53 protein-coding genes and 1 rRNA gene are annotated in these 54,541 nt (G+C 31.3%); 35 read left to right on the top strand and 19 right to left on the bottom strand.

Going from position 1 to position 54,541, the window contains the following annotated elements:
- Nucleotides 1-1,111: ribosomal RNA gene (locus HOH73_03790) — 23S ribosomal RNA — on the bottom strand; the annotation flags it as partial.
- Nucleotides 1,112-1,248: 137 nt separating this feature from the next.
- Here HOH73_03790 and HOH73_03795 point away from each other — a divergent pair.
- From HOH73_03795 to nth, 10 genes are all read left to right on the top strand, one after another.
- Entirely contained in the window at nucleotides 1,249-2,604 is a 1,356-nt protein-coding gene (locus HOH73_03795) for a hypothetical protein (protein MBT5827980.1), read from the top strand.
- A 93-nt stretch (nucleotides 2,605-2,697) separates the two neighbouring features.
- The gene (gene rpmI, locus HOH73_03800) at nucleotides 2,698-2,898 is read left to right on the top strand and encodes a 50S ribosomal protein L35 (protein MBT5827981.1); all 201 of its coding nucleotides are present in this window, start codon (nucleotides 2,698-2,700) and stop codon (nucleotides 2,896-2,898) included.
- Nucleotides 2,899-2,917: 19 nt separating this feature from the next.
- Nucleotides 2,918-3,271, top strand: coding sequence for a 50S ribosomal protein L20 (gene rplT / locus HOH73_03805; protein MBT5827982.1), 354 nt, complete (start codon nucleotides 2,918-2,920; stop codon nucleotides 3,269-3,271).
- A gap of 191 nt (nucleotides 3,272-3,462) precedes the next feature.
- On the top strand, nucleotides 3,463-6,663 hold the full coding sequence (locus HOH73_03810; protein MBT5827983.1) for a hypothetical protein: 3,201 nt from the start codon (nucleotides 3,463-3,465) through the stop codon (nucleotides 6,661-6,663).
- A 57-nt stretch (nucleotides 6,664-6,720) separates the two neighbouring features.
- Complete coding sequence (gene pheS, locus HOH73_03815) at nucleotides 6,721-7,740, top strand: phenylalanine--tRNA ligase subunit alpha (GenBank protein ID MBT5827984.1); 1,020 nt, start codon at nucleotides 6,721-6,723, stop codon at nucleotides 7,738-7,740.
- A gap of 83 nt (nucleotides 7,741-7,823) precedes the next feature.
- Nucleotides 7,824-8,411 (top strand): glycerol-3-phosphate 1-O-acyltransferase PlsY, encoded by a 588-nt coding sequence (gene plsY, locus HOH73_03820; protein ID MBT5827985.1) that lies wholly within the window; start codon nucleotides 7,824-7,826, stop codon nucleotides 8,409-8,411.
- On the top strand, nucleotides 8,408-9,259 hold the full coding sequence (metF, locus tag HOH73_03825) for a methylenetetrahydrofolate reductase [NAD(P)H] (GenBank protein MBT5827986.1): 852 nt from the start codon (nucleotides 8,408-8,410) through the stop codon (nucleotides 9,257-9,259). Before plsY ends, metF begins: the two co-directional genes overlap by 4 nt.
- An 81-nt stretch (nucleotides 9,260-9,340) precedes the next feature.
- The gene (aspS, locus tag HOH73_03830; GenBank protein ID MBT5827987.1) at nucleotides 9,341-11,161 is read left to right on the top strand and encodes an aspartate--tRNA ligase; all 1,821 of its coding nucleotides are present in this window, start codon (nucleotides 9,341-9,343) and stop codon (nucleotides 11,159-11,161) included.
- Nucleotides 11,162-11,259: 98 nt separating this feature from the next.
- Nucleotides 11,260-11,523: a hypothetical protein gene (locus tag HOH73_03835; GenBank protein MBT5827988.1), complete on the top strand. Its 264-nt coding sequence runs from the start codon at nucleotides 11,260-11,262 to the stop codon at nucleotides 11,521-11,523.
- A gap of 2 nt (nucleotides 11,524-11,525) precedes the next feature.
- Nucleotides 11,526-12,155 carry an endonuclease III gene (gene nth / locus HOH73_03840; GenBank protein MBT5827989.1) on the top strand — a complete coding sequence of 210 codons (630 nt, stop codon included), beginning with the start codon at nucleotides 11,526-11,528 and terminating at the stop codon, nucleotides 12,153-12,155.
- Here nth and HOH73_03845 read toward each other — a convergent pair.
- A complete protein-coding gene (locus tag HOH73_03845; protein MBT5827990.1) occupies nucleotides 12,152-12,784 on the bottom strand; it encodes a hypothetical protein in 633 nt (210 codons plus the stop codon). The two genes, nth and HOH73_03845, sit on opposite strands and share 4 nt — an antisense overlap.
- Before the next feature lie 29 nt (nucleotides 12,785-12,813).
- On the bottom strand, nucleotides 12,814-13,023 hold the full coding sequence (locus tag HOH73_03850; GenBank protein MBT5827991.1) for an ankyrin repeat domain-containing protein: 210 nt from the start codon (nucleotides 13,021-13,023) through the stop codon (nucleotides 12,814-12,816).
- Between the two features lie 775 nt (nucleotides 13,024-13,798).
- On the opposite strand from HOH73_03850, the gene HOH73_03855 reads away from it, so the two are divergent.
- On the top strand, nucleotides 13,799-14,368 hold the full coding sequence (locus HOH73_03855; GenBank protein MBT5827992.1) for a dCTP deaminase: 570 nt from the start codon (nucleotides 13,799-13,801) through the stop codon (nucleotides 14,366-14,368).
- Nucleotides 14,369-15,658 (top strand): UDP-N-acetylglucosamine 1-carboxyvinyltransferase, encoded by a 1,290-nt coding sequence (gene murA / locus HOH73_03860; protein ID MBT5827993.1) that lies wholly within the window; start codon nucleotides 14,369-14,371, stop codon nucleotides 15,656-15,658.
- Between the two features lie 23 nt (nucleotides 15,659-15,681).
- Here murA and HOH73_03865 read toward each other — a convergent pair whose 3' ends face one another.
- From HOH73_03865 to HOH73_03885, 5 genes are all read right to left on the bottom strand, one after another.
- The gene (locus HOH73_03865; GenBank protein MBT5827994.1) at nucleotides 15,682-18,477 is read right to left on the bottom strand and encodes a hypothetical protein; all 2,796 of its coding nucleotides are present in this window, start codon (nucleotides 18,475-18,477) and stop codon (nucleotides 15,682-15,684) included.
- Nucleotides 18,478-18,538: 61 nt separating this feature from the next.
- Nucleotides 18,539-19,417 (bottom strand): hypothetical protein, encoded by an 879-nt coding sequence (locus HOH73_03870; GenBank protein ID MBT5827995.1) that lies wholly within the window; start codon nucleotides 19,415-19,417, stop codon nucleotides 18,539-18,541.
- Entirely contained in the window at nucleotides 19,417-20,124 is a 708-nt protein-coding gene (locus HOH73_03875; protein MBT5827996.1) for a Bax inhibitor-1/YccA family protein, read from the bottom strand. The genes HOH73_03870 and HOH73_03875 overlap by 1 nt, the downstream gene beginning before the upstream one ends.
- A 73-nt stretch (nucleotides 20,125-20,197) precedes the next feature.
- The gene (locus HOH73_03880) at nucleotides 20,198-21,667 is read right to left on the bottom strand and encodes a leucyl aminopeptidase (protein MBT5827997.1); all 1,470 of its coding nucleotides are present in this window, start codon (nucleotides 21,665-21,667) and stop codon (nucleotides 20,198-20,200) included.
- A gap of 23 nt (nucleotides 21,668-21,690) precedes the next feature.
- A complete protein-coding gene (locus HOH73_03885) occupies nucleotides 21,691-23,070 on the bottom strand; it encodes a penicillin-binding protein activator (GenBank protein ID MBT5827998.1) in 1,380 nt (459 codons plus the stop codon).
- Between the two features lie 13 nt (nucleotides 23,071-23,083).
- Between HOH73_03885 and rsmI the strand changes: the two genes are divergently transcribed.
- The 5 genes from rsmI (at nucleotide 23,084) to HOH73_03910 (ending at nucleotide 28,806) form a co-directional block, all read left to right on the top strand.
- Complete coding sequence (gene rsmI / locus HOH73_03890; GenBank protein ID MBT5827999.1) at nucleotides 23,084-23,965, top strand: 16S rRNA (cytidine(1402)-2'-O)-methyltransferase; 882 nt, start codon at nucleotides 23,084-23,086, stop codon at nucleotides 23,963-23,965.
- Nucleotides 23,966-23,967: 2 nt separating this feature from the next.
- On the top strand, nucleotides 23,968-26,442 hold the full coding sequence (locus HOH73_03895) for a PBP1A family penicillin-binding protein (protein ID MBT5828000.1): 2,475 nt from the start codon (nucleotides 23,968-23,970) through the stop codon (nucleotides 26,440-26,442).
- 4 nt (nucleotides 26,443-26,446) lie between these two features.
- Nucleotides 26,447-27,709 carry a glutamate-5-semialdehyde dehydrogenase gene (locus tag HOH73_03900; GenBank protein ID MBT5828001.1) on the top strand — a complete coding sequence of 421 codons (1,263 nt, stop codon included), beginning with the start codon at nucleotides 26,447-26,449 and terminating at the stop codon, nucleotides 27,707-27,709.
- A gap of 18 nt (nucleotides 27,710-27,727) precedes the next feature.
- Nucleotides 27,728-28,078, top strand: coding sequence for a hypothetical protein (locus HOH73_03905; protein ID MBT5828002.1), 351 nt, complete (start codon nucleotides 27,728-27,730; stop codon nucleotides 28,076-28,078).
- A gap of 62 nt (nucleotides 28,079-28,140) precedes the next feature.
- Nucleotides 28,141-28,806, top strand: coding sequence for a prepilin-type N-terminal cleavage/methylation domain-containing protein (locus HOH73_03910; GenBank protein ID MBT5828003.1), 666 nt, complete (start codon nucleotides 28,141-28,143; stop codon nucleotides 28,804-28,806).
- Here the strand turns inward: HOH73_03910 and HOH73_03915 are convergent.
- Nucleotides 28,803-29,639 (bottom strand): glycosyltransferase family 2 protein, encoded by an 837-nt coding sequence (locus HOH73_03915; protein ID MBT5828004.1) that lies wholly within the window; start codon nucleotides 29,637-29,639, stop codon nucleotides 28,803-28,805. The genes HOH73_03910 and HOH73_03915 overlap by 4 nt on opposite strands.
- Before the next feature lie 109 nt (nucleotides 29,640-29,748).
- Here HOH73_03915 and HOH73_03920 point away from each other — a divergent pair, with 109 nt between their 5' ends.
- Genes HOH73_03920 through HOH73_03935 form a run of 4 tightly spaced genes read left to right on the top strand, consistent with a single transcriptional unit; the run spans nucleotide 29,749 to nucleotide 33,560 of the window.
- Nucleotides 29,749-32,046 (top strand): NADP-dependent malic enzyme, encoded by a 2,298-nt coding sequence (locus tag HOH73_03920; GenBank protein MBT5828005.1) that lies wholly within the window; start codon nucleotides 29,749-29,751, stop codon nucleotides 32,044-32,046.
- Nucleotides 32,047-32,089: 43 nt separating this feature from the next.
- The gene (locus HOH73_03925) at nucleotides 32,090-32,509 is read left to right on the top strand and encodes a universal stress protein (GenBank protein MBT5828006.1); all 420 of its coding nucleotides are present in this window, start codon (nucleotides 32,090-32,092) and stop codon (nucleotides 32,507-32,509) included.
- Nucleotides 32,506-32,874: a fluoride efflux transporter CrcB gene (gene crcB / locus HOH73_03930; protein MBT5828007.1), complete on the top strand. Its 369-nt coding sequence runs from the start codon at nucleotides 32,506-32,508 to the stop codon at nucleotides 32,872-32,874. Before HOH73_03925 ends, crcB begins: the two co-directional genes overlap by 4 nt.
- Nucleotides 32,871-33,560, top strand: coding sequence for an RluA family pseudouridine synthase (locus HOH73_03935; protein ID MBT5828008.1), 690 nt, complete (start codon nucleotides 32,871-32,873; stop codon nucleotides 33,558-33,560). Before crcB ends, HOH73_03935 begins: the two co-directional genes overlap by 4 nt.
- A 302-nt stretch (nucleotides 33,561-33,862) precedes the next feature.
- Here the strand turns inward: HOH73_03935 and htpG are convergent, their stop codons facing one another.
- The 3 genes from htpG to HOH73_03950 are packed head-to-tail and all read right to left on the bottom strand — an operon-like array spanning nucleotide 33,863 to nucleotide 37,446.
- Nucleotides 33,863-35,746, bottom strand: a complete 1,884-nt coding sequence (htpG, locus tag HOH73_03940; GenBank protein MBT5828009.1) for a molecular chaperone HtpG — start codon at nucleotides 35,744-35,746, stop codon at nucleotides 33,863-33,865.
- Between the two features lie 57 nt (nucleotides 35,747-35,803).
- Nucleotides 35,804-36,547: a 16S rRNA (uracil(1498)-N(3))-methyltransferase gene (locus HOH73_03945; GenBank protein MBT5828010.1), complete on the bottom strand. Its 744-nt coding sequence runs from the start codon at nucleotides 36,545-36,547 to the stop codon at nucleotides 35,804-35,806.
- Between the two features lie 2 nt (nucleotides 36,548-36,549).
- The gene (locus HOH73_03950; protein ID MBT5828011.1) at nucleotides 36,550-37,446 is read right to left on the bottom strand and encodes a P44/Msp2 family outer membrane protein; all 897 of its coding nucleotides are present in this window, start codon (nucleotides 37,444-37,446) and stop codon (nucleotides 36,550-36,552) included.
- Nucleotides 37,447-37,505: 59 nt separating this feature from the next.
- Between HOH73_03950 and HOH73_03955 the strand changes: the two genes are divergently transcribed.
- Nucleotides 37,506-40,124 carry a valine--tRNA ligase gene (locus tag HOH73_03955; GenBank protein MBT5828012.1) on the top strand — a complete coding sequence of 873 codons (2,619 nt, stop codon included), beginning with the start codon at nucleotides 37,506-37,508 and terminating at the stop codon, nucleotides 40,122-40,124.
- Nucleotides 40,125-40,755: 631 nt separating this feature from the next.
- Here HOH73_03955 and HOH73_03960 read toward each other — a convergent pair.
- The 4 genes from HOH73_03960 to HOH73_03975 all read right to left on the bottom strand — a co-directional run bounded on the left by HOH73_03960 (nucleotide 40,756) and on the right by HOH73_03975 (nucleotide 44,047).
- The gene (locus tag HOH73_03960) at nucleotides 40,756-41,562 is read right to left on the bottom strand and encodes a thiazole synthase (protein ID MBT5828013.1); all 807 of its coding nucleotides are present in this window, start codon (nucleotides 41,560-41,562) and stop codon (nucleotides 40,756-40,758) included.
- A 6-nt stretch (nucleotides 41,563-41,568) separates the two neighbouring features.
- Entirely contained in the window at nucleotides 41,569-42,879 is a 1,311-nt protein-coding gene (locus HOH73_03965) for an adenosylhomocysteinase (protein MBT5828014.1), read from the bottom strand.
- Nucleotides 42,880-42,953: 74 nt separating this feature from the next.
- Complete coding sequence (locus HOH73_03970) at nucleotides 42,954-43,226, bottom strand: SemiSWEET transporter (protein ID MBT5828015.1); 273 nt, start codon at nucleotides 43,224-43,226, stop codon at nucleotides 42,954-42,956.
- Nucleotides 43,227-43,228: 2 nt separating this feature from the next.
- On the bottom strand, nucleotides 43,229-44,047 hold the full coding sequence (locus HOH73_03975; protein MBT5828016.1) for a uracil-DNA glycosylase: 819 nt from the start codon (nucleotides 44,045-44,047) through the stop codon (nucleotides 43,229-43,231).
- A 53-nt stretch (nucleotides 44,048-44,100) separates the two neighbouring features.
- Between HOH73_03975 and thiS the strand changes: the two genes are divergently transcribed.
- The 3 genes from thiS to HOH73_03990 all read left to right on the top strand — a co-directional run bounded on the left by thiS (nucleotide 44,101) and on the right by HOH73_03990 (nucleotide 45,840).
- Entirely contained in the window at nucleotides 44,101-44,301 is a 201-nt protein-coding gene (gene thiS, locus HOH73_03980; GenBank protein ID MBT5828017.1) for a sulfur carrier protein ThiS, read from the top strand.
- Nucleotides 44,302-44,586: 285 nt separating this feature from the next.
- Nucleotides 44,587-44,934 (top strand): hypothetical protein, encoded by a 348-nt coding sequence (locus HOH73_03985; GenBank protein MBT5828018.1) that lies wholly within the window; start codon nucleotides 44,587-44,589, stop codon nucleotides 44,932-44,934.
- A gap of 162 nt (nucleotides 44,935-45,096) precedes the next feature.
- Nucleotides 45,097-45,840 carry a type II secretion system protein gene (locus HOH73_03990; GenBank protein ID MBT5828019.1) on the top strand — a complete coding sequence of 248 codons (744 nt, stop codon included), beginning with the start codon at nucleotides 45,097-45,099 and terminating at the stop codon, nucleotides 45,838-45,840.
- On the opposite strand, the gene HOH73_03995 is transcribed toward HOH73_03990, so the two are convergent.
- Nucleotides 45,826-46,578: an alpha/beta hydrolase gene (locus HOH73_03995; GenBank protein MBT5828020.1), complete on the bottom strand. Its 753-nt coding sequence runs from the start codon at nucleotides 46,576-46,578 to the stop codon at nucleotides 45,826-45,828. The genes HOH73_03990 and HOH73_03995 overlap by 15 nt on opposite strands.
- A gap of 34 nt (nucleotides 46,579-46,612) precedes the next feature.
- On the opposite strand from HOH73_03995, the gene HOH73_04000 reads away from it, so the two are divergent.
- Genes HOH73_04000 through prfA form a run of 5 tightly spaced genes read left to right on the top strand, consistent with a single transcriptional unit; the run spans nucleotide 46,613 to nucleotide 50,573 of the window.
- Nucleotides 46,613-47,743: a glycosyltransferase family 4 protein gene (locus tag HOH73_04000; protein ID MBT5828021.1), complete on the top strand. Its 1,131-nt coding sequence runs from the start codon at nucleotides 46,613-46,615 to the stop codon at nucleotides 47,741-47,743.
- Complete coding sequence (locus HOH73_04005) at nucleotides 47,740-48,183, top strand: hypothetical protein (GenBank protein ID MBT5828022.1); 444 nt, start codon at nucleotides 47,740-47,742, stop codon at nucleotides 48,181-48,183. Before HOH73_04000 ends, HOH73_04005 begins: the two co-directional genes overlap by 4 nt.
- Nucleotides 48,173-48,958 carry a methyltransferase domain-containing protein gene (locus tag HOH73_04010; GenBank protein MBT5828023.1) on the top strand — a complete coding sequence of 262 codons (786 nt, stop codon included), beginning with the start codon at nucleotides 48,173-48,175 and terminating at the stop codon, nucleotides 48,956-48,958. Before HOH73_04005 ends, HOH73_04010 begins: the two co-directional genes overlap by 11 nt.
- Nucleotides 48,955-49,479, top strand: coding sequence for a septation protein A (locus HOH73_04015; GenBank protein ID MBT5828024.1), 525 nt, complete (start codon nucleotides 48,955-48,957; stop codon nucleotides 49,477-49,479). Before HOH73_04010 ends, HOH73_04015 begins: the two co-directional genes overlap by 4 nt.
- Before the next feature lie 20 nt (nucleotides 49,480-49,499).
- Nucleotides 49,500-50,573 carry a peptide chain release factor 1 gene (prfA, locus tag HOH73_04020; protein MBT5828025.1) on the top strand — a complete coding sequence of 358 codons (1,074 nt, stop codon included), beginning with the start codon at nucleotides 49,500-49,502 and terminating at the stop codon, nucleotides 50,571-50,573.
- Here prfA and HOH73_04025 read toward each other — a convergent pair.
- Together HOH73_04025 and HOH73_04030 are read right to left on the bottom strand one after the other, a co-directional pair.
- On the bottom strand, nucleotides 50,570-51,739 hold the full coding sequence (locus tag HOH73_04025; GenBank protein MBT5828026.1) for a CCA tRNA nucleotidyltransferase: 1,170 nt from the start codon (nucleotides 51,737-51,739) through the stop codon (nucleotides 50,570-50,572). The genes prfA and HOH73_04025 overlap by 4 nt on opposite strands.
- A 2-nt stretch (nucleotides 51,740-51,741) precedes the next feature.
- Entirely contained in the window at nucleotides 51,742-52,011 is a 270-nt protein-coding gene (locus HOH73_04030) for a hypothetical protein (protein ID MBT5828027.1), read from the bottom strand.
- Here HOH73_04030 and HOH73_04035 point away from each other — a divergent pair, their 5' ends adjacent.
- The 5 genes from HOH73_04035 to HOH73_04055 all read left to right on the top strand — a co-directional run.
- A complete protein-coding gene (locus HOH73_04035) occupies nucleotides 52,012-52,473 on the top strand; it encodes a DUF721 domain-containing protein (GenBank protein ID MBT5828028.1) in 462 nt (153 codons plus the stop codon). It abuts the gene before it with no gap.
- 118 nt (nucleotides 52,474-52,591) lie between these two features.
- Complete coding sequence (locus HOH73_04040) at nucleotides 52,592-53,017, top strand: hypothetical protein (protein ID MBT5828029.1); 426 nt, start codon at nucleotides 52,592-52,594, stop codon at nucleotides 53,015-53,017.
- 25 nt (nucleotides 53,018-53,042) lie between these two features.
- Nucleotides 53,043-53,471: a hypothetical protein gene (locus tag HOH73_04045; protein ID MBT5828030.1), complete on the top strand. Its 429-nt coding sequence runs from the start codon at nucleotides 53,043-53,045 to the stop codon at nucleotides 53,469-53,471.
- 11 nt (nucleotides 53,472-53,482) lie between these two features.
- Nucleotides 53,483-53,899 (top strand): hypothetical protein, encoded by a 417-nt coding sequence (locus tag HOH73_04050; GenBank protein ID MBT5828031.1) that lies wholly within the window; start codon nucleotides 53,483-53,485, stop codon nucleotides 53,897-53,899.
- A gap of 91 nt (nucleotides 53,900-53,990) precedes the next feature.
- On the top strand, nucleotides 53,991-54,541 hold a 551-nt coding region (locus tag HOH73_04055; protein ID MBT5828032.1), incomplete at its 3' end, for a hypothetical protein.

The following is a 54,541-nucleotide window of genomic DNA, read 5'->3' on the forward strand; positions in this document are numbered from 1 at the left end:
CGGCGCAGGACGTCTTACTTAGACCAGTGAGCTGTTACGCTTTCTTTAAAGGATGGCTGCTTCTAAGCCAACCTCCTGGTTGTTTTGGACATTCCACTTCCTTTCCCACTTAACCATAACTTTGGGACCTTAGATGGCGGTCTGGGCTCTTTCCCTCTCCACCATGGACCTTAGCACCCATGGTGTGTCTGCCGTATAGTACTTCTCGGTATTCGGAGTTTGGTTAGGTTTGGTAAGCGGTGAAGCCCCCTAGCCCATCCAGTGCTCTACCCCCGAGAGTATTCATACGACGCTCTACCTAAATAGATTTCGCGGAGAACCAGCTATTTCCTAGTTTGATTGGCCTTTCACCCCTAGACACAAGTCATCCCCTAATTTTTCAACATTAGTGGGTTCGGTCCTCCAGTGCATGTTACTGCACCTTCAACCTGCTCATATCTAGATCACTAGGTTTCGGGTCTAATCCGACAAACTATGACGCCCTATTAAGACTCGCTTTCGCTGCGCCTACACCTAACGGCTTAAGCTTGCTAAATAAATTAAGTCGCTGACCCATTATACAAAAGGTACGCAGTCACTCCGAAGAGCTCCTACTGCTTGTAAGCATTCGGTTTCAGGTACTATTTCATCCCCCTTATCGGGGTGCTTTTCACCTTTCCCTCACGGTACTAGTTCACTATCGGTCACATAAGAGTACTTAGGCTTGGAGGGTGGTCCCCCCATGTTCAAACAAGATTTCTCGTGTCCCGTTCTACTCAAGGATAATTTTGCTTTTTACCTATACGGGGCTATCACCCACTATGGCCTGCCTTTCCATGCAGTTCTAGTTATTACAAAATTACCACTGGCCTGGTCTGCGTTCGCTCGTCACTACTAGCAGAGTCTCGGTTGATTTCCTTTCCTCCGGCTACTTAGATATTTCAGTTCACCGGGTTCGCCTCATATACCTATGTATTCAGTATATGATAACCATAAAAATGGTTGGGTTTTCCCATTCAGAAATCCTCGGATCAAAGTTTGTTCGCAACTCCCCGAGGCTTATCGCAACGTACTACGTCTTTCATCGCCTTTATGTGCCAAGGCATCCACCGAATGCCCTTTTTATACTTAAATTCAGCTGATAACTTTTTTTGATGCTATATGCAGAACTAAACTTACATTTAAAGAAAAAATCTTTAAATTAAATTTAACATATATTTATTTGTCTCCACAACATCTAACTCGATTTATTCGCGTTAAATATTATGATTGTTATTTAGTATTTCTATTCACTATTTCAAAGAACAAACTCTAACTAAAAAAGCTAGAGAGCAAAATATATATTCAGATTCACTAAAGTCAACCAGTTATTTTGTTTTTTTTGATTTATTTTTATTTTGCTCTTTTTTTACTTTTAACATACCATTGTTGCTTAAAAACATAGGCTTTGATTTACAAGGTTATTATTCGGCTCTACTAATTATGCGCAAAACCAGACTACTAATAAAAAATATTGCAAGTACAAGATACAATGCTGACTTGCAATCAAAAGCAAAACTCAACAAATTAAGTGATTTAATATTGGGACCAATATTAGATTGTAACAACCCTGAGCTTAAATTTTTCCCAAAAGCTTCTGGTTGCAGTAGAGGAGTAGTAGCAGAATTTAATAATGAAAAATTTTTAATTAAAACATATAATGGCTTAAATAATCATTTAAGCAGATTTAGTGGCGACACATGCATTCTACCTGATCGACAACTTTGCAATGACGATGTGACAGAAATATTTTCCTCTGGCTTTTTTAATGAACGAGAATGTTTTGATGAGTTTTTAGCCATGCGTCACTTAGCTAAGTTTTACTCTTATTTAGATTGTAATATCCACACTGATAGAAACCACCTACTTATAGAGCATAACTTTTCTAAAACGGTTAGAGCATTATATGTAAAATCTCTAAGCCCATGGAAAATTGATCAAGATTCAGCTCTTTATAATACAAGTATTAAAGGTAAGCTAAGAAAAATAGTAAAAAAAACTTTCTGGATAGAAGCCTCACTTGGTGCTTATGATTTTTTACATCAAATCGCTTATACTAATGAAGAAGCATTTCATCGAATTGATACATTTGGAGATAAAGATGAGAAATCATTAAAAACAAAAACTCTTAACATGTTTTTTCCACCAGATGAACTATTACATTTTTCATGCTTACTAAAAAAAAGCACCAGTGACATACCAAAAGCTTTACTATCTGCATATGGCCTTAGATTATTTAAATTTAGTACAAAAGAGATGCTAGCTGAGCTTGACTACTTTATAGAATATGTAGCGCAAAACGAAAAAGTGACAGAAGAAGACCAAGCAACAAAATTAAAACTTATAACATTAGATGATAAACTTGACTATACTATACCTACATTATCTGAGTTAAAAAATCTAAAAAAAGACCTCATCCACTATGCAAAAGAAGAGTTTTTGGATACTTTAATCGCAATAGCAGAAATATATGACATCAATCATGAACAAAAGTTATTACAAAAAAAAATAGCCACACCTTATTTAGAAGAGCTTCACAGAAAGAAAAAAAAATTCGCAAACCAAGAAGCTACTTTAATGCGCTAACCAATGTTATTTATGCTAGTTACACAAATTACACTTGTATTATAATTTTTATAAGCTATTTTATTTTTTCCTTAATTTAATATATTAATAAAAATGGGCTATAAACTAAAAACTAAAAGCGGAGCTAAAAAAAGATTTAAAGTTAAAAAATCTGGCAAAGTAATAGCCGGCCAAGCTGGTAAAAAACATAATATGAGAAAAAGAAGCAAGGAAGCAATTAGAGATTTGAGAGGTACAACAGTTTTATCTGTTGCAGATAGCAAGATTGTAAAACAATTTTTACCATATGCGTAAATTTAATAATAGGTAGATAATGGCACATATAAAAACAGGAGTAACAGCTAAAAAGAAGCATAAAAAAATCCTTAAACTAGCAAAAGGCTATAGAGGAAGAGCGAAAAATTGTTTTAGAGTAGCTGTAGAAAAAGTTGAAAAAGCATTACAATATGCATACAGAGACAGAAAAAAGAAAAAAGCAGACTTCAGGGCTTTATGGATACAGAGAATTAATGCAGCTGTGAGAAGCGAAGGATTAACTTACTCTAAATTTATGAATGGAATTAAGAAGTCAGGCATAAGTCTAAATAGAAAGCAGCTTTCAGAGCTTGCAATTAGTGACCAAGAAGCATTCAAACAAATTATAGAGACCGCTAAAAAAGCAGCGTAAACTGGCATTAACAAATAGAGGAGACATGTTAAAATGTCTTTTTCTATATTATCAGCTCTTAATTATTCATACTTAAAAAAAACATATTTTTGAGCTTAACTCACCTTAATATTGATTTTTTTTAGAAAAACACTTTTTTTCAACCTAAAATTGTGTTATACTAATATCCTAATTAAATTTTGGGTATTAACATGAGAAAATTATCATCAAGAGCAGCACTTTTAATTAAAAATACAAAAGCAACTTCATTTTCAACGCACAAAATAGGCACTACTGCATATAGCGCCCAAGAACTCATTGATAATAGTGCTTTGCAAAATACTAGAGCAACACAGGCACGAGCAATTCATTCTTCCATACCAAAAGCAATCTCAAAAATTAGTATAAGAGAGCTTAAAGGTAAAAAAGAGCTGTTAAAGGCTAAATTGTCCCAGGAAGAAAGCCACTTGCAGGAGGAGAATAAAATAATTATACAAAATATTTTAGCTAAATATAAAAAATCAGCACATTTGTTTGCCGAAAATTTATCTCTTGAGGAAAGAGCTCCATTTTTTACAAAAACTAAACTTATAGAAGATAATATGGCACAAATGATTACTGTAGATTTAGAATGCCCTATTGCTTTGTTAAAGGAAAAACATGGTAAGAAAAAAACTATAGAAATAATAGCAAAAAACCCTGTGATAGTTAGCTTAACTGCGCATCCTACAGAAAATCGTAATCTAGAATTTTTAAAATTAATAGATTCAGCTGAAAAGCTAGCTTTGATAACATCAAATTACAAATCCAGAACAAGTTCAAAACTTAACTCGCTTATTAAATTAAAAAATCTTTATAGAAATCTAGACTTAACATGGCCAGATCAAGAAACTAACCTAGCAAATGCTTTTAATTCAACATGGCAACATATTTTTGCTAAATTGGCAGCAACTGAGGTTACTTTAACAAAAAAAAGAACATCTTCAGATGAAAGAGATTTGTTTTTATTCCATATTGAAAGATCAAATGATCATTTCCTACATTTACAGGAGAAACATCCTGAGTTAATTACCCCAGGGCAATTTACACTAAAAACTTGGATGGGCGATCTAGATGGTAAGCCGCATAACATGCCAAAAGATGGGCTTGCTTTTGTTTTAGCTTTACAACAAAAATTTAAAAGTGACTTAACAAACAAAGTTGCAGCAATATGTGATATGGTAAGTTATTTAGAATTAGACCCAGCATCAAAACTGAAAGCAGAGAATACCCTTGAGAATATACATATTGCAATAGCAGATTTAGATGCAGGCAGATTGTATGAGAATAAGGATGTTGAAACTTTTGGAAACTTTATGAATATAAATCTAAGGCAATTAAATTTATTATTAGCAGGAAAAACAGAACAAATAAATTTAATGCATTTAAGGAAATTAGAGTTATTCCTCCAACAAACAGAACTCAGATACTTACAATCCCCCTTTACTCTAAGACAAGAAACTATGGAAACTAATAAAGTAGCTGCAGAGTTGCTAAATATGGAATATTCACAGTATGAAGAGTTAGAAACAAATAAAAAAATAGCTCAATTAAAGGGTTTATTTGAAGAGCCAGCTAGTAATATAGAAACCTATATAGGCAAATTAACACCACATGCACAAAGAGAGTTATTATGGGCAATTATAGCTTTAAAAGTGGGAGCAGATGAACATATTATTTCGCAATATGAAACTTATGAAACAATTGCAGCTTTACGAGCTATCTATGCTGTAGCTGAAGAATTTTATTCTCAGCCAAACGCAGCTGAAATTTTTGCAAAATTATTATCTGCTGTGCCCTTAGAGTTACAAGAGAATCTCTTTTCTGGAACATTAAAAATGTCAGCGCAAAAGATCAAAATATCACCCTTACCTGAAGAAGTTAAAACCATCACTAACATAGCAGAAGACACAAAAGCAGCAATCAAGCACCCATGGCTATATGGCAATCAGATAACTCAAGTTAGAAGTAATAGTGATGGAGGAGAAAAATTTGGCACAATTACAGCGCCCATCGCTAATGCGCTTACAGCCATAGAAGTTATTCTTTCTAATCAAAAAGCTAAAATTCTAGCTGGTATTGGGAATGATCAAATCACTAGAAGTGGTGGTACAAGCACTAGAGAAGAAGGACCTAAAACATTTACAGTTCAAGGAAGCAATATGCAAGGATATTTATCTTCTATACCAGCTTGTATTACTGGTACTAACCCAAAAGGTGGCGTAACTATTTCAGCCTTAGCAGAGAAATATCCAGAAGAATTAAATCACCTCATGAAAAAAGCTCAAGAAATGCACCAGAAAACTGAGCAAGGCTTTAAAACAGAGTCAGCAGCATATTCTCAATATTTAACCAAAAGAGGAGTTATTGCAGGGGCTGTACAAAAAAAATTAGGCTTTGCAAGTAGTAGACCAGAAGCTAGAAGCTCCCTAAAATCTAGCAGTTCAACTATAGTTTCACTCACACAATATGATGACTCAGTAACAAAAGAAATTAGAAGAATTGGTGCAATGAACATGGAAACTATCTCTGGCATGAATATATTTACTTTTGCACCATTTACTGATGATTTATGGGCAGGGCATAGCAGAAATTTTATGGCAGATTTTACCAAAGTACCTATGAATCAGCAAATATTATTTAATGCCTTATTGGGTCTAGGCTGCACTGATTTAAAAACCTATCTTCATGCAAATACTATACCTAATTTAGATAAAACTATGGTCAAATTAAATGCAAAAAAATATGCTGAGCTAATTAGTTTGTCTGGCGAGGCTTTAACTGTTGAAAAATCACTATTGAGTGATAGACAGATACAAGAATTAGCAATATGCTACAATATTAATATAGCACATAACGCACTCAGAAATATAATGCTACCTATATCTATGCATTTAGATATAGGTAGCAATAAAATGCTAGAATTAATATATGAACAAGTTGAAAATGGCAGCTTATCACACAAAGAGGCCGTAAAACAAGCTACCACTATTGCTTCCTTATCAAGTAATTTATCGGAAAATATTAAAAAAGAATTTAGTGCCTTAGCAAATAGACTGACTGAATTAGAAGGACCATTACAAGAAAAACAAGAAACGACTATTAAAGCATATAATGCTCTTAAATCAGGTAATATGGTAGAGTTTTCACTAGCAACGGATAATTTATATCAAATAATCTCTACCATCAATTTTCCTGAACCAGTGCGAAGAGTAACTAAGCCAGAATTACTAATTGAAGCTAGAGAACAAGATCAAAGAGCAGCCATCTTAGAGCAAGTAGCACACCCATCCACAATCAGAGGGGAAAAAGCTGAATGGAACTGGAGGCAAAGAATCAATAGCTCTGAAACTACTCATACATTGTGCAAATAAATAAAAAAATGTTAAATAATAATAAATACTATATTGTACAACTTATTTGAAATAAATATGACTTTAAAAAACACATTTTCAACTGAGTTAAAATCAATAGATGGTAGCAAAGAACTTGAAGAGTTGAGACTAAAATATATTGGAAAAAAAGGCCTTATCTCTCTAGAGTTAGCTAAGATTGGCAAACTAACCGCAGATGAGCGTAAGGCTAAAGGCCAAGAAATTAATAAAATCAAAACTTATGTTAATGATGAAATAACTAAGAAAAAATCAGAGTTTGCCAAAATTGAGATAAATAACCTAATGAAAAATGAGGTAATTGATCTAACACTGCCAGAACGCAAAACAAATATTGGTTCAATTCACCCAATTAGTTACGTTATTGCGGAAGTAACAAAAATTTTTACCAAGCTTGGTTTTACAGCAGTAGAAGGGCCTGAAATAGAAGATGATTACCATAATTTCACCGCTCTAAACATTGCTGAAAATCACCCAGCTAGACAAATGCATGACACATTTTATTTTGCTGATTTAAAAACCTTGCTTAGAACTCACACCTCATCTGTACAGATTAGGACTATGCAAAAAGGTAAACCACCCTTTGCAATTATTGCACCTGGTAAAACTTATCGCTCAGATTCTGACGCAACTCACACCCCAATGTTTCACCAGATTGAAGCCTTATATATTGCGGAAAAAGCTAGTATGGGACAGTTGAAATTTGTAATACAGCAATTTCTAGACCAGTTTTTTGGTAAAAACATTGAGCTTCGTTTTAGAAGTAGCTTCTTTCCTTTTACCGAACCATCCGCTGAAGTTGATATTGGCTGTAAAATTCTTAAAGATAAAATTGATCTTACACAAACAGGAGATTACTTAGAAATTATGGGCTGCGGCCTTGTTCATCCTAATGTCTTGGAAGCCGCAAATATCGATAGTAATAAATATAGAGGTTTTGCACTTGGAATGGGTGTAGAAAGAATTGCTATGCTTAAATATGGCATGCGTGATTTAAGACAATTTTTTTCAGCTAATAAGAATTGGATTACTAGTTACAATTTTAAACCATGGCAATAATAAAAAATATCTTTAAATGTACATTTGCTCTTGCGTGCTATAAATAAATTTTTACAATAAATATTAATTGAATCATTCAAATTATGTTAACATCCACTTTTGCTTTAATATTATTAGCTTATTTTATTGGCTCTATACCTTTTGGCTTAATAATTACAAAATTTTTAGTAAAAAAAGACATTAGAACAATAGGTTCTGGCAATATTGGTGCAACTAACGTGGTGAGAGCTGGTGGCAAAAAACTTGGTGCGCTTACCTTATTCCTAGATGCTCTAAAAGGCCTTCTCTGCATTGCCTTAGCACATAAATTTAATATTAATAATTTGCTTTTTATAAACCTAATTGCATTATTTGCAGTTTTAGGACATTGTTTTCCTGTTTGGCTTAAATTTAAGGGTGGAAAAGGAGTTGCAACATATTTAGGCATATTACTTATCTTAGATCCAATTTTAACCTTATTCATAATGTTAGGTTGGTATGTAGTATTTTACATTACCTACATAGTTTCTTTTGCATCAGTTCTTGTTGTGATCACTATAATATTATTCCTAATCATGCAGCTTACTGTTACCAACATACCTCTTATTATTGCCTCAATTATTATAATATACAGACATAAGGAGAATATTTCTCGTATGCTGAAAGGAAAAGAATCTAGTTTTAAAAAATGAGCCAAAAACAACCTGAAATCTCATTTGAGTTTTTCCCACCAAAAAATAGATCAATGGCCATAGCTTTATGGAAAGCTATAAATAAATTAGCACCCTTAAAACCTAACTTTGTGTCGGTTACATATGGTGCAGGAGGATCAACTAGAGAGAGAACTCATAATACTATTCGCAACATTATTAAAAAAACAGAGCTAACCCCAGCTTCTCATTTAACCTGTGTTGGTGCTAGCAAAGAGGAAATTAGTAAAATTGCTAAAAATTACTGGAAAATGGGGGTAAAGCATATAGTAGCTCTGCGTGGCGATTTGCCACAGAACTATCAACATAATGATAATGGTTATCAATATGCTAATCAACTAGTTTCGGGGCTCAAAAATATTGCAGATTTTGAAATTTCTGTGGCAGGTTACCCAGAAATGCACCCTGAGGCAAGAAATCTAATAGAAGATATTGATAACTTAAAACGAAAAGTTGATGCTGGCGCAGATCGCATTATCACACAATTCTTTTTCGATAATAATAAATTTTATGAATATCTAAATATTATTGAAAAAAAACAAATTAAAATTCCTGTCATCCCTGGTATTTTACCTATTGTGCATTTCAAACAAATGGTTAAGTTTGCTAAATTATGCGGCACTTCAGTCCCCAAAGAATATTTTTCATTATTTGATGATCGCTTTACTGACGAAACATCTAAACAGTTATTAGCAGCGCATATTGCTATTAAGCAATGTGAAGATTTAATTAAAAACAATGTAAAGGATTTTCATTTTTACACCCTAAATAGAGCTGAGTTAACATATGTCATTTTTCATATTTTAAAAAACATCAGAAGCTCAGCATAATATTGTTATTTTTTTTAAGAAAAGCTTGCTCTTGCTGCAAGATTTGTGTAGTAAGGATATTAATATATCAAAGCTATAAAAATGCATCCATACAGAACCCATAACTGCGCTGAATTAAATAAGAATCACGTCTTGCAACAAGTCAAAATTTCAGGTTGGGTTAATAAAAAACGTGATCATGGAGACTTACTATTCCTAGATATTAGAGATCATTTTGGCTTAATCCAGTGTGTAATTGATGCAAGTAACGCAGCTAAAAAGCAAATTGACAAATTTGCCCGCATTAAACTTGAATCCGTTGTGACTATAACTGGAAAAGTAATAGCTAGAACATCAAATACTATTAACAAAAATTTAGCAACAGGCGAAATTGAAATTGCAATAGAGGAATTAATCATAGAATCTATGTCAGAGCAAATTCCTTTTCAAGTTAATGACGAGAACAGCAACTATCCTGAGGATCTCAGATTAAAATATCGTTTTTTAGATTTGCGTAGAACAGAAATGCAAAAAAACCTTAAATTACGCTCTGAAGTTATTTTTTATTTAAGACAAAAAATGGTTGAAAGGGGATTTATGGAAATACAAACCCCTATTTTAACCGCCTCAAGCCCCGAAGGAGCGAGAGATTTTTTAGTGCCAAGCAGGTTAAATCCAGGCAAATTTTACGCTTTACCCCAAGCGCCTCAGCAATTTAAGCAATTATTAATGACCTCTGGCTTTGATAAATATTTTCAAATAGCGCCATGTTTTAGAGATGAAGATGCTAGAGCTGACCGCTCACCTGGAGAGTTTTACCAATTAGATATGGAGATGTCTTTTGCCACACAAGAGGATGTGTTTGCTATAATTGAGCCGGTTTTAAGGGATTGCTTCGCAAATTTTAGTGATAAAAAACTCATTTTACAAGATGGAAAGTTTCCTCATATTACATATCAAGATGCTATGTTAAAATATGGTACAGACAAACCAGATTTAAGAATTGATATTGAAATTGTTGATCAAACTAAGATTTTTCAGGATAGTGATTTTAAAATTTTTAGCAAAAACATAGAAAATGGAGCAGTAGTAAGAGCAATAAAAGCAACAAATTGTGCAGATAAATCACGCAGGTTTTTTGATGATATGATTAACTTTGCTATAAAAGAAGGTGCTGGTGGTCTTGCTTATATAATTTACAATAAAGATGGAACTGTAAAAAGCCCTATTGCAAAACTATTAGGTGACGAGAGACTAGCTAACATTAAGGAATCCGCAAATTTAAAAGATGGTGATGCAATATTTTTTGCTTGCGACAAAGAAAAAAAAGCAGCCAATATAGCTGGTAAAGTTAGAGTGGAAATAGCTAAGCAATGTGACTTAATTGACTCTGATATATTTAAATTCTGCTGGATTATAGATTTCCCATATTACGAAGAAGACGAGGAAACTGGAAGAATAGACTTTAGTCATAACCCATTTTCGATGCCAAATGGTGGTATGGAAGCTCTGGAAACAAAGCATCCATTAGAAATTACTGCTTTTCAATATGACATAGTGTGTAATGGAATAGAGTTATCTAGTGGCGCAATCAGGAATCATAAACCAGAAATTATGTATAAAGCATTTGAAATTGCCGGCTATAATAAGGAAACCGTTGATAAAGAATTTGGCGGTATGATTAGAGCATTTCAATATGGTGCCCCTCCACATGGTGGTTTAGCACCAGGTATTGACAGAATGGTTATGTTGCTTGCAGAAACTGAAAATATTAGGGAGGTAACTGCTTTCCCTATGAATGGTAATGCACAGGATTTATTAATGGATGCACCTAATTTTGTAGATGAAAAACAGTTAAAAGAACTTAATATTACATTAAGTCATCATGCGCAAAAAATTATAGCAGAAACTTGTAATGAATAAAGAGTCACAAAATACCAAAGATAAAAAAACCAAGAGAAGGCAAGATTTAGCAGCTAATTTAAGAGAAAATCTTAAAAGAAGAAAGCAATTAAAAAAACATGGCCAAAAAGACAAAAAGTAAAAAAAAGCTAAAGAAGCTTATTGCCAGAGCAAGAACTAAAAAAGTGCAAAAAATTATGACCGCGGTGAGGATACATAAAGAAAATACACGAAAAATACAAGAAGCTAACAATGTACCAAATGGTAAAGCCCCTTTTAATCAAGGTTTAGCTAATTTAATGTTAAATAATAAAGTCAAGGCATTACGCGGGAAAATATCTTCAAGTCGCAGGCGCTCCAGAGACAGATGGCTAAGTAAGTAAAAATGCAAAAACAACAGATTAATCAAATCTTCACTATTTTTGCCAAAGAGAATAAAGAACCTAAAACTGAATTAATTGCACCAAATGAATTTACTTTATTAGTTGCTATTGTTCTATCAGCTCAAGCAACGGATGTGGGCGTAAATAAAGCAACTAAAGCTTTATTTAGAGATGCCGCTACGCCTGAAGAAATTAATGCTCTTGGAGAAGAAAAGCTAAAAAGCTACATCAAAACCATTGGCCTTTATAATTCAAAAGCTAAAAATGTTATTTTATTATCTAAGATGCTGCTGGAACAAAATAATATTATTCCCGATAATGTAGAAGATCTGCAGAAATTTCCTGGTGTTGGAAGAAAAACCGCCAATGTATTTTTAAATTGTGCCCGCAAAAAATTAACTATTGGTGTAGATACACATGTGCAAAGAGTAAGTAATAGAATAGGTTTGGTTAAAAGTAAAAATACTTTGCAAACCGAAAAACAATTATTAAAAAAATTACCCAAAGAATGGTTGCTTTATGCACATCACTGGCTAATTTTACATGGCCGCTACATATGCAAAGCTAGAAAGCCTTTATGTATTGAATGTAAAATATACTCTTTATGCAAATTTAAAGAAAAAACTTATTAATGTTTTTCTTGCACTCTTTTTTTATCACTAGCTTGTAAAACTTTATCCACAAAGGATGTGTCCTGTTTATCTCTTTCTGGTTGTAAAGCTGTACTTGTCTTGCTTAATTGCTCTTTTGACATAGTTGCCTCTTCTCTTCCTTGAAGGAGGAATGTTACATATTGTTTAGGCCTAGATCCCTCTACATAATATTCTTTTAACTCTTTTAACTTTGCAATAGGATCTGTAACAAAAGATAGGTTATATCTAAAGAGCTTTCTGTTACCATTCTCTAATGCTGTTTTTAATAACTCTCCACTGTTAATCAATCCTTTATCCTCGCTTGATAATATAGTTTTGTTATTCAATAAAATTTCTTCTACTATATCCAAATGATTATGTGTGACTGCCTCATAGAAAACACTTCGCTGATCACTATTTAAAATATTAATATCTGCACATCTACTCAAAACTATTTTGAAATTTGTTATATCACCCAATCTTACTACTAAATGTAAGCTTAGCTGATTTATAAATTCTTTTTTACCACTTGCCTTAATGTGCGCATCTAATCTAAGTTTATTTAAAGTTTCAAAGGGATCTTTTAATTTGCTTAGAGCATATTCTGCAACTAACATATTATCTTGCATAATTGCTGGATGTAGTAAATCCCCATTATCTAATATTTTTTTATCACCACTAGAAAGTTGAGATTCTGTAAAATTAATTTTCTTAACATTTCTTCAATTATCATAACATGACCGCCTCTTGCAGCAAGAAGGAATGGGGTTTGACCAAAAATATTAGCCGTATTTATAAAAGCTGTTCTTTGCAAATGTGCTTTAAAATTAGCTAGATCTCCTCTTTTTGCCGCTCTATGTATAGTCATATCTCTAATTTAAATATCATCTAACTTTAATTATAACATAAATTATGTGATTTATATAGAAAATATAACTGCGCTTAAACTTGCTCTATCCATAGGGTTATTTTTATAAATAAATTATGCTTTATAGTAGAAATATTTTACTAGCATAAATTTGAAAGTTTATATAAGTCTCGCTTAAAAAGCATATCTACAAAAAGAGAGTAAATTATCTTATATAAATAAGTTAAATAATTGTTAGCAATGATAAAATTTACTTATGCTAACTTAAAATCTCTGACCAACTTACCTTGCTAATAAATCAAAACAAATGAGCTATATTGATATTAGCAGTAAATATTTAAGTTTTTACAATGCGATTTTCTAGTATTATTGCAATATTTACTCTATTCAATATTAACTAATATTACCTAACTTTATTATAATAAATAAAACTCTTTATTCATGAGCTTCTATATTGGCACTGCTTCTATGTTATTTTATTTCTGCATATGTATATATTGCTAATTTTTAGTGCAGTTAAACCTTATTATATATTATCTCAATTAAAAGTTTAGATAGAGTTAGAATTGACTCACTATTATTAGCGCTATTAGTGATAGTATATTTTAGTCATACGAAGATCGTGGTTTATATTATAAGCAAAAAAAGGAGGTAGAATGAAAGAAGTTACACTTTTAATATAAAAAGATATTAAAATAATTAACCATCATTTTATCATTATTATAGTATTTTGTATTTCATTATATATTATTAAAAAAAATTAAAATTATATAAAATGGCAATATTATCTGATATAGAGATTAGGCAAAGAGCTAAAAAAGACAAAATGATTGACCCTTTTATAGATAGCCTACAAAAAATTAATCAAAAAAATGAGGGGTTAATTTCTTATGGAGTTTCATCTTATGGCTATGACGCGAGAGTAGCTGATGAATTTAAAATTTTCACTAATGTAGACTCGGCTATAGTAGATCCTAAAAACTTTTCTAATGAAGGGTTTGTAACTAGAAAAACTGATGTTTGTATTATACCACCAAATAGCTTTGTTTTAGCGAGAACTGTTGAATATTTTAGAATTCCACGCGATGTGCTAGTTATATGTGTTGGAAAATCCACCTATGCAAGATGCGGAATTATTGTGAATGTTACACCATTAGAGCCAGAATGGGAAGGTCATGTTACCCTAGAATTTTCAAATACTACTCCGCTTCCTGCTAAAATATATGCTGGAGAAGGAGCTTGCCAATTTTTATTTTTAAAAGCAGATAAATTATGTGAAACTTCATATAGTGATCGCTCTGGAAAATATATGAAGCAAGTTGGCGTAACTTTACCTAAAATCTAAATGAAAAGTAAAATAATAATTGAGGGTGGCAATAAATTAAGTGGGCAAATAAAAATTAGTGGCTCAAAAAACGCTGCATTGCCAATTATGGCAGCTACTATTCTAGCTGATGAAGATATTATTTTAGAAAATTTACCTCATTTAGCCGACATTTCAACCATGTCACATTTATTAATTAGTTTAGGGGTTAAAATTGGTTTTAAAGGCCATGGTAATGCTGAAGATGCAAAGGGAAAAACTGCTATTTTAAACGCAGCAAATATTACTAATTTTACGGCAGAATTTGCTATAGTTTCAAAAATGCGTGCTTCCATTTTAGTATTGGGCCCTTTACTTGCAAAATACCATAAAGCAAAAGTATCTTTACCAGGTGGCTGTGCTATTGGTGCAAGACCTGTAAATCTACATCTAGAGGCTTTGGAAAAACTAGGTGCTAAAATTACAGTATCTGCAGGTTATATAGAAGCTGAAGCAAAGAATGGTTTAGTTGGAGCAGAAATTAATTTTCCCGTTATCTCAGTAGGTGCTACTGAAAATACTTTAATGGCAGCAAGCTTAGCTAAAGGAACCACTATCATTAATAATGCAGCCATAGAGCCTGAAATTATTGATCTTATAGATTTACTAAAAAAAATGGGGGCTGATATTAAGGTTAATAAACGACAAATAACTGTAATTGGTAAAAATAAGCTAACATCTACAACTCATAAAATCTCTGCTGATCGTATCGAAGCAGCCTCTTTTGCGGCTGCCACAGTTGCAACTAAAGGGGATGTATTTTTCCCTATGCAAAACAAAGATTTATTTACACCAATACAAAAAGAATTAGAGGCATGTGGTGGTAAAATTACTGAGCTAAATGGAGGTATAAGAATAGCTTATAATGAAGATAATTTAAGCAAAAAAGATTTAATTATTAACACTAGGGAATTTCCAGGTTTCCCAACTGATATGCAAGCGCAATTTGCACCTCTTTTAACTACAACAAACTTTAACAGTAAAATTGCTGAAAATATTTTTGAAAATCGTTTTATGTATGTAGGCGAATTAAATAGAATGGATGCTAAAATAAATATTACTAATAATATTATACAAATTATTCCTACTCAGCTCACTGGTGCAGAAGTAAAAGCAACTGATTTAAGGGCTTCAATGTCTTTAATCATTGCTGGTTTGATAGCTAAAGGTAAAACAACCATTTACAACACTGATTATTTGGATCGTGGTTATGAGTTTGTAGAAGAAAAATTAGCTCGCGCTGGAGCTAATATTTACCGAGAACATTTTTAAATAACCTGACCTGATATTTAACTTTAAAATAATTTGTTAAAAGTTAAAGCGATTAAATTATTGTTATTACCTTTTACATGTCCATAATCTTTAGCATGTACTAAATTAAATTTAAGCCTGCTATTTTCAGCTAAATCATAATTTAAAAATAATTCATAATTTCTTTCTTTACCATTAGTTGCAAAAGATATTACTTCTGAATCATAATAAATATTACCAGATATATCTCTGGAAGTTGGTACAGTTAAAGTAGCTTGACCCGAAGATACTCTTAGAGGCTCTACATAACTAAAACCTAATTTTCCTTTATTTAGATTTTTACTTAAAGAGAATTGTAACTCTCTAGTTTCTAAATCAGAAAAATTACTAAGCATACTATTTTTGCTATCTACTTTACTATTACCAATAGACATAGATGCATATAATTCGTAATCTGCTATGTTACGCAAAGCTTGGAAATTAATATATTTAGTTTCTGTATGCGTATTATCACCAAAAGCACCACTAGTATTTGCACCTAAGATAGAATTACTCTCTTTTAAATAACCAAATGATAAAGCCAAAATATTATCAAATTTATTTAAAGTAAAATTTGTAATATTAGATGTAGTATCATCTGAACTTAAGACTACATTATCAAAAGTTAAATCCTTAGTTAATTGTAAGCTAGTGGATAATATATCACTATCATGCTCATTAAATGAGGTATATCCTTTTGTTTTAGATATATTGCTATTTTCTGTTGTAATTTTAGCATTATACACTTTAGATAATGACAAAGAAACATCTAGAACATCATTAAACTTATTGTTAAAAGTGAAATTATCTATAGAAACATTATTTTCCTTAGCATAATTATCTGTAACTAAATGTTGTTTGTGAACTTCGTTTTTCTCAGTTGTAGTTACATTATAAGATAAATTCTGCAAACTAACATTTTCACTCTTTACACTATATTCTGATTTTGAAATTAAAGAATCTACAGATAAACTAAAATCTATATCATTACTCACTTTGCTGACTAAATCTGCATTGTAAGTAAAATTATAATCATCAAAAAATACTGCTTTATCAAGAAGTGCCAAAGCATTAGAGCTAAAACCATCTCCAAAAACTCCAGATAATGATATCGTACTGTCAGCTAAATCATATGCAACTCCATTAATACTCGTTGTAGGGCTATCATTATTTGCATTCTTAACCAACTCATAAAAATTAACCATACCAGCACCACAATTGCCTGATTCTTTATTACATCCTGTAATATCTGCTGGTTTTACTGTTGTAGCAAATATTTTATTAACAATATCCTGATCTGTTAGAGTGGCGCCATAAGCAGATTTGATTTTAGCTATAATTGCTGCAACATAAGCAGAACCAGAATATTGATCAACTGACATAGCCTCATAATTTCCAGAACTATCATAAGCAAATGAAGTATTTGGAGCAATTAGACATTTATGATCAGCAAATCCGGTGCAATCATAATCATTTTTAAATGTAGATGATTCATCAAGCGTTATCACTGTAACCGTCTTCTGCCCGTAATCATCTTCTTCATTACTTAAATTATAACCACTTACATTAACATCAGCTACGGCAAAAAAAGTTGAGTACTCTCTACCACCAGATGCTGTATCAGCCATAATAATCTGAGACATCAACTCATTACCAACTGGTGTAACAAAGATTTTATTTTCATCATTTAAAATGCTTTTTACATTGTTAAAGTGAGTGTTACTATCATCATAAGTCCTAGCCCAGCTGCTCCTAGTGCCTGGAGTTAAATTATCACCTATTTTAGTGTAATATTTATGTTCAGTACCTCCCTCAAATTCATTATTGTTGAACAATATCACATCTGATTTTTCTGATGCATATAAAACTGCATTATATAAAACTTCACCTGTATTATCTTCCATAATGAAAGTACCTGAATCAATAGTGTCTTCTGTTATTGTGCTATTATCTTGGTCATATTCGGCACTGTAAATATCTTTCCTATAAGTAAATTGTGTTTTTACAGAAACTAATTCTGCACCACTTGCTGCACCCATCATATCACCAGCTTCATTTTTTACCATAATACTAGCCAAATTAGTACCATTAACCACATCATTATAGCCGAAAGTTAAGATATCTTTGTCTATTACTTGATCTATTCCTCCATCATCATAAGACTTCATATAATTATATGAGCTATAAAGCTCACCCTCACATGCAGATATATTTGTAGCGTCACAAATATCATTTGATAGCTTATAATCATTATAGGAAATTGTAATTAACTCTCCCTCAGCATTATATGTATCATTATGCCAATGACTTTTAGCGTTAGCCCCAGACGTAGGCGTTATAATCTCACTATAAATGTCTGAAGAAGTATTTAAGTAACCATAATTAATACTATCTGCGCTAAGATTTAATTTACTATTTACTTGATTAACACCACTTCCAACCAAAGCAATCTTAATCCCAGAACCATTATGTGTTTTACCAAATTCACTCAAATATGTATTACCTTCTGCTATTTGCATATAACCCATAGCCGACTTCCATTCTGAAGTGCTATTCTCAAGACTAGATAATGCAACTACTGAAGTTCCACTTACACAACTGCTATTGCTTGTACTGGTAGAAAAACCAAAATACTCACATGTATAATTTACAGAAAATTCCGACACAGCCACATCACTATTATCACTACTATCGGTATTATCATTTTGTGTCACTGCTTCTCCTGATCTACCAGAAGGACCGCAAGATAATAATAATATTTGTGATAATGAAAATAAAAACAAAAATGACAATCTACTCATAGCATTAAACCCTAAATTTTATTTATTATAACATAAATAAGTAGGTTGTGCAAATAGTAAGTTAAATTAATTTAGATAATTCTTCAACATATAAGCTAAAGCCAAGCGCAGACATATTATGCTCTATGTTGTAGGCGCCACCTCTGGCTATAATATTTTTGAATTTGTTTGAATATATTTCAAATGAAAAATCTGTATGGTAATCGCTATTATTAGACTTAAATAAATCTACAACTATGTTATTGCTCCTAACAAGCTTATGTAGAGCTGAGATAATAGTGTTAAACTCTGACAAGCAATTCTTAATTTCTTGACTTTCGGAGTTGATCTTCACTTCTTTTATGCTTTTTGCTAAAAAATACTCCTTTATATCACTAAAATTAATATGCTCAAATTTACCTAAGTCACCATTTTCTAGAGATTTAGCTAGCTCTAAACTTTGTTCTATTGATATATTCTTTGCCGCACAATATTTAGAAAGCAACATGGGTAGAGATATTGAGATAGTAAAATTATCTATATTTAAGCTTTCTAATGCACTAAACAACAATTTTAGTACCTCCAAATCTTGCCCTTTAGCGCGGATGTTTTCTACTCCTATTTGTGTATATTTTCTACTAAAATCTCCGGATAGAGATTTTCTAAAGTAAATATCTCCTTTATAACAAAATTTTTCAACTGCTATTTTTTTTTGCTTAAATAAACGATTAACCTGCTTAGTTATATCACTCCTAATTTTAAGCGTATTATTATCTACAGGATCTACTACTTTAAAATAATTATCATTAGGTTCTGGCTGATCAAAATCAAATAATGAGGGTAAATATAGGCGGTAACCGCTGCCTCTAAAAAAATTAAGCAAGCTACTTTCTATATCATAATGCTTTTCGGCGCTATCACCATATAAGTCAACAAAACCTGACGGAAGAAGGCTAGTCATTACCTTCTATCGCCAATAAATTGTAAAAGATGTATAAAGATATTAAGAAAATTCATATATAAACTTAATGCGCCAGACAAACCAGCTTTTCTACCTGCTTCGCTATTACCAAGTTGCTGATAAGTAGATTTAAGAGATTGCGTTTGATAAGCGGTAAGACCTGTAAAAATAATAATGGCTACAAATGAAATCAAAAAATGTATAGCACTACTTTTCATAAAAATATTAACTAGCGACATTATTACCACTCCTATTAAACCCATAAATAAAAATGAACCCATAGAAGTTAAATCTTTTTTGGTAGTATAACCATATAAACTCATAGCGCCAAACATAGATGCTGTGATAAATAAAGTTCTTACTATTGATGCTCCCGTGTAAGCAATAAAAATATATGACAGCATTGCGCCCATTAATGTAGCATAAAGCCAAAAGATATTTCTTAAGCTATTATAGCTAGCACTATTCATTTTTGCACTAAACATAATTATAAGCACAAAGGGTGCAAACATAATAACAAACCTTAGTGGCGTTCCATGTATTAGATTTAACAAAGCTGGTGATGTGCTAATAAAAAAGCCAACAAAAGCCGTAATTAATATGCCAATAAACATATTGTTATAAACATTAATCATAAAATCTCTTAAACCTTGATCGTAAGAGAGTGATTGCGCTTTTGAAACTGTTTGAAATCTAGATAAATCCATATTTAACCTTTTGTAATTTATTTTAATAATATAATAACTTGTTTATCTTTTGCAAGACTCTAAAAATATAATTCTATTGCTCATAATGTTCTTTGACGAACTGATTTAACAATCTAACACCAAATCCATGTGCACCCTTTGGCGCTAAATCAGATGCTCTGTCCTTAGATGAGGTTCCAGCTATATCAAGATGAGCCCATGGAGTTTTACCAACAAATCTTTGTAAAAATTGTGCGGCTGTAATACTCCCAGCTCCTCTACCATTACCAATGTTTTGCATATCAGCATTTGGAGAATCAATCATTTTATCATAATCTTCACAAAGTGGGAAACGCCATAATAATTCATCTGTTTTTTCTCCTGCTGAAATTAATTTTTTTGATAATTCATCATTATTTGAAAATATACCAGAATATATATCAGCAAGACTTACCACTATTGCACCAGTTAGAGTCGCTAAATTCACCATTAATTTAGGTTTATAATTTACATTAGTATAATGTAAAGCATCCGCTAGAACCATTCTACCTTCTGCATCTGTATTTAAACATTCTATTGTTTGTCCTGACATGGAAACCACAATATCACCAGGTCTTTGTGCATTTCCAGATGGCATATTTTCTACTACTCCTATTACGCCAACAACATTAACTTTTGCATTTCGCATGGCTAAAACTTTCATCAAACCAACAACAGCTGCAGAACCACCCATATCGGCTTTCATCGCATCCATATTTCCAGCTGGTTTTAAAGATATCCCTCCGGTGTCAAAAACCACACCCTTACCAACAAATGCAAGAGGCTCTTTTGTCTTATCTTCATTACCAAGCCACTCCATAATAATAAGCTTAGATTCAGCATGACTACCTTGACCAACAGCAAGCAAACTATTCATACCTAGCTTTTTCATTTCTTTTTCTCCAAGAATACTAACTTTAACACCTAAATTTTCTAATGTTTCGCATCTTTTTGCATATTCTTCTGTAGTTAATATGTTAGCTGGCTCTGAAATTAAATCTCTCGCATAAAAGACACCATCTGCAATTATTCTTATTTCCTCAAATAATTTTGCAGCCACATCTGATTGCTCTAATCTAAAATCAAGATTTACTAAATGGTTAGAATTCTTTCTTTTATTTTCACTAAGATATTTATCAAAATTGTAGCTTCTAAGCAAAATACCATTTGCTATTTGTGCGGCTATGTTTCCTGTGCTTAAAGTAGTATTTTCAATTTCATCAATAATTATTGAGGTTTTTGCTAGCTTCATTTGATTTAAATATACTTGAATCTTACCACCAAGACTCCTCATTTTTCCTTCTGTAATGTCACTAGCTTTGCCTAAACCTACCAGAATTACTAAATCTAAATCATGCTCATCAGGCTCTGATGCAGGTATTATTTGTCCAAAAGAAGCCTCAAATTTAACTGGCGCTTTTGCAATGAATTTTGTTAGATTTTCTGAGTTTTTACTTTCTTCTGTAACTAAAATTAACGCCACCCCCTTGCTTGGTAAACTTAACTTTGAAAATTTTACTTCCATTATAACCTCTTTGTAAAATGTAATTAATTAATTGTTATTGGCTCTTTAAATTGAAATTGTGCCGGATCAACTGTATTTTTAATACCATCTCTAATTTCATAAATTTCAAATAACCTTTCAACTATGCCATTATTATTAAATCTAAAAACTCCACTAACTCCTGAAAAACCTATTTTACTTTCCAGATATGAAACATTATAAACTTCATTATATGAAGCAAGAGCTGAAATTACCGAAACCATGTCATATGCAAAAACAGAAATATCTTCTGGCACGTAATTATATGTTGTCATAAAATGATGCTCGTAGTTAATGATGTTCTCATGTGGCAAATCTGTAAACCATGCATCTTCAAATAGCTTATTGCTATATATGTCTTTGTTACCCATTAAAGAAGTACCTAATAATTTAAACTCTCCAATAAAATCATCTGCTGAGACCATATTCGAAATAGTTTCTAAGTTTCTAGCTGAATCGGCTAACAACAAAGCTCTTTTATAATCATGTATATCGCGATATATATGCTCATCTTCTAATCTTTCCACTTTTAGATTTTCAGGTTCTAAAAGCTCTAAATCATCATAGATCACTTCATCTTTGTTAGTATCTGCTACCAATTGTAAATTTCGATTTATTTCTGAAATTGTTAATTCCTTAAAAACTTCTAGACCTTTCTCATTTACTGGGCTTTCCTGCATGGATTTCAAAACTTTTCTCACACTTCTTTTTAAGCTATTGTCAGAGTTGTAAAATTCTGATTTTAAGATCATAGCCTTGTCTTTAGCTGATATTCTTAATTGTTTAACCGCATCTGAACCATAATGATTGGCTGGAGCTATGGCTGAAAAATATTCGTAACCATTATCTGTAGCGTAATCTACTAATCTTGATATTTGTTGTTTTACATCTACACCTAACACATAAATGCCATCACCTGCCACATCTGTATTATTAGAAAAAGTAAAAACTTTAATATTATTAGCTTTAACAAGTGGTTTTATTGATTTTACATTTTTACTAAAAATAGGCCCTATAATAATTTTGACCTTATTTTCTATTATCTCATCCATCAAAGATATTGATTTAAATTCACTCGCTTCAGTATCGTATGGGTAAATCACTATTCTGGGATCTCCATGATCAAAAAGCGCTAGCTGAGCAGCCTTGTATAAGTCTTGACCTAATTTCTCATGCTTTCCTGTTAAAGGTAACATTAGAGCTATCTTTATTTCACTTTCACTATCAAAAGGCAAATCGGCAAAAAAACTAATAATTTCTTGCTTATGAATTCTAGGGGGTAATATCACTAACTCTTCCTTCTGTTGTGGTTCAATTACACAACTAGTTGTAAAAAGAATAATTGTTAGTATGGTTAAGCTGATTTTATATATAATCTTTTTCATAAATTAATTATTTATGCTAAGCTTTAAATTTATACAAGACAAAAATTTAGAAAGCAAACCACTTTCTCCAGCATTGCATATTATTTCAACTCCAATTGGAAATATGGATGATATTAGCTTGAGAGCTTTAAATGCTATAATAAGCGTAGATTTCCTCTATACAGAAGACCCTAGAGTAAGTTTAAAGCTACTTAATCACTTTAATATAAAAAGATCTTTGCGAACTTACAATGATCAAGCCAATGACAAAGTACGCACAGAAATCATAAATTTAATCAAGTCTGGTAAATCAATAGGGTTAATTAGTGATGCAGGTACACCTCTTATTTCTGATCCTGGTTACAAATTAACCAAGGATATAGAGTTTAACAATTTGGATATTTTTGCGCTACCTGGAGCTTGTTCTCCTATTGCAGCTTTAACATGCTCTTCTATGCCAACCGATAATTTTTCTTTTTTAGGCTTTGCGCCAAGAAAAACAGCTCAGTTGGAAAGCTTATTTGAAAAAGTTAAGCACATTCAAACTCCTTTAATTTTTTTCGAAAGTGCTAACCGCATTAATAATTTTTTAGAAGTCGCCGCACATAAAATGCCCAATCAAGAGATTTTTATTGCAAGGGAATTATCAAAAAAATTTGAAGAGAAAATTTCTACTACAACAGATAAAGCCCGCGAAATAATTGCAGACAGAACACTTAAAGGAGAGTTGGTAATTATAATTAACAACCAACTACAAAAAAAAACAATAGCATTTGCAAATGATTTAAATAAAGTCATTGAGATTGGCAACAAATACTTATCAGCAAAAGATTTAAGTAAATTTTTAAGCGAAATTACTAATTTAAAGAAAAATGAAATATATAATAATATTTTGGAAAAAGAAAAAGCTGTTTAATAATGACTAAATTAAAACTTCTAATAAAAATCATTACTATCTTAACTTTTCTTGGCATTACTTCTATTGCAGCAACTATAATTTATTTTAGCAGCACTATTCCAAATTATAAAAATTTAGCGAATTACAACCCGCCAGTAACAAGTAGATTATACGCTAATGATGGAACTTTAGCTGATGAATTTGCTTTGCAAAAAAGATCATATGTGCCTATTAAATTTATACCTTTAACTATTCAAAATGCCTTTTTAGCTGCAGAAGATAGTAATTTCTATAACCATGCAGGTATTGATTTATATGCTATTACTAGAGCTATGTGGCAAAATGTTTTTAGATATAAAGAAGGAAAAAACTTTATTGGCGCCTCCACTATTACACAACAAGTGGTAAAAAATATTCTTTTAACCAAGGAGCGAACTATTACACGAAAAATTAAGGAGGCTATTTTAGCTGTTAAAATTAGTCGCATCATGTCCAAAGAAAGAGTTCTAGAGTTGTATCTCAATGAAATTTACTTAGGCAAGCGCTCATATGGTGTAGCAACAGCAAGTTTAAATTATTTTAATAAATCTTTAGAAAATTTATCTTTGGCAGAATCTGCTTTTCTTGCCGCTCTACCCAAAGCCCCCTCTTCCCTTGATCCCGAGAAAAACTATCAAAAAGCCTTAGAACGCAGAAATTGGGTTATAAATCGTATGTTTCAAGATGATTTAATTACAGGCAGTGAAAAAGATTTAGCTTTAGCAACGCCAATCATTACCAATAAATACGAGCAAAAAACCTTACTATCATCTGGATCTTTTAGTAGCTATGTGAGAAATGAGCTTACCGAGAAATTTGGTGAAGATAATATTTTAGAAGAAGGCTTAGTTATTCAAAGCACTCTAAACCCAAAAATTCAAAATATTGCTCTTAAATCTCTAAGAAAAGGTCTAGTTGCATATGATCGCAAGAATGGCTATAGAGGAGCCCTGCAAAATATAGATATAACTACAGAACATGAATTTGCTAGTGTTGAATATTTTTCGTTTTTAACCCAAAAATTAAAAGAAATTAATTTCCCTAAAACAAATAATATAGAAAAATGGGAGTTAGCAATTATTTATGCGGTTAACGAAAATAATTTAGATATATTTCTTAAAAACAATAATAATCAACCAGCAATTATTGCATTTAGAGATTTAAAATGGGCCACAACTTTAACCAAAAAAATTGACGAGGAAACAGGCGAGGAAATATCTTTTTTAAAAGAGTTGGAAAGGTTGAGTGAGACATTCAATGTGGGCGATATTATTTTAGTTAGAAAAAAAACTAAACAAACTAAAGCTAATATTTTGCATTATGATTTAATGCAAATGCCAGAAGTAAATGGTGCTGTAATTGCAATTAATCCCCATAATGGTGCAATAAATGCTATGGTTGGTGGTTATAATGATTTTAAAACAGATTATAACCGAGCAGTTCAAGCTAAGAGACAACCAGGCTCTATCATAAAACCATTTACATATCTTGCTGCATTAGAAAATAATATCTCACCAAATGCTCTGATTATAGATGACGAAGTTAGGATGCAAAAAGAAGATGGTACATATTGGGTTCCTATGAATTATTCAAATAAATTTTATGGACCCACCCCTATGCGCTTAGGCTTAGAGAAATCTAGAAATGTAGTAACTATAAGATTAGCAGAGCTAGTTGGCTTAAATAAAATAGCAGACATTATAACAAGATATGGCATCTCCGATAACCCAGTTGTAAATTATGCTCTGATTTTAGGCTCTGATGAGACTAATTTACTTAGAATTACTAATGCATATGCAATGATCGCAAATGGCGGTAAAAAAGTTATACCAACAGCTATAGAAAAAGTACAAGATAAGACTGGTCACACCATTTTCAAAAGAGATAAAAGAGAATGCAAAAATTGCAATGTAAATATTGACCTTGATGACACTATAATTCCGATTCCAGAAATAAATGACAATCGTGAGCTAATTACAGATGAAAGAACCGCTTATCAAGCTATATCACTATTAGAGGGGGCAGTTAAGCGCGGCACAGGCTGGCGAGCCAGAAGATTGCCTAAACCTATAGCTGGCAAGACTGGCACGACAAATGATAGCTTTGACACATGGTTTGTTGGCTTTTCTCCAGACTTAGTCGTAGGCGTATGGGTTGGTTTTGACATACCAAAAACAATGGGTAAAAAGGCTACTGGTTCATCCACTGCTCTACCTATTTTTGTAAATATTATGAAAGAAGTTCTAAAGGAAGAAACTTCTAGGCCTTTCAAAATACCAGATGGCATTAAGTTTCTAAAAATAGATCGTAATACTGGCCAAAAAACTACACCTACTACCTTAAAAAAAGATATTATCTTTGAAGCATTTAAAGAAGAAAATTACAAAAAGACCTTTCAAAATACACTTGATCTAAATAACGAAACAGAATTCGATAACTATAACACAATATATTAATATTATGGCACTTAACAAATCTGAGGAAATCATCCAAAAAATCGCTAAGCAAGCAAAAAAAGCTTACCAAAATTTGAATTTAACCTCTACTGAGCAAAAAAATAATGCACTTAAAATTGCGGCAAAATTAATTTTAGAGAAAACTAGTGAAATTATAGAAATTAATCAGCTAGATTTGCACAATGCACGAGATAATGGCAAAGATCATGCGTTTATTGACCGTTTAAAGCTAGATAAAAATAGAATAAAAGCAATGAGCGAAAGCTTAACAAATATTGCCAATTTACCTGATCCTGTAGGTAATTTAACTTTTGAGAATAAAAGACCAAATGGTTTAAATATCAAACGAATAACTATACCACTTGGTGTTATTGCTATTATTTACGAAGCAAGACCTAATGTAACTTCTGATGCTTTCGGTTTATGTCTTAAATCAGGTAATGCCACCATCTTAAGACCTGGCTCTGACAGTTTTCTTACTTCAAAATTTATCTTAGAATTGTTACAGGAAGCACTTAAGCAGGCTGATTTACCAATTGACTCAGCTCAAATATTACCCTCTAGTGAAAGATCATTAGTAGATGAAATGCTAAAATGTGTTGATTATATAGATGTAATTGTACCAAGAGGAGGTAAAAGCCTTATACAAGCAATTAGTGCTAAGAGTAAAATACCTATTTTTAAGCATCTAGATGGAAATTGCCATACATATATTCACGAAAAAGCAGATTTTAATAAAGCTATCAACATAATATATAATGCTAAATTACGCAGAACTGGAATTTGTGGTGCAACTGAGTCGGTGGTAATTGACCAAAAAATAATTGCAGATATTGCGCCATTAATAGAAGAAAAATTTGCTAATGAATGTGTTATTAAAGCAGATGAAATAGCTCTAAAACATCTAAAAAATGCTGTTCAAATAGATGATACAGATTTTGCCAAAGAATATTTAAGTAACATTTTTTCTATTAAAGTTACCAAAGATATAAATGAAGCAATTTTACACATAAATAAATATAGCTCTGGTCATACTGAGGCCATTATAACTGAAGATCAAAATGCTGCATCTAGCTTTCTTAAAGCAATTGATAGCGCAATAGTTATGCATAATACTTCAACTCAATTTGCAGATGGTGCTGAGTTTGGCCTTGGGGCCGAAATAGGAATATCAACTGGTAGAATGCATGCCAGAGGACCAGTTGGTTTAGAACAGTTAGTTACCTACAAATACATAGTTGAAGGTACTGGCCAAATTAGAGCTTAACATAATTAAATTACAAATATGCCGCACATTATATTAGAACATACCCCAAATATAAAAGACAAAATAATTTATCCTGACTTTTTTAAAGCTATGATAGACAAAATGGTTGAGCTTAAAATTATAGCAGACGCTAATCCAGTAAAATGCAGATTTTACTTAAGTAATGACTATTATTTGGCTGATAAAGAAGCTTTTTTTATTCATACAGAAATATCCCTATTAAGTGGTAGAGATGAAACTAAATTAAAAGAGATGGGAGCTGAATTAAAAAAAATCATGCATGAATTTTTTACCACTAGCAACCAAACTAACCCTGATTCATTTTCTCTTGAAGTTCGTGAAATAAATAAAAAATTATACTACAAATAATTTTTTGTTTACATTAGAAATATATATATCAATATAATTTGTAACTAAAGTAAAAAAAAAAAATGAAAAAAAACGCATTCTCCCTGGTTGAGCTTTCAATCGTACTAATTATTATTGGCTTGCTAATTGCTGGAGTATCTTCAGGTTCAAAATTAATAGAACAAGCGAAAATTAATAAAGCAGTTTCTGATTTAAGAGATTATAAGGGCTCTTATTTAACTTTTATACTAACATATGATAAAATACCTGGAGACATGGATGACGCTGTAAGCTTTTTTGGCTCAGGCACCGCAAATGGTGACAATGATACGCAAATCGAAACATCCGCAGCTGACACCTCGGAATCGCTTCTTGCATGGGAGCACATGGCATTGTCTGAAGTTATTTCCGGAAGTTACTCTCAGGCTGCAACAGGGTTTCATACAGCAGGTACCACAGGACCAAAGTCCTCCTTGAGTGCAACTTGCTATGCACCAGTATATGACACAACCGCAGCTGTAAATGGTTTGCAAGTTGGTACTAATGCAGCGACAGTAGACTGCTCAGGCACAACTTCTCTGCTTGCGTTAACAGTATATAAAATAGACAATAAAATTGATGATGGTGTTGGTAACTCTGGAGATATAACAGCCACTAGTGCAGCTACTGATTGTCAGTCTTCTGGAACCTATGATTTAGACTCAACTACTAAAGGTTGTGCTTTCCATTATTCTTTTGGAGATAATTAATAATTATTTAAATATTCAACATATTTATTCTTAATAACGCGGTGTACTTCATAGTTACCGTGTTTTTTTGCGCCATCTAAGAATATTTTTAATTTATTTTTAATGGCTACTGTTGAATTTTTCCTTTGCTCTTTACTAAGCTGAGCATTTTTTAATAATTTATCTAGGGCATAAATGCGAAATCTATCCATCGCATAATATTTTTGTGATAATTGGTCTTCATGCCCAGAAAATTTAACAGTAAGATATTCATCTAAAAATAACACTTCATACTTAGCTGTTACTCTTAGCCAAAAATCATAATCTTCACACGCCTCCATATTTTCATCAAAGACTCCTATTTTATCAAAAATATTTTTATGTATTATTGCTGTGGAAATTGAAATTGAACATAACCTAACAGATTTTTCAAATATATAGCCTCCCTCCTTGCGATATAATTTTTTAGGCTTTATTTTAATACCATTTTTGTACCATATCTCATCACTATGAGCTATCTCAAATCTAGGATTTTTATTAAGGAAGCTTAGTTGCTTTTCTATTTTGTCTATATGAAAAAAATCGTCAGAATCTAAAAAACTAAGCCACTCTCCTTTGGCAATCTTGATTGCCACATTTCTTGCTTTGCTAACCCCGCTTTGTCTAGTTTTCCTTAGTATAATTTGATTACCATAAATTTTATCTAAATATGTATAAGTACCATCTGTTGAACCATCATCTATAACTATCACCTCTTTATATTTATATGTTTGTGCCAAAGCCGAATCTATTGCTTTAGCAACCCAGTTTTTACGATTATATGTTGGTATAATTATAGATACTAATGGTGGCATAATTTTATTACTATATCAAATTGTATTATAGCTGTAATGAGCTTGCTGTAATTGCTTGATAAATTAATTATATTTACTTATATTGAAAGCTTAAATTAAATTACTCAATATGGCGGACAATAAAACTAAAGCACATCTATCTACATTAACTGATCAAGACGCACTAGATTTTCACAAAAATGGTGTACCAGGAAAAATAAAAATAATCGCATCTAAACCATTAACTACCCAAAGAGATTTATCTTTAGCGTATTCTCCTGGCGTAGCCGCACCATGTAAAGAGATTTACAAGGATCCAGATACTGCATATGATTATACAGCAAAAGGTAATTTTGTTGCAGTTATATCAAACGGTACAGCAGTGCTTGGATTAGGAAATTTAGGAGCTTTAGCTTCTAAGCCTGTGATGGAGGGAAAATCTGTATTATTTAAAAGATTTGCTGATATTGATTCAGTTGATGTTGAGGTTTCAACCGAAGATCCTGATGAGTTTATCAATACGGTTAAAAATATCGCAGACACATATGGTGGTATTAACTTAGAAGATATTAAAGCACCAGAGTGTTTTGTGATTGAAAATAAGTTAAAAGAAATTTGTAACGTACCTGTTTTTCATGATGATCAACATGGAACTGCTATTATTACTGTTGCAGGTTTAATTAATGCAGCTGATATTGCAGGCAAAAAATTAGAAGATCTAATATTAGTAGTAAATGGCGCAGGTTCTGCTGGGATAGCATGTTTAGAGCTTATAAAAAAACTTGGTGTGCAAGATAAAAACTGCTTTTTATGTGATAGAACAGGTATCATTTATAAAGGGCGTAAAGAGAGCATGTCAGATCGTAAAGAAAAGCATGCTGTTGAAACTAACAAAAGAAGTTTAGCAGAAGCTTTAAATGGAGCTGATGTGTTTTTAGGATTATCTGCAAAAGACGCAGTTTCCAAAGATATGGTTAAAACTATGGCCAAAAATCCAATAATATTTGCTATGGCAAACCCAGATCCTGAAATCCTACCAGAAGATGTAAAATCAGTAAGGACAGATGCGATTATCGCAACGGGTAGATCTGATTATCAAAATCAAGTTAATAACGTTTTAGGCTTTCCATATATATTTAGAGGCGCATTAGATGTGCACGCAAAAGCTATTAACGAAGAAATGAAATTAGCTGCCGCATATGCATTAGCAGAACTTGCAAAAGAACCAGTGCCCGCAGAAGTGTCTAGTGCATATTCTGGTAGAAAGATGGTATATGGACCTGAATATATTATTCCTGTTCCATTTGATCCTAGATTGATTTATACCATACCTTTAGCTGTCGCAAAAGCAGCTATAAAATCTGGTGTGGCTAGGAAAGAAATTTCTGATTGGGAGGCATATAAAAACAAACTTGCCGGTCGCTTAAATCCTACAGCTAACACTTTGAATTTAATTTTTGGTCAAGTAAGAAATGCACCAACTAAGGTTATTTTTGCAGAGGGTGAAACTAAAAATGTTATTAGTGCTGCAAAAATTTGGCAAGATTCATCTTATGGTAAGGCTGTTTTAGTTACTAGAGAAGATAGACAAGAAGAGTTTAATAATAATTTGGCTGATTTAAATATTGCAGCTGATAAAATTGAAACTATCAATATTTCTAAAGCTACTGATTTAGTTAATAAATATAGCTCCTCATTATATAAGAAGCTACAGAGAAAAGGCTTTACTGAAAGAGATTGCAGAAGAATGGTAACTGATGACCGTAATATTTTTGCAGCATCTGCGGTTGACGCTGGAGACGCTGATGTAGTAATCACGGGAACTACTAGAAATTACAAATCTTCACTAGATGAAATTTTAAAAGTAATTGAAGCTAAGAAAGATCAAGATGTTTTTGGTTATTCTATAGTAATTGCTAAAGACAGAACTGTTTTTCTTGCAGATACTGCAGTTAATGAATTAGCATCATCCGAAGAACTAGCTCATACTGCTATTAAGATGGCAGAAGAAGTTAGAAAATTTGGACACACCCCTAGAGTTGCTTTAGTATCTTTTTCTAATTTTGGAAGTCAATTAAGAACAGAATCTTCTAGAATTCAAAATGCTAAAAAAATTCTAGATGATTTAAAAGTAGATTTTGAGTATGATGGAGAAATGTCACCGGATGTTGCTTTAAATCAAGAACTACTTAACATTTATCCTTTTTCAAATTTAACAAAACCTGCTAATATTCTAATTATGCCAGGTTTACACTCAGCCGTTATATCATCTAAATTAATGCAAGAGTTGGGTGGTAGCTCAGTTATAGGACCAGTTTTATCTGGTTTGGAGAAATCGGCGCAAATTTGTTCACTAGGAGCCTCAGTTAATGATATAATCAATTTGGGTGCTATTGGCGCTGTTAAACATAAAGAGCAAAATGGCTAAGCAGACCAAATATCTCATTTGCATCAGTAGTTTAAAGAATTGTATGTCAGCATTGAAATATGCTTGTTTAAAAGCCAAGAAAAACAATGCTGATATAGAAATTTTGAGTGTGCTAGATACAGCACATAAAGGCTATGCTTTATTTGCTGTTGATAAGGTAATGGATCAAGAAAATCGTGATAATCAAGATAAGTTACTAAAAGAAGTCATAAAAAAAGCAAAAGAATGGTCTGGTATCACACCTGTGGTAAACTCTCGAGAAGGAATTGTCATAGATCAAATTTCAGAAGTATTAGAGCATGATAAATCTATAAGCCTAATTATTTTAGCTTCATCAGAAGAGTCAACTAGTAAAGGCAAAATAACTTCTCATATAGCTGAACAATCATCTGTTAAAATATTTACCCCTATCATCATTATTCCAAATAATATAACTGATTTGGAAATAAAAAAAATCATATGAATATTATTTATATTGCTCTAGGTGGAGTTTTAGGGGCATGTTTGCGCTATGGTTCCATCAGAATTATGCAACTTAATAAGATAACTCATATAGCAAATATCCCAATTAACATTATTATAGTTAATATTATTGGTTCATTTCTATTTGGTTTATTTTTATATTTAGTAAAAATTTGGCATGTTAGTGACTCATTTAAGATGTTCCTTTTTACCGGCTTTTTAGCTTCTTATACGACCTATTCTACTTTTATATATGAGTTTTCTATATTATGTTCACAAAAGAATTTTTATGAAGCAATTATATATTTACTTGCTTCTTTTTTAATTCCGTTTCTTATAATGGTTTTTTTCCTGTTAAAATTATGAGTAATAATAAATTAGAACAATATAAAAGTGAGTTATTCGAAAATAAAGCTTTTGAAGATAAGAACTTATTAGTATTAAATAAACCTACTAACTTAGCCGTTCAAGGAGGGAGTAAAATCACTATATCTCTTGATAAAATCTTAAATTTTAATAGTGAAATAAAATATCGTTTATTACATAGAATAGATAAGGATACTTCTGGTCTTATCTTACTAGCTAAAAATGAGAAATATGCTAAAATAATTTCAAATAATTTCAAAAATAGACAAATAGAAAAAACTTACTTAACTATTGTTGTAGGTAAACCACCAAAGCGTTTTGGTTCTATTAATATACCAATAAAAACCGAAAATTCAGCTGCACAAAGAGCTGAAACAAAATATGAAATCATTGATAACTTAGCTAATGAGCTAGCTTTTATTGCTGCATATCCAGTAACTGGTAGAAAGCATCAAATAAGAATTCACCTTAACAAAATTGACTGTCCAATTTTAGGAGATGGCAAATATGGCGGGAAAAGGGCGTTCAAAAATAATTTAAGTAATAAAATACATTTGCATAATTATCGCATGATGATACCTAATTATTATGGTAAAAAACCACTAAACTTAAAAGCAAAATTGCCAAAATTATTTCGCTCTACTATGGATGATTTAGGTTTTGATGAAAGATTATTAGATATTTAAATTTAACAACTTTATTTAACTTTAAGTAGCTATATTAGCTTCTAGCAACTAGGCGCACTAATAAGGCTTCTGCATATAGTTTTTCTCATTTATTCTTGTCTAAAATATTTATATTAGATCTATATTATGACTAAGATACTTGATTTTCAATCTACCATCCAGATTAAAGCATATATCTGGCTTAGTATAATAGCTTTTTTTCTACTTAAGTAATAATAGACACTTATAAAAAGCAACTTTGCCAGATCTAAATTATGTAAAAAAGATTGCTAGATATTTAAATCTAGCAATCCTATCTAGCTTTAAGCAGCTATATTAGCTTCTAGCAATTTGCCAATTCTTTTAGCTAATTGTAATGGCTCTTTTACTGCTTCACCTTCTATAATACATGCTTGATCAAAAAGGATTTTAGCATATTCTACAACATCATCTCTTTTTGTTTTGATAATTTTATTCATATTTTGAATAATATTATGCTTCGGATTTAGTTCAAAAATCTTTTTAGTAGATTCTTTAAGCTGACCTTGTTCTATTAGCATTCTCTCCATTCTAATATCCATGCCACTTTCACTTGCTGCTAAACATGCTGGTGAAGTAGTTAATTTCTTAGAAATTCTAACCTCAGAAACCTGTTCCTTAAGCACTTCTTTTACTAATTCTAATAAATCCTTTAATTCAGATTCGTCTTTTTCTTGCTCTTTTTCTGCTTTCTTATCTTCTGCTATATTTTCAATATCATTACCTGATCTTGTAACAGATTTTAAATCTTTTTCTTTGTAAGCAGGGTTGGTAGACAACCAAAAATCATCTACTCCATCAGTAAGAAAAATAACCTCTATATCTTTAGCTAAAAATGCCTCAATTTGTGGACTTTGCATAAGCGATTCGGCATCATGTCCTATTAGACAATAAATAGCTTTCTGATCTTTTTGCATATTAGCAATATAATCATCCAAACTTATGTATTTATCGCCTGATTTTGAAGTTTTAAGCAAGCATAAATCAAAAATCTTATCTTTATCAGCACTATATTCGCACAAGCCTTCTTTTAGGACAGAACCAAAATTCTCCCAAAACTTTTCATAAGATTCTCTAGATTTTTTAAGCTTTTTAGCAAGCTCACTATATAGTTTTTTAACTATGGAGCTTCTTATTTTATCTATTACTGAATTGTTTTGTAATGTTTCTCTACTAATATTTAATGGTAAATCTTGCGAATCTACAACACCTCTTAAAAACCTTAGATTTCCTGGTATTAATTCTACATTATCCTCTGTGATAAAAACTTTTTTTACATATAATTTTACCTGACATTTACGATCAGGGTGGAATAAATCAAAAGGCCTTTCATTTGGAATATAAAGCAAGTTAGTATATTCTATGACTCCTTCAGCCTTATTATGTATAGTAAGCCAAGGATCTGATGCTGAATGAGATATTGATTTATAAAAACTATCATATTCATCTTGCTTGATATCACTTTTAGACTTTGTCCATATAGCTTGAGATGAATTAATAATTTCTGTTGCTGAGTCTTTCTCCACTCCAACTAGCTCTATTGGGAATGCAATATGATCAGAATAAGTTTTAACAATATTTTTAATGTTAAATTTATCCAGAAAATTTTCCATACCCTGTTTCATATGTAGTGAAATTCTAGTGCCATTTACTTTTTCTGTAGATTCCTCTATAGTAAATTCCCCCTTACCTTCTGAAACCCATATATAGCTTTGCTCACTTTCGGCTTTGGTAGAAATAACAGTTACTTTGTCAGCAACCATATAACTTGAGTAAAAACCAACTCCAAATTGTCCAATTAACTCATTGTTCTTTTTTTCATTATCTGATAAGTTTTCGATAAAATTCTGCGTACCAGATTTAGCTATAGTGCCCAAATTATTAAGCAACTCTTCTTTACTCATACCAATTCCTGAATCTGATATTTCTAGAATTTTGTCCTTCTCATTAATTTTTATAGAAATTTTTAACTCTGAACTTTCCGCATCTTTTGATAAGTTTGGGTTTGTGTTTTGAGCATATCTTAATTTATCACAAGCATCACTAGCATTTGATAATAACTCTCTGATAAAAATATCTTTATTGGTATATAGTGAATTTATTACCAAATTTAGTACTTTACCTATTTCAGCATCAAATTTATGTGTCTCTATTTTGTTTGTTGTCATTACTCTTTAAAAAATATTATGCTAGATAAATAATAGCTAAATAATATTTTTCAAGATCTAAACCATAAATTTAGGCTTTAATTCTATATCTCCATAGTAATTATTAATTAAGGCTAAACTAGAAATTACAGCTGTATCCGCTCTTAAAATGCGAGGGCCTAAATTTAAGGAGCAACTATACTGATAAGACCTTATATAATCACGCTCCTCTTTGCTGAACCCACCTTCTGGACCAATTAAAATGATAAGACCAGTTAAGTTGTGGTGCTGCTTATATAAACTATCTATTGTTACACCTGCACCAGATTCATCAGCTAAAATTAATGTTTCTGTGCTTAATTTTGCCATAAAATCTTTTAATGAAGTTAGATCATAGATTTTAGGAATATCTAAACGATCACATTGTTCTGCCGCTTCGATAATATTTGCCTTAATTTTGCCTTTATTTATCTTTTTAACTATAGTGCGTTCAGTACTAATTGGATAAATATTTCTTACGCCTAATTCAGTAGCTTTAACTGCTAAATATTCTGCTTTAACATTTTTAACTGGGGCAAAAGCAATTGAGATATTTGGGCATTTATAAAACTCCCGGTTTTTACTGATTATTTCTATATTGACATTATGTTTTTGCACATTACAAATTTTGGCTAAAAACTCACCATTTAAGTCATTAAAAACATGTATTGTTTGACCCTCCCTAGCTCTTAGTACCCTGTCTAGATAATGAGACTGCTCTTTATTTAAATTGATAATTTGCTTTAATTCTAGAGAGTCTTCTATGAATAAACGAATTTTCATAATTAAAACTTAAATATATAGCCTATATTGAATGTGTAAAAATCAAAATCATGCTCTAAAATATATTTTCTTTCATTATATGATGTGTTATTTGCATTTTCTTCTTCAACCTTGTAAGGATATTTTACTTTGCCAAATTGATAATATTTTCCTGCAAGATAAACATTCATATTATCATTCAAATCATAGGAAATACCGGCTTTATATAACATAAAAGGATTTGCATCAAATTCTGAACTAACCCCTATTAAGCCTGAGCCATAACCTAACCCTGCAAAAGGTGTAAATTTTGTTTTATTATTTAAACTAAAAACAATGTTGGCAGAAGCTGTAAAAGCTTTAACATAATCATTAACATCTGTAATTACTTCAGGACCAGTTTCTTCATAATTACCACCATCTAGAGATATAGAGGAAAAATCAGAATCAAATTCAACCACATTAAACCTTAAAAATGATGATTCAAATTCTAGTGTAAATGAATCATTGAACATATAGCCATAGCCTAAACCTAAACCTAGGGCACCTTTAAAATGTATATCTCCTTCATAATCTAAGTCACTATAATTATCATCTAGGGTTGTGCTTCCGGAAAGAGCTGGATAAATTACTTGCGCAGACTTGGCCTCAACTAAATTCATTATTGTATAATTTGTATCAAAAAGAATATAATGAGAATTTTTATTAGAATTTTCTTTGTGCCATTTTTTGTCATGCTCTCCTTTATATTGAGAATTTGCAACTAATGGCGCTTTTTGTGGGTGTGGTAAAATTATCTTTCTTTCTGGTGGATTATAATGTTCATAAACATAATTTGCGTTATTCTGATTAAAATCTTGCGCAGCTAAGCTAGCTGAGAAAAAAGTTATAGTGATGATATGTGCTAATAACCTTGTCATTAAATTAGAACTTATTATTATTATTACTCTATATTTAACCCGATTAATTTTAAATTTCTATGATAGATTTCCCAAATAAGTATAATTTCAAAGATACTGAAAAAATTCTCCAAGAATATTGGGCAAATAACCATATTTATAAATATATTGAAAGCGAAGAAAGAGAAAATATTTTTGTAATAGACACCCCGCCACCAACTGTGTCAGGAATGCTGCATATGGGTCATGTTTTTAGTTACACTCAAGCAGATTTTATTGCTAGATATCAAAGAATGAAAGGTAAAACCATATTTTACCCAATGGGTTTTGATGATAATGGTTTACCCACTGAACGCTTAGTGGAAAAAGTAAAAAAAGTTAAAGGAGCAAAATTAAAACGCTCAGATTTTGTTGCTCTTTGTAATGAAGTGGCAGAAACTGCACGAGAAGAATTTAGACAATTATTCAAGACCATTGCTTTATCAGTAGATTGGAGTAATGAATATCATACTATTTCAGATAATACGCGGAAAATATCTCAATTATCTTTCCTTGATTTAGCTGAGAAAAATTTATTAGAGCGTAAAAATGAGCCAACTTATTGGTGTCCTACAGACCAAACAGCATTAGCCCAAGCTGATTTAGAAGATAAAGAGATGTCTTCACATATGAATGACATTTCTTTTGCCTTAGAAAATTCGACAGAGACCATCACCATAGCAACAACAAGACCTGAGCTAATCCCCGCTTGTGTAGCAATTTTTGTGCATCCTGACGATGAAAGATATAAGAGCTTACACGGCAAAAATGCACTAACAGCTTTATTTAAAGTTAAAGTTCCAATTTTAACTGATGAGCATGTAGCGCAAGATAAAGGTACAGGAATTGTAATGTGCTGTAGTTTTGGTGACATGACGGATGTTATGTGGTGGAAAACTCATAAATTAGCATCGCGCATTATTTTAAATAAATATGGTAAAATAAAAGAATTTGACGATGAATTAGTTAAATCCCTTGAACAGAAATGTGATTTAGCTAACTTTAAAACATTATATAAAGAAATCTCAGGCTTAAAAGCAGATCAAGCTAGAAATAAAATTTTAGAAATTTTAAGTAACGAGAACTTACTTATAAAACAAGAAGCAATAAAACATCCGGTTAAATGCGCAGAAAGGTCAGGTAATCCTATAGAAATTATGCTGGCGCCCCAATGGTTTATTAAGATCTTAAGTAAAAAAGAAGAGTTATTAAAACAGGCTGCAAAAGTTAATTGGCATCCAAAACATATGAAGATTCGTGTTGATCAATGGATTGAAGGCTTGTGTTATGACTGGTGTATTTCAAGGCAAAGGTTTTTTGGGGTACCATTCCCAGTTTGGTATGAAAGACCCTTAGACGACAATAATACTGATAACATAAATATTATTATCGCTAAAAAAGAGGAGTTGCCGCTTGATCCTTTATTTCAAATACCAAATGAATATAAATTAATTGAACAAAAGTCTGATGGAGAATTTATTGTTGAAAAAAATGGCACAAAATTCCATTTAAGTGCAGAAACTGATGTTATGGATACATGGGCAACAAGCTCTATTTCTCCTCAAATATCTAGCCAAGCTATAAATGATGATTTTGCTATAGATAAGCAAAGACATAAAAAGTTATTTCCAGCAGATCTAAGACCTCAAGCCCATGAAATAATCAGAAGCTGGGCTTTTTATACTATTGTTAAAGCGTATTATCATGAAAATCAGGTGCCATGGCATAATATTATGATTTCTGGTTGGTGTCTTGCCAAGGATAAAACTAAAATGTCCAAATCTAAAGGAAACGTAGTAACTCCACAAAATTTAATTGAAGAAAAAGGCACAGATATAGTTAGATATTGGTCTGCTACCTCAAATTTAGGTGCTGACACCGCATATTCTGAAGATGTATTAGCTGTTGGTAAGAAGCTAACTAATAAATTGTGGAATGCAGCTAAATTTGCTGCTATACATTTAACCAATTTAAAAACTAATAATTTAGATGAGGCTCTAGATAATAATATCATCACACAAACTAGTGACTTATGGATTTTGCAGAAATTATCTGACACTATTAAAAAAGCAGACCAAGAATTTGCTAAATATGAATATGCTAAAGCATTAAGTTATATTGATAATTTTTTCTGGAAGGATTTTTGTGATAATTATCTCGAACTCTCCAAAACTAGAGCCTATGGTGATAAAGAAAATATATATTCATATGTTAATGACATAACTGATGAGCAAATAGAGTTAGGTAAAGCGAGTGTGGCCCATACTATTTATCATTTATTAGATAATATTTTAAAATTATATGCCCCTTTTATTCCCCATATAACTGATGAATTATATAAAATTATTTTCCCTAAAGAACATCAAGAAATCATCTCTATTCACAATAGAGGAACTTGGCCTAATTTAGATATTACGATTCCAACTGATATAAGTTCCGAGATGGATCAAATTTTAAATATTATAGATTATGTTAGAAAAGATAAATCTGACCATAATATGTCTCTAAAGAAGGATATTGAATCAATCATTATAAAAGACCCCAATGGTGAATTAGCGAAAATAAATCAAGATGCTCTAAATGATCTAATCTTTGTTTGCAATATTAAAAAAATAACTTTTTCTAAAGAACAAAAAGAAGAATTTATTATAAATTATTAGCTAAAATCTATTTATGGCTAAACTGGTTATAAAATATAACAGACCTCTTAATGAGGTCTAATCATATTCTTATATTTATCCAAATTTTTATTATTACACTTATTGATCCTTACTAATCATTATGTAATATTAATCCTGATTTTATTACATTTTAAAATATTCTCTTCAGAAATCTTATCAGCGTAATTCATAACTATTAAGTTTCTTAATCTCACTTCCTCAACACTTTATTACATTATATCCAAAGAGTAACTTTGTCTTAAATGCATAATATCTGCACCAAGATATTATCTTAAAATAATTTACATAAGTCTAAATTTATTCATTACATGTCTATAAAATGTGAGCTCAATCTAATTAAAATATTTGGGATAAATGACCTGCTAATAGCAATTTAGCCAGATTACTATGTTAATTTATGTTTAAATTTAATATGTGCTTCAGCTACCTTACAAACAAACATATTTTCAAGCTAAGTTCTCTTCGCATTAGCCAAGCACGGTAACAACGCATCTTTTTTATTAGTTCATTATAAATATGAACCATAAGTTTGGACCTTTATATGCTTTTAGCTTCTATTATTTAAATATAGAGAAGGATAGATGCAGCTTTAGCTTGGAACCAAAGATAATTAGCTATTAATTAAACCAGTAATTGGTGAAGAAGGATTGGCATATTGTCTTTTTTTCATGCGCCCAGCTAGAAATGATTGGCGTCCTGCAATAATTGCATTCTTCATAGACTCCGCCATTAAAACAGTATTTTGCGCTTCCGCAATCGCTGTGTTCATTAACACTCCATCACAACCAAGCTCCATCGCTATAACCGCATCTGAAGCCGTACCCACTCCAGCATCTACTAATACTGGAACTTTGGCATTTTCTATAATAATTTGAATATTAATCTTATTTTGGATACCTAAGCCAGAACCTATGGGAGCGGCAAGCGGCATAATTGCTACACAACCTATATCTTCTAACTTCTTTGCAAATAACGGGTCATCTGTACAATAAACCATTACTTCAAAACCATCTTTAATCAGCTCTTTAGCAGCTACCAAAGTTTCCTCCATATCTGGATATAAAGTTTTTTGGTCCCCAATAACTTCTAATTTAACTAAATTCCAACCACCTGCTTCTCTTGCAAGTCTTAAAGTTCTAACTGCTTCATCTGCCGAATAACAACCAGCTGTATTAGGTAAATATGTGTATTTTTTAGGATCAATGAAATCTTGTAATTTAGGCTCAGATTTCTTAAGTACATTAACTCTTCTGAGAGCCACAGTGATGATCTCAGCGCCTGATTTTTCCAATGCTAAAGCATTTTCGGCAAATGATTTATATTTACCAGTGCCAATAATTAATCTTGAGTTATATTCTTTACCCGCAATCACAAAATTATCGCTTTGTGGTTTTTGCTGAATTTTTACTAAAGTCATAATATATTAATATCTGTAATGTTCAGGTTTAAATGGACCATCTACATCAAGACCAATATATTTAGCTTGCTCATTAGTTAATTTAGTCAATTTAATACCTAATTTATCTAAATGTAATCTTGCTACTTTTTCATCTAACTTTTTAGGTAAAATATATAATTTATTTTCATATTTTTCATTATTAGTAAATAATTCTAGTTGCGCTATTACTTGATTAGTAAATGAAGTACTCATAACAAAAGCTGAATGACCAGTTGCACAACCTAAATTAACTAATCTTCCTTCTGCTAAGAGAATAATTTTTTTACCATCTGGAAATTCTATTTCATCAACTTGTGGCTTAATATTAATTTTTTTAAGTCCTGCTAATTGAGCAACTTCTATTTCATTATCGAAATGGCCAATATTACAAACTATAGCAGAATCTTTCATTTCTTCCATATGCGCATATTTAATAATATCCTTATTACCGGTTGTCGTAACAAATAAATCCGCTTGCGCTACGACCTCTTCTAAAATAGTAACTTGAAAGCCCTCCATAGATGCTTGTAATGCACAAATTGGATCAATTTCTGTAACAATAACTCTAGCACCTTGACTTGCAAGTGCTCTGGCACAACCTTTACCTACATCACCATAACCACAAACTACAGCAACTTTACCAGCAAGCATTACATCCGTTGCTCTTTTAATACCATCTAGTAAAGATTCTCTACAACCATATAAATTGTCAAATTTAGATTTAGTTACAGAATCATTCACGTTGATTGCAGCTATTTTTAATGTACCTAATTTTGCCATCTCGTATAAACGATGTACACCTGTAGTAGTCTCTTCTGAAACACCCTTAATATTTGCAAGTAATTCTGGATATTCCTGATGCATTATTTTAGTTAAATCACCTCCATCATCTAGTAATAAATTTGGCTGCCAACCATCAGCTTCTATAGTTTGTCTAATACACCAATCATATTCCTCTTCTGTTTCACCTTTCCAGGCAAAAACAGGAACTCCACTAGCTGCTATTGCCGCAGCTGCATGGTCTTGAGTTGAAAATATGTTACATGAACTCCACCTAACTTTAGCTCCAAGCTCAATTAAGGTCTCAATCAAAACTGCTGTTTCTATGGTCATATGTAAACAACCAATAATATTTGCACCTTTTAAAGGAAATTTATTTTTATATTCTGCTCTTAACGCCATCAAACCTGGCATTTCTTTTTCTGCAAGATTAATAGCTTTACGCCCTTCTTCTGCTAAATTAATATCTTTAACTTTAAAATCTTGAGCTAAATTTGTTTTTTCTATGATGCGCATAAGTAACCTAATAATGAGTCGTAACCTTATAAAAAAAGCCTTAATTTGTCAAATATTTAACTAAATATATCTAGTTATTTAGGATCATTTTCTTGCTTGAGGTTTCTAAGCTTCATTACTAAAATAGCACCAGCAAGTAACAAGGTAATAAAATTAGCGATAATAATATGATATAATCCTGTAAATATACCATATATTAACCAACAAAACACCCCGCTGGTAAACATTATATACATTTTAAGTGATATAGAGTTAGTATCCCTAGTTTTTAAAATTTTTAGCGCTTGAGGCAGAAAACTAAAGGTAGTTAGAAATGCTGCAATAGAACCCACAATATCAACAAACATAATCAACCTTGCAAAAAATTTCGCACTTTAAGCATATCATCCCACATAACTGCTTTTTTCCCTGGCTGTCTAAGCAAATAAGACGGATGAAAAATAGCAGTGATATCTAACTCTTTGCCTAAGTAAGGGTTTTTATATTTCATAAATGTACCTCTAATTTTAGAGATTGTTTGTTCATTTTCAGGAAAAATTGAGTTTAATGCCGTGCTGCCAACTAAGATAATTAATTTAGGATCTATAAGCGCTATATGCTTTTCAACAAAGGGTCTACAAACAGCAATTTCTTCAGCTGTGGGTCTTCTATTTCCGGGTGGGCGCCAGAATATACTATTAGTAATATAAAGATTAGTTTCTCTTTTTCTATCTATTGCTTTAAATATGTCATCTAGCAACTTACCACTAATGCCGCAAAATGGAATGCCCTGCTCATCCTCTGAAGCACCGGGTGCTTCGCCTATTAGGAGCAAATCACTATTTTCATTACCATCTGCAAAAACCAAATTATTTGCTGTTTTAGCAAGCGCACAACCATCAAAGCTAGCAAGATTAGCTTTTAATTCCTCTAAATTTCTAGCTTTATCTGCTGCATCTTTTGCTGCTAGGATTAATTTATTAGTAGGCACTGCCTCACTAATTAAATTTTCTTTTTTAATGTTTAATTGATTATTTGTATTTTTACTTGCAACATCCTGCTTAATAATTTTAGTATTATTTGGCTGCTTGTTATGTTGCTCTTCTAGTAAATTACGCGCTTTATCTTGAATTATTTCATCCACACCCGCCCTTACAAAATTATCTAAAGTGTTAAGCAGTTCTTGCATTGGTAAAAATATATAATTAAAATATATTTAACTTATAAAGATATTACCCAAATATGCAAATCACTTTAAATGGAGAGAGAGTAAAAATTTCTGCCAATCTAAATATCACTAATCTGTTAGCTAAATATGAGTTATCTGAAAATAAAGTAGCTATTGAATTAAATCGCGAAATAATTCCAATTAGTGATTATCACCACACTATTTTACAAGAAAATGATCAAGTTGAAATTGTTGAATTTGTTGGTGGTGGCTAAAATAAATTTCTAAACTACTCTCCAAACAGAACTAGCTATATTTAAATTTGCTTGTTTATATTCAAATTCATAAATAGTTATAGCACTAATATATTGAAGCACCTAATCACATATAAAATAACATTAGCTAACAACAAACCTTACTTACTTAACAGTACTGCGACATACTGAAAACACCATATAAAAAGAAATTAAGTACGTTTATTTTGTAACTTTGCATAATATTATTTGCCTTACACGCAAAATTATGTTATAATCATCACATAATTAATTTATGAGGTTACAATGACAATAATGACAATAGAGATAATGAACCAAGCTTTAGATCATATAAAAAAAGGGAAGCTGGAAGAATTACGCAAATGCATAACAAATGTCAAAAATATAAACAAATCTAACCGGAATGGGGAAAATCTTTTACACCTAGCAGTTATATATTGCAAAGATAACATAGGTGAAAAAAATCGTACTATTACTACAAAGCAGATATTTGAGCTTTTGATAGAAAAAGGCGTATCGGTGCAGCAAAAAAATAATCAAGATGTTACACCGCTTACAAATTATCCAATTAACTTAAATAACATAAAGCCGCTAAATAATTCTTTAATTTGCGGCTTTATTATATTTAGTTAAAACTTTATTTATGCTCGATATTAAGTAGCTTAGATATTTAGCTAATTGGCTCAATTGAACAATTCACTTGCACAACTAATCTAAGTTTAAGTTTTAATGGCCAAAAATATTGCTATATTTACTATATGTATTAATTTATTATTTATCATAGTAAAATGATATATGTTTAAAAAAGCTTTTTCCCTACTTGAATTAACTATTGCACTTACCTTGATTGCATTATTAACCGTTATTGTTACAGCAGGCCGTAATATAACCAACAATGCTAATTTAGCTGCAATCATATCTGAAGCTTCGCGCATAGAAGGTGCAATAAATGGTTTTTACAGTGAGTTTAGACAATTACCTGGTGACTTTAATAATGCTAATACTCTTTGGAATGGAACTAATGGTGATGGTGATGGAATTTTAGAATGGAATAGTAATGAACAAAATTATTTTTCTGATTTAGCCAAAGCAAATTATCTCAATATTTATAACCCTGCCTACACCTCACTTAGCAGCACCTACCGCACTATGGATATTTTTGATAAATCTAATAATGTTTTTTACATGGTTGCTGGAGATAATAATGCAGGTAATTTAACTAGCCCAACCTTACCTACTAACAGTAGCGCAACTAGAGCGGATAATTACATCTTTTATGCAAAAATTTACTTAAATAGCACTAATTATGAGAATTTTGGCGCTAGCCTAACAGCAAAACATGCTTATCAAATTGATTTAAAATATGATGATGGCAACCCTATTGCTGGCGAGATTATTAGCCAAAATGGTTATAATGCAAGCCAAAACACCACAAATTACACCAGCTCTGTAACTTGTCATAATAGTACAAATTATAATTTAACTATAGCTTACGAAGCATGCCGTGTTGCTTTTAAGTTAAATTCAGGTAGCTATTAAATCTTCTAAAATGTGGCTAATTTTATTTAATACAGGCAAATCTGACAATCGATGATCTGCATTTTTAATTAAACATAATTCAGCATCTTTGGTTTTTAATTTTTCAATAAGTTTCAAGCCATATTCATATGGCACATCATCATCTTGCATGCCTTGCACTAATCTTACTGGAATATTTATGTTTATCTCAGCTTTATTTAATAATAGATTATCCCTACCCGAGTTAATTAAACCCATTGAAATTTTATATTCACCATCACAATAATCAGAAGGTAAATTATATATTTCACCTCTTTCTAATTTAGCTTTAACCTCAATACTAAAGTCATTCCACATTAATGACTCCGTAAAATCTGGTGCGCTAGCAAGCCCAATAATTGCTTTTATTTTACTATCATCTAGTTCAGCTAACCTTAAAGCAAGCCAGCCACCCAAAGATGAACCTATAATTATAGCTTTTTTTGGCACTAAATTAGCTAATATATCTTTTACGTTTGACAGCCACATATTTATATCACATTGGCTAAACTCTAAATCTGAATCTCCATGCCCTAAATAATCAAAACAAATATATGAATAGCCTTTTGCTTTAGCATAATTTTTAAAGAAACTTGCTTTAGTTGCTTTACGGTCTGAACTTAAGCCTGCTAGAAATACAATATAATTATCATCTCCAATAATTTGATCATATATTAATTTATATCCCTCTTTAGTTTTTAATACTTGCCCTTCTTTCATTTTATGCTAATAATTTTTTTAATTAATATATGTTATGACAAGTATTTTACAAATTCTACCAAAATTAAATTCTGGTGGCGTAGAAAGAGGCACTATTGAAATGGCTAGTGCAATTACAAAAAGTGGCTTTAAAAGCTATGTTATCTCTGCTGGAGGTAAAATGGTTGCGCAATTAAAAAATACAAATACCCAACATATTCAGCTTGATGTAGCTAGTAAAAACCCTGTTAAGATTTTATTTAATGCTTATAAAATTAAACAAATTATCAAAGAACACCATATAGACCTTGTGCATGCTAGATCAAGAGTTCCTGCTCTGAGCGCCTATTTTGCCTGCAAAAATAGTAAGACTAAATTTATCACCACTTTTCATGGTGTATATTCAGGTAAAAGCAAATTAAAAAAAACATATAATAGCATAATGCTAAAGGGTGAGAAAATTATTACAGTTTCTAACTTTATAAAAAATCATATTAAAACTAATTATAATTTTACTGATAACAAAAAATTGCTGACCATTCATAGAGGCGTAGATTTATCCGAGTTTAATGAACAAAATGTTGATTACCCACAAATCTCTACATATTTAACTAAATATAACATACCTAAAGATAAAAAACTTATAATTTTGCCTGGCAGAATTACAGAATGGAAAGGCCAGTTGTTTTTTTTGCAAGCCTTAACTAAAATATCAGCAACAAATTACCATGCTATAATTGTAGGTGATGTGGATGTTCACTCTAACTATAAAAAGAAATTAACCGATTTCATTAATCAGCATAGCTTAAGCGAAAACATTACCTTTATGCCGGCTATAAGAGATTTAGTTAATTTATATCATTGTGCTGATATAGTAATTTCAGCAAGCCTAAGGCCAGAAGCTTTTGGGCGCACAATAGTAGAAGCAGGTGCAATGGGTAAAATTGTGCTTGCTACCAAACATGGTGGCGCTACGGAAACCATATTAGACAATAAAACTGGCTTCTTATTTGCAGCAAATAGTAATAATGAGCTTGCAGAAAAAATAGATTATGTGTTAAAGCTACCAAAAAAACAATTAAACATCATAGAAAATGATGCTAAAGAGCATGTTAGCAAAAATTTTTCTATTTGCAAAATGCAAGAAGCAACTATAAATCTTTACAAGGAAATATTAAAATTATGAGTGAAACCAGATTTTATGAATTATCTCAAGTAACAATTGAAAAAGCCTTACCTCAGTTACTCTATAAAATTTATAGTAATATGCGTAAGCCCATATTATTGCTGCTAAATGACGAAACTCAAATAAATAGTTTTGACAGATTATTATGGAGCTTTTCCAGCAATAAATTCTTACCACATGGCACTAAAAATAATAGCAAAGAACATATTAAACCATTATTTTTGACCAATATAGAAGATAATGAAAATGCAGCCGAGATCCTAGTTAGCACCAAAATAGCTAAAAACGAAAATTTCAAAGCCAGTTTTTCAAGTCAAATTTTTATGTTTAGTGGAGAAAAAAGTGAAGATTTCATCAGTTTATTTAGAGAGTTAAAAAACAACGATTTAAAAACCACCTATTGGCAACAAGATGCTAATGGCAAATGGCATGATATTTAAGCGTGAATTACTCAAAAAAACTTATGCTAAAAATGCCAGCATAATTAAAGAAAATAGTTTTCTAAGCGATTATGCTGCGAATCTACTCATAGATAAATTAAAGCAAACATCATTACATTTTGAGAATATTCTGTATTTAGGTGCCAAATCACCTCTTTTAACTGAGTTCTTGCAAACTCAATATCCTCAAGCAAAAATTACTGAAACTAGTTTTTCTGCAGAATTTTTAGCTTTATCAGCTCATCCACACAAAATAGTTTGTGACGAAGAACTCTTACCTTTTAAAGAGCAAAGTTTTGATTTAGTATGCTCAGTCCTAAATTTACATAATGTTAATGATTTAGTTGGTACTTTAATTCAAATTAGAAAAACTCTAAAGGATAAAGGTTTATTTCTTGCTTCGTTAATTGGCGGCAGTAGCTTAAGTAAGTTACGCCATGCTTGTCTAGAAGCTGACGCGCTTTTAGGCTCTTCCAGTCCAAAGGTCGCCCCAATGCTAGAGGTTAAAATGGCAGGACAATTATTGCAAAGAGCTGGTTATCACATGGTTATTGCTGATAGTGATGATGTCGAAATAATTTATGAGCATGTTAATAAATTATTACTAGACATCAAAAATATGGGTGAAGGTAATATTCTAAATAGCAAAACTAATAGATTAATGTCGATAAAAAGACTTGCTCTAATTAAAGAAAATTATATAAACTTAAGCAAATTAGCTAAAAAGATTACAGCTAACTATGAATTAATAAACTTAACAGCTTTTAAAAATTGAAACAGGCCTTAGAATTTTTTCCATTAATAGTTTTTTTTGTAGCATATCAATTAACTGATATTATTACTGCTACTATAATTTTAACCATTACCAGCTTTATTTCTTTTGGTACAATTCTGTTTTACAGCAAAAAAATTGTTTATATGCCTTTAATTTCAGCTTTGCTTGTTGGAGTTTTTGGCTTTTTAACTTGGTATTTGGACAACCCTATTTTTATAAAAATAAAACCTACAATTTTAAATATTTTATTTGGTTTGATTTTAATCACTGCCTATTTTTGCAAAAAACCACTAATAAAACTTATCTTAGAACAGGCTTTCAAAATGGATGATCACAATTGGTTAGTGCTAACACTTAGATGGGGGTTATTTTTTCTATTTATAGCTTTAATAAATGAAATAGTTTGGCGAAATTTCAGTGAAAATTTTTGGGTAAATTTTAAAGTATTTGGTATGTTGCCAATTACAATAACATTTACTTTAGCACAGATGCCTTATATGATGCGCCACCAGATTAAATAAAATTATATTCATAATACATAATGAGCTTTCAAGATAAATTAACCAAATTAGTAGCAAAGCACAAAGATATACAAAATAAGTTGAGTGGGGCTCAGCAATTAGAGCAAAATGAATTTATTGAATTATCCAAAGAATTTTCTGAGTTAGGTCCCATAGTTGAAGTAGCAATAGAATATCTTAAATTAGAAAAAGATTTAATTGAAGCAAATGAACTCATCTCAGAGGAAGAAATAGATGAGGAAATGAAACTTTTGGCTGAAGCAGAAGTTATTGATTTAAAGAAAAATATTGTAAATCTGGAAGACAAAATTAAAGTTCTGCTTTTGCCTAAAGATAAAGCTGATGAAAAAAACGCCATATTAGAAATAAGAGCTGGCACAGGTGGAGATGAAGCTGCGTTATTTGGCAGTAATTTACTTAGAATGTACCAAAGATATGCAGAAGAAAGAGGCTGGAAATTTGAAGTTTTAGCTATATCAGATACGGGTATTGGTGGCATAAAAGAAGCAACAGCTTCTATTTCTGGTAAAGCTGTATTTGCTCGTATGAAATTTGAATCTGGCGTGCATCGTGTGCAAAGAGTTCCTGAAACAGAATCTAGTGGCAGAATTCACACCTCAGCTGCAACTGTTGCAGTATTACCAGAAGCAGAAGATATTGATATTAAAATAAATGAAAAAGATTTGCGTGTTGATATTTTCAGAGCAAGTGGCCCAGGAGGACAGTCAGTGAACACCACAGATTCAGCCGTAAGAATAGTACATTTACCTACTGGTATCACTGTACAACAACAAGATGAAAAATCGCAGCATAAAAACAAAGAAAAAGCGATGAAGATTCTTAGATCTAGATTATATGACCATGAAAGACAGATCGCAGACTCAGAAAGAGCAAGTGCAAGAAAAAGTCAAGTTGGCTCAGGAGACAGATCAGAAAGAATTAGAACTTACAATTACCCCCAAAGCAGAGTAACTGATCACCGTATTAACTTAACTTTATATAAAATAGTTGAAATTGTAGAACAAGGTGAGTTAGATTTTTTAATTGAACCATTAATTGCTGATGATCAGGCAAGAAAATTATCTGAAAGTTAATTTGATATTAAGTGTAGCAACTGGGTTTTACTCAACGCAAAGTCACTATCCAACCATCTATTCTTAAGCTCTGACAGTTTAGCCCCTAGAATTTTTCCTTTATTATAACCCCTATTTTGCAAATCATGGCCTGTTACAGAAAAAACTGGTATTTCAATATTAGCAATATTAGCTAGAATAATTTTATCAACTCTAAGCGAGTTTTGTAAAATGTAATTTAAATAGAGATTTTTACAATTATCTCTTCCATGCAAAAAGATTATTTTGGTTAATTCTGTAGGGGCAAAAGAATTATATTGTTCATGATTATTTTCTAAAAATAATATCTCTTTATATTGTGTTTTAGATATTTTTAAGGTTTTTACTAAATTATCCAAAGGTTTATCAGAAGATAAGTTATATAAAAAAACATTTATGTTGCTGTTTTCAGGATTAACCTCATTAAAATACCTGATTTTATCTAGATTGTTATAATTAAAAACAAAATCACAAATTTGATATTCTGACATTAAAGCTAGGCTGTCCGCATAATTTGCTCCATTTAGTAATTTTGTCAATTCACTTAAAATTCTTTCTGCTGATAATTTGCATAATTTATCTTTGTGATGTGCGCATTTTCTTAAGGTAGTTGCCGATATAGAAAAATTTTCTAAATTTGCTTTAAAACGAAATAACCTTAGGATACGTAAATAATCTTCTCTAATCCTTGCATCTACATCTCCAATAAAAATTAATTTCTTTTGCCTGAGATCGGCCCTACCATCAAAATAATCATAAATTTTACCCTTAAAATCCAAATATAAAGCGTTAATGGTAAAATCTCTTCTTTTAGCGTCTAGGGCAAAATCTGAGGCATATGCTATTTCACAATGCCTACCATCTGTTTTTATGTCACTACGCAAACTAGTTATTTCTATAATTTCACCTGTTAAAAACAGGGTAATTGTACCATATTTAAGGCCAGTTGGTTTAAATTTAAGTTGTTTTTCTAGACATAATTCAATTAGCTCCTCTACTGTAAATTTGGTTGCAATATCGATATCTTTTATTTGCTGTTTTAATAAATCATCCCTAACTGCACCACCAACTATACGAAAATTTTCAATTTCATGAGCAAAAATCTGCGCAAATTTTTGTATATGTGGCAAAGCTAATATTTTGTTCATCTTTACTTAATTTTCGCAGGTATTATTTTTCCATTTATAGTTTTTGCGGGAACATAATCATAACGCCCCTGCTGGCCAGATTCAGTGTAGAATATTAACAATATCGATATTATTGTAGCACATAACCCCCCTACTGTTAGATAATAATAGGCTAATTTTCTTTTTGCTTCATCTTTATCTTTTACTCGTTTAAAAATAAATATATGCCATAAAATATAAATTGTAACAGGTATCAAAATTGGCCAAAACTTGGTGATAATTAATTTTAACATATGAAAAAACGCTTAAATCATGAAAAGAAACTAGAATTTATTTTAGCTGATACTACCAAAAAATTTTTTAAATATAAAGGTTTTCATATATTCAAATTAATTTCTTTATGGCAAGATATAGTAAAAGATTATAGTAACATCTGCACCCCTATTAATATACTAAAACAACAAAATATAAATATATTGATTTTAGAAGTTGAAGATGAGGCTTTGATTTTTGAATTAGAATATAATAAAGACCATATAATCTGTTTAATTAATCAATATTTTGGGAGCGAGCATATTCATAAATTGAAATTTAAATTAGCCCTGCAAATCACTCCTCCTCCTAAACCAGCTAAAAAAGCCAAAAAACTTTACCAACATCATGAACTTAGTAAGGATAAGCAAGAACAGCTAGAAGAAATAACGGATAATAAGCTGAAGGAAAAATTATCCAATTTATTTGGTTACTTTGGCTAATAAAAAAAGTAACATCCAGCTTTATCCTATTCTTACATGCTATTTGCACTATCTCTTAATTTATGTTACTATTAAATTATAGCTATGTATTAACATAGTATAATATTTCAAAGGTAAGATGATGAGAAAACTTTTAACAACCACAGCGATTGCAACGCTAATTTCGTTTAGTGCCCAAGCTGGTACCTACTCAGCTAGTGATACATTTAATGCATCAATAGATTTTGTAACGGCAGTATCTGTGTCAATCTCAGATTTAACAATTAATAATGCAGTGTCAGGAGATACTATCGATTCAACACAAACTATAACCTTGACTAGAGATACTGACAGAAATGTTAGTTGTAGCCTTGATAGCTCTGATTTAGTGTTCTCAGCAGAAGGCTCAGATGATTTTACTATATCTGGGGCATTAACTTTAAACAGCGATACAAACTGTGGAACAATGGATGTAGCTGGTACTATACCAGATGCAGATAATGGTGTTGCATATAGTGCAAGCGTTACTTTAACAGCAGCATATTCAACCACTACACATAATTAAAATAACTAAATTATATAGGTATTAGATGAAAAAATTACTTTTTTCTTCAGCGTTAGTTATGCTTTTTAATATAAATGCAATAGCAGGTGATTATACAAAAACTGATGATTTAGATGCTACAGTTACTTTTGTCTCAACCTTGGTTGTTACCATAGAGGACTTAGCTATAAATAATGCAGTACAAGGTGATATTTTAGATTATGAAAATGATATTTCAATACCAGCTAAAGATCCAAATAGAAATTTATTTTGTGGTTTAGATACCGCAGATTTATATTTCTCTAGTGATGATGCGATTGATGTACCAAATTTCACAATATCTGATTCACTTTCAATTAATAACACTTGCAGCAAATTATCAATAAGTGGCACTTTACCAAATGCTGATAATAACGCAAATTATTCGGCATCAGCTACACTTAGCGTTGCATATGCAACAACAATTCATAGATAAAATAGGTTAATATGAATAAATTATTTTTAAACTCTGTGCTATTAGCGCTAATATCAGGAACTTCTTATGCAGGAACATATTCTGGAACTGATAGCTTTGACAGCACCATTGATTTTGTAACAGCAATTTCCATTAGTATTGAAGATTTAACTATAGAAAATGCAGTTGGAGGAGATAGTATAGCTCAAACCTTAAACATCACTCTAAGCAGTGATGCAGATAGGAGTATGTCGTGCTCAATCCCTAATCGCGATTTAATTTTTGCATCAAATGGTGTTGATCCCTTTACATTAAACACTGCTTTGACATTAAATGGCTGTAACTCTATTTCAGTAGATTCTACTTTGCCAACAAGTGCAGAAAATGGTACAGCTTATACTGCTTCTGTAGTACTTACAGCAGCATATTCTACAACTACACATAATTAGTTTTATAGTATGTACTTAAATCAAAGAAAAAAAGAGACTTATTAGTTTCTTTTTTTCTTTATTATTCATATTTAAGTTATACCTTAATCAAATGATAAAAAATAAAGCATTCATATTTTTAACAATTTTTTTATTTATTGGCCTAACTATTATTTTTTTTAACGTAAATTTTAATAGACAAACCACGAATCATTTAATCCCTCTAAAAGAGCAAAAATTCACTAAAACAGAAATAGACAATATTAGTTATAACGCTCTAACAGATTTAGCAGTTATTAACAGCAGCATAATAGATTTTTATAATAAGCTGCCCAGTCAAGATTATTTAAAAATTAACAATTCAGATATATTAATTGAAAATATTGTGATATGGCGCCATTTAATAGAAATATTAAATGATTATATTTTTATCAAATATCAAAATGATAAAAGTACATATTATAACCAACAAAATCTTCTTTTAGAAATTTTACAAAATGAGCCACATGAAGATATATTAATTGCACTATTGCAAAAATTACTCCACAAAAAAAATAAAGTTGCACAACAAACTCTCATCAAAGGTTACTTAGATAAACGAAATTACCATAACTCAAACATCACACAAAAGTTATTTTTTATTAAGATTATTCAAAAACTTAC

This window comes from Alphaproteobacteria bacterium, assembly GCA_018667735.1.
GTDB lineage: Bacteria > Pseudomonadota > Alphaproteobacteria > Rickettsiales > JABIRX01 > JABIRX01.

Coding starts and splice junctions, on each gene's coding strand:
- rpmI (MBT5827981.1), top strand. CDS start 2,698: ATGGGCTATAAACTAAAAACTAAAAGCGGAGCTAAAAAAAGATTTAAA.
- rplT (MBT5827982.1), top strand. CDS start 2,918: ATGGCACATATAAAAACAGGAGTAACAGCTAAAAAGAAGCATAAAAAA.
- HOH73_03810 (MBT5827983.1), top strand. CDS start 3,463: ATGAGAAAATTATCATCAAGAGCAGCACTTTTAATTAAAAATACAAAA.
- pheS (MBT5827984.1), top strand. CDS start 6,721: ATGACTTTAAAAAACACATTTTCAACTGAGTTAAAATCAATAGATGGT.
- plsY (MBT5827985.1), top strand. CDS start 7,824: ATGTTAACATCCACTTTTGCTTTAATATTATTAGCTTATTTTATTGGC.
- metF (MBT5827986.1), top strand. CDS start 8,408: ATGAGCCAAAAACAACCTGAAATCTCATTTGAGTTTTTCCCACCAAAA.
- aspS (MBT5827987.1), top strand. CDS start 9,341: ATGCATCCATACAGAACCCATAACTGCGCTGAATTAAATAAGAATCAC.
- HOH73_03835 (MBT5827988.1), top strand. CDS start 11,260: ATGGCCAAAAAGACAAAAAGTAAAAAAAAGCTAAAGAAGCTTATTGCC.
- nth (MBT5827989.1), top strand. CDS start 11,526: ATGCAAAAACAACAGATTAATCAAATCTTCACTATTTTTGCCAAAGAG.
- HOH73_03845 (MBT5827990.1), bottom strand. CDS start 12,784: ATGCAAGATAATATGTTAGTTGCAGAATATGCTCTAAGCAAATTAAAA.
- HOH73_03850 (MBT5827991.1), bottom strand. CDS start 13,023: ATGACTATACATAGAGCGGCAAAAAGAGGAGATCTAGCTAATTTTAAA.
- HOH73_03855 (MBT5827992.1), top strand. CDS start 13,799: ATGGCAATATTATCTGATATAGAGATTAGGCAAAGAGCTAAAAAAGAC.
- murA (MBT5827993.1), top strand. CDS start 14,369: ATGAAAAGTAAAATAATAATTGAGGGTGGCAATAAATTAAGTGGGCAA.
- HOH73_03865 (MBT5827994.1), bottom strand. CDS start 18,477: ATGAGTAGATTGTCATTTTTGTTTTTATTTTCATTATCACAAATATTA.
- HOH73_03870 (MBT5827995.1), bottom strand. CDS start 19,417: ATGACTAGCCTTCTTCCGTCAGGTTTTGTTGACTTATATGGTGATAGC.
- HOH73_03875 (MBT5827996.1), bottom strand. CDS start 20,124: ATGGATTTATCTAGATTTCAAACAGTTTCAAAAGCGCAATCACTCTCT.
- HOH73_03880 (MBT5827997.1), bottom strand. CDS start 21,667: ATGGAAGTAAAATTTTCAAAGTTAAGTTTACCAAGCAAGGGGGTGGCG.
- HOH73_03885 (MBT5827998.1), bottom strand. CDS start 23,070: ATGAAAAAGATTATATATAAAATCAGCTTAACCATACTAACAATTATT.
- rsmI (MBT5827999.1), top strand. CDS start 23,084: ATGCTAAGCTTTAAATTTATACAAGACAAAAATTTAGAAAGCAAACCA.
- HOH73_03895 (MBT5828000.1), top strand. CDS start 23,968: ATGACTAAATTAAAACTTCTAATAAAAATCATTACTATCTTAACTTTT.
- HOH73_03900 (MBT5828001.1), top strand. CDS start 26,447: ATGGCACTTAACAAATCTGAGGAAATCATCCAAAAAATCGCTAAGCAA.
- HOH73_03905 (MBT5828002.1), top strand. CDS start 27,728: ATGCCGCACATTATATTAGAACATACCCCAAATATAAAAGACAAAATA.
- HOH73_03910 (MBT5828003.1), top strand. CDS start 28,141: ATGAAAAAAAACGCATTCTCCCTGGTTGAGCTTTCAATCGTACTAATT.
- HOH73_03915 (MBT5828004.1), bottom strand. CDS start 29,639: ATGCCACCATTAGTATCTATAATTATACCAACATATAATCGTAAAAAC.
- HOH73_03920 (MBT5828005.1), top strand. CDS start 29,749: ATGGCGGACAATAAAACTAAAGCACATCTATCTACATTAACTGATCAA.
- HOH73_03925 (MBT5828006.1), top strand. CDS start 32,090: ATGTCAGCATTGAAATATGCTTGTTTAAAAGCCAAGAAAAACAATGCT.
- crcB (MBT5828007.1), top strand. CDS start 32,506: ATGAATATTATTTATATTGCTCTAGGTGGAGTTTTAGGGGCATGTTTG.
- HOH73_03935 (MBT5828008.1), top strand. CDS start 32,871: ATGAGTAATAATAAATTAGAACAATATAAAAGTGAGTTATTCGAAAAT.
- htpG (MBT5828009.1), bottom strand. CDS start 35,746: ATGACAACAAACAAAATAGAGACACATAAATTTGATGCTGAAATAGGT.
- HOH73_03945 (MBT5828010.1), bottom strand. CDS start 36,547: ATGAAAATTCGTTTATTCATAGAAGACTCTCTAGAATTAAAGCAAATT.
- HOH73_03950 (MBT5828011.1), bottom strand. CDS start 37,446: ATGACAAGGTTATTAGCACATATCATCACTATAACTTTTTTCTCAGCT.
- HOH73_03955 (MBT5828012.1), top strand. CDS start 37,506: ATGATAGATTTCCCAAATAAGTATAATTTCAAAGATACTGAAAAAATT.
- HOH73_03960 (MBT5828013.1), bottom strand. CDS start 41,562: ATGACTTTAGTAAAAATTCAGCAAAAACCACAAAGCGATAATTTTGTG.
- HOH73_03965 (MBT5828014.1), bottom strand. CDS start 42,879: ATGCGCATCATAGAAAAAACAAATTTAGCTCAAGATTTTAAAGTTAAA.
- HOH73_03970 (MBT5828015.1), bottom strand. CDS start 43,226: ATGTTTGTTGATATTGTGGGTTCTATTGCAGCATTTCTAACTACCTTT.
- HOH73_03975 (MBT5828016.1), bottom strand. CDS start 44,047: ATGCAAGAACTGCTTAACACTTTAGATAATTTTGTAAGGGCGGGTGTG.
- thiS (MBT5828017.1), top strand. CDS start 44,101: ATGCAAATCACTTTAAATGGAGAGAGAGTAAAAATTTCTGCCAATCTA.
- HOH73_03985 (MBT5828018.1), top strand. CDS start 44,587: ATGACAATAATGACAATAGAGATAATGAACCAAGCTTTAGATCATATA.
- HOH73_03990 (MBT5828019.1), top strand. CDS start 45,097: ATGTTTAAAAAAGCTTTTTCCCTACTTGAATTAACTATTGCACTTACC.
- HOH73_03995 (MBT5828020.1), bottom strand. CDS start 46,578: ATGAAAGAAGGGCAAGTATTAAAAACTAAAGAGGGATATAAATTAATA.
- HOH73_04000 (MBT5828021.1), top strand. CDS start 46,613: ATGACAAGTATTTTACAAATTCTACCAAAATTAAATTCTGGTGGCGTA.
- HOH73_04005 (MBT5828022.1), top strand. CDS start 47,740: ATGAGTGAAACCAGATTTTATGAATTATCTCAAGTAACAATTGAAAAA.
- HOH73_04010 (MBT5828023.1), top strand. CDS start 48,173: ATGATATTTAAGCGTGAATTACTCAAAAAAACTTATGCTAAAAATGCC.
- prfA (MBT5828025.1), top strand. CDS start 49,500: ATGAGCTTTCAAGATAAATTAACCAAATTAGTAGCAAAGCACAAAGAT.
- HOH73_04025 (MBT5828026.1), bottom strand. CDS start 51,739: ATGAACAAAATATTAGCTTTGCCACATATACAAAAATTTGCGCAGATT.
- HOH73_04030 (MBT5828027.1), bottom strand. CDS start 52,011: ATGTTAAAATTAATTATCACCAAGTTTTGGCCAATTTTGATACCTGTT.
- HOH73_04035 (MBT5828028.1), top strand. CDS start 52,012: ATGAAAAAACGCTTAAATCATGAAAAGAAACTAGAATTTATTTTAGCT.
- HOH73_04040 (MBT5828029.1), top strand. CDS start 52,592: ATGATGAGAAAACTTTTAACAACCACAGCGATTGCAACGCTAATTTCG.
- HOH73_04045 (MBT5828030.1), top strand. CDS start 53,043: ATGAAAAAATTACTTTTTTCTTCAGCGTTAGTTATGCTTTTTAATATA.
- HOH73_04050 (MBT5828031.1), top strand. CDS start 53,483: ATGAATAAATTATTTTTAAACTCTGTGCTATTAGCGCTAATATCAGGA.